The organism is Curtobacterium sp. ME26, assembly GCF_903970945.1.
Classification (GTDB): domain Bacteria; phylum Actinomycetota; class Actinomycetes; order Actinomycetales; family Microbacteriaceae; genus Curtobacterium; species Curtobacterium citri.
Genome location: NZ_CAJCKG010000016.1, coordinates 1 through 57671, shown reverse-complemented (window position 1 = coordinate 57671; position 57671 = coordinate 1). Strand labels below are relative to the sequence as shown.

45 protein-coding genes and 1 pseudogene (1 of these 46 running past the window's edge) are annotated in these 57671 nt (G+C 68.2%); 18 read left to right on the top strand and 28 right to left on the bottom strand.

What is annotated here, in order from left to right; translation table 11 throughout:
* From H7A69_RS08475 to H7A69_RS08465, 3 genes are all read left to right on the top strand, one after another.
* Positions 1–1073: the 3' portion of a purine-cytosine permease family protein gene (locus tag H7A69_RS08475; RefSeq protein ID WP_182046651.1), read on the top strand. 397 nt of this gene lie to the left of the window's left edge; 1073 of the gene's 1470 nt are visible here — the last part of the coding sequence; its start codon lies beyond the left edge, outside the window; it ends in the stop codon at positions 1071–1073.
* The gene (locus H7A69_RS08470; protein WP_182046650.1) at positions 1073–2002 is read left to right on the top strand and encodes a PfkB family carbohydrate kinase; all 930 of its coding nucleotides are present in this window, start codon (positions 1073–1075) and stop codon (positions 2000–2002) included. Before H7A69_RS08475 ends, H7A69_RS08470 begins: the two co-directional genes overlap by 1 nt.
* 87 nt (positions 2003–2089) lie before the next feature.
* On the top strand, positions 2090–2509 hold the full coding sequence (locus H7A69_RS08465; protein ID WP_182046649.1) for a BLUF domain-containing protein: 420 nt from the start codon (positions 2090–2092) through the stop codon (positions 2507–2509).
* 10 nt (positions 2510–2519) lie between these two features.
* Here the strand turns inward: H7A69_RS08465 and H7A69_RS08460 are convergent, their stop codons facing one another.
* A complete protein-coding gene (locus H7A69_RS08460; RefSeq protein WP_182046648.1) occupies positions 2520–3410 on the bottom strand; it encodes an NAD-dependent epimerase/dehydratase family protein in 891 nt (296 codons plus the stop codon).
* Between the two features lie 76 nt (positions 3411–3486).
* On the opposite strand from H7A69_RS08460, the gene H7A69_RS17275 reads away from it, so the two are divergent.
* On the top strand, positions 3487–4071 hold the full coding sequence (locus H7A69_RS17275) for a TetR/AcrR family transcriptional regulator (RefSeq protein ID WP_220456213.1): 585 nt from the start codon (positions 3487–3489) through the stop codon (positions 4069–4071).
* Between the two features lie 3 nt (positions 4072–4074).
* Here the strand turns inward: H7A69_RS17275 and H7A69_RS08450 are convergent, their stop codons facing one another.
* The gene (locus H7A69_RS08450) at positions 4075–5820 is read right to left on the bottom strand and encodes an endo-1,4-beta-xylanase (protein WP_182046647.1); all 1746 of its coding nucleotides are present in this window, start codon (positions 5818–5820) and stop codon (positions 4075–4077) included.
* Positions 5821–5861: 41 nt separating this feature from the next.
* Between H7A69_RS08450 and H7A69_RS08445 the strand changes: the two genes are divergently transcribed.
* Complete coding sequence (locus tag H7A69_RS08445) at positions 5862–6266, top strand: DUF4259 domain-containing protein (RefSeq protein ID WP_182046646.1); 405 nt, start codon at positions 5862–5864, stop codon at positions 6264–6266.
* Positions 6267–6879: 613 nt separating this feature from the next.
* On the opposite strand, the gene H7A69_RS08440 is transcribed toward H7A69_RS08445, so the two are convergent.
* Positions 6880–7503: a hypothetical protein gene (locus H7A69_RS08440; RefSeq protein WP_182046645.1), complete on the bottom strand. Its 624-nt coding sequence runs from the start codon at positions 7501–7503 to the stop codon at positions 6880–6882.
* A complete protein-coding gene (locus H7A69_RS08435) occupies positions 7500–13271 on the bottom strand; it encodes a beta-1,3-glucanase family protein (protein ID WP_259346146.1) in 5772 nt (1923 codons plus the stop codon). The genes H7A69_RS08440 and H7A69_RS08435 overlap by 4 nt, the downstream gene beginning before the upstream one ends.
* A 626-nt stretch (positions 13272–13897) precedes the next feature.
* Between H7A69_RS08435 and H7A69_RS08430 the strand changes: the two are divergent.
* Positions 13898–14345 (top strand): annotated as a pseudogene (locus H7A69_RS08430) (recombinase family protein); the annotation flags it as partial.
* On the opposite strand, the gene H7A69_RS08425 reads toward H7A69_RS08430, so the two are convergent.
* From H7A69_RS08425 to H7A69_RS08365, 13 genes are all read right to left on the bottom strand, one after another.
* The gene (locus H7A69_RS08425; RefSeq protein WP_182046643.1) at positions 14342–14770 is read right to left on the bottom strand and encodes a hypothetical protein; all 429 of its coding nucleotides are present in this window, start codon (positions 14768–14770) and stop codon (positions 14342–14344) included. The pseudogene H7A69_RS08430 and the gene H7A69_RS08425 sit on opposite strands and share 4 nt — an antisense overlap.
* A 151-nt stretch (positions 14771–14921) precedes the next feature.
* Complete coding sequence (locus H7A69_RS08420) at positions 14922–16235, bottom strand: PP2C family protein-serine/threonine phosphatase (RefSeq protein WP_182046642.1); 1314 nt, start codon at positions 16233–16235, stop codon at positions 14922–14924.
* 140 nt (positions 16236–16375) lie between these two features.
* Positions 16376–16912: a sigma-70 family RNA polymerase sigma factor gene (locus H7A69_RS08415; RefSeq protein ID WP_182046641.1), complete on the bottom strand. Its 537-nt coding sequence runs from the start codon at positions 16910–16912 to the stop codon at positions 16376–16378.
* A gap of 796 nt (positions 16913–17708) precedes the next feature.
* The gene (locus tag H7A69_RS08410; RefSeq protein WP_182046640.1) at positions 17709–18749 is read right to left on the bottom strand and encodes a BLUF domain-containing protein; all 1041 of its coding nucleotides are present in this window, start codon (positions 18747–18749) and stop codon (positions 17709–17711) included.
* Between the two features lie 1148 nt (positions 18750–19897).
* Entirely contained in the window at positions 19898–20527 is a 630-nt protein-coding gene (locus H7A69_RS17655) for a helix-turn-helix transcriptional regulator (RefSeq protein WP_411469358.1), read from the bottom strand.
* 496 nt (positions 20528–21023) lie between these two features.
* Entirely contained in the window at positions 21024–21641 is a 618-nt protein-coding gene (locus tag H7A69_RS08400; protein WP_182046638.1) for a TetR family transcriptional regulator C-terminal domain-containing protein, read from the bottom strand.
* Entirely contained in the window at positions 21638–22738 is a 1101-nt protein-coding gene (locus H7A69_RS08395) for a BLUF domain-containing protein (protein ID WP_182046637.1), read from the bottom strand. Before H7A69_RS08395 ends, H7A69_RS08400 begins: the two co-directional genes overlap by 4 nt.
* 169 nt (positions 22739–22907) lie before the next feature.
* Entirely contained in the window at positions 22908–23825 is a 918-nt protein-coding gene (locus H7A69_RS08390; RefSeq protein ID WP_182046636.1) for a phosphogluconate dehydrogenase C-terminal domain-containing protein, read from the bottom strand.
* The gene (locus tag H7A69_RS08385; RefSeq protein WP_182046635.1) at positions 23822–24655 is read right to left on the bottom strand and encodes a sugar phosphate isomerase/epimerase family protein; all 834 of its coding nucleotides are present in this window, start codon (positions 24653–24655) and stop codon (positions 23822–23824) included. Before H7A69_RS08385 ends, H7A69_RS08390 begins: the two co-directional genes overlap by 4 nt.
* Entirely contained in the window at positions 24652–25443 is a 792-nt protein-coding gene (locus tag H7A69_RS08380) for a triose-phosphate isomerase family protein (RefSeq protein ID WP_182046634.1), read from the bottom strand. The genes H7A69_RS08385 and H7A69_RS08380 overlap by 4 nt, the downstream gene beginning before the upstream one ends.
* The gene (locus H7A69_RS08375) at positions 25443–25943 is read right to left on the bottom strand and encodes a ribose-5-phosphate isomerase (RefSeq protein ID WP_182046633.1); all 501 of its coding nucleotides are present in this window, start codon (positions 25941–25943) and stop codon (positions 25443–25445) included. The genes H7A69_RS08380 and H7A69_RS08375 overlap by 1 nt, the downstream gene beginning before the upstream one ends.
* Complete coding sequence (locus H7A69_RS08370) at positions 25936–27672, bottom strand: dihydroxyacetone kinase family protein (RefSeq protein ID WP_182046632.1); 1737 nt, start codon at positions 27670–27672, stop codon at positions 25936–25938. Before H7A69_RS08370 ends, H7A69_RS08375 begins: the two co-directional genes overlap by 8 nt.
* A complete protein-coding gene (locus H7A69_RS08365) occupies positions 27669–29066 on the bottom strand; it encodes an MFS transporter (protein WP_259346145.1) in 1398 nt (465 codons plus the stop codon). The genes H7A69_RS08370 and H7A69_RS08365 overlap by 4 nt, the downstream gene beginning before the upstream one ends.
* A 194-nt stretch (positions 29067–29260) precedes the next feature.
* Between H7A69_RS08365 and H7A69_RS08360 the strand changes: the two genes are divergently transcribed.
* Entirely contained in the window at positions 29261–30034 is a 774-nt protein-coding gene (locus H7A69_RS08360; RefSeq protein WP_182046630.1) for a FadR/GntR family transcriptional regulator, read from the top strand.
* Positions 30035–30515: 481 nt separating this feature from the next.
* Here H7A69_RS08360 and H7A69_RS08355 read toward each other — a convergent pair whose 3' ends face one another.
* A complete protein-coding gene (locus tag H7A69_RS08355) occupies positions 30516–30674 on the bottom strand; it encodes a hypothetical protein (protein ID WP_182046629.1) in 159 nt (52 codons plus the stop codon).
* Between the two features lie 748 nt (positions 30675–31422).
* On the opposite strand from H7A69_RS08355, the gene H7A69_RS08350 reads away from it, so the two are divergent.
* Positions 31423–31587 (top strand): hypothetical protein, encoded by a 165-nt coding sequence (locus H7A69_RS08350; RefSeq protein ID WP_182046628.1) that lies wholly within the window; start codon positions 31423–31425, stop codon positions 31585–31587.
* 165 nt (positions 31588–31752) lie between these two features.
* Here H7A69_RS08350 and H7A69_RS08345 read toward each other — a convergent pair whose 3' ends face one another.
* The 5 genes from H7A69_RS08345 to H7A69_RS08325 all read right to left on the bottom strand — a co-directional run bounded on the left by H7A69_RS08345 (position 31753) and on the right by H7A69_RS08325 (position 37781).
* On the bottom strand, positions 31753–32646 hold the full coding sequence (locus tag H7A69_RS08345) for a MetQ/NlpA family ABC transporter substrate-binding protein (RefSeq protein WP_182046627.1): 894 nt from the start codon (positions 32644–32646) through the stop codon (positions 31753–31755).
* Positions 32647–32712: 66 nt separating this feature from the next.
* Positions 32713–33411, bottom strand: a complete 699-nt coding sequence (locus H7A69_RS08340) for a methionine ABC transporter permease (RefSeq protein ID WP_182046626.1) — start codon at positions 33409–33411, stop codon at positions 32713–32715.
* Positions 33408–34436: a methionine ABC transporter ATP-binding protein gene (locus H7A69_RS08335; protein ID WP_182046625.1), complete on the bottom strand. Its 1029-nt coding sequence runs from the start codon at positions 34434–34436 to the stop codon at positions 33408–33410. The genes H7A69_RS08340 and H7A69_RS08335 overlap by 4 nt, the downstream gene beginning before the upstream one ends.
* A gap of 142 nt (positions 34437–34578) precedes the next feature.
* On the bottom strand, positions 34579–35748 hold the full coding sequence (locus H7A69_RS08330) for an LLM class flavin-dependent oxidoreductase (RefSeq protein WP_182046624.1): 1170 nt from the start codon (positions 35746–35748) through the stop codon (positions 34579–34581).
* Positions 35748–37781, bottom strand: coding sequence for an acyl-CoA dehydrogenase family protein (locus tag H7A69_RS08325; protein ID WP_182046623.1), 2034 nt, complete (start codon positions 37779–37781; stop codon positions 35748–35750). The genes H7A69_RS08330 and H7A69_RS08325 overlap by 1 nt, the downstream gene beginning before the upstream one ends.
* A gap of 151 nt (positions 37782–37932) precedes the next feature.
* On the opposite strand from H7A69_RS08325, the gene H7A69_RS08320 reads away from it, so the two are divergent.
* Positions 37933–38442, top strand: a complete 510-nt coding sequence (locus H7A69_RS08320) for a hypothetical protein (protein WP_182046622.1) — start codon at positions 37933–37935, stop codon at positions 38440–38442.
* A gap of 39 nt (positions 38443–38481) precedes the next feature.
* Here H7A69_RS08320 and H7A69_RS08315 read toward each other — a convergent pair whose 3' ends face one another.
* Entirely contained in the window at positions 38482–39858 is a 1377-nt protein-coding gene (locus H7A69_RS08315; RefSeq protein WP_182046621.1) for an NtaA/DmoA family FMN-dependent monooxygenase, read from the bottom strand.
* A 121-nt stretch (positions 39859–39979) separates the two neighbouring features.
* Here H7A69_RS08315 and H7A69_RS08310 point away from each other — a divergent pair, with 121 nt between their 5' ends.
* Genes H7A69_RS08310 through H7A69_RS08290 form a run of 5 tightly spaced genes read left to right on the top strand, consistent with a single transcriptional unit; the run spans position 39980 to position 46425 of the window.
* Positions 39980–41644 carry an ABC transporter substrate-binding protein gene (locus H7A69_RS08310; protein ID WP_182046620.1) on the top strand — a complete coding sequence of 555 codons (1665 nt, stop codon included), beginning with the start codon at positions 39980–39982 and terminating at the stop codon, positions 41642–41644.
* Positions 41644–42591 (top strand): ABC transporter permease, encoded by a 948-nt coding sequence (locus H7A69_RS08305; protein WP_182046619.1) that lies wholly within the window; start codon positions 41644–41646, stop codon positions 42589–42591. Before H7A69_RS08310 ends, H7A69_RS08305 begins: the two co-directional genes overlap by 1 nt.
* The gene (locus H7A69_RS08300; protein WP_182046618.1) at positions 42588–43511 is read left to right on the top strand and encodes an ABC transporter permease; all 924 of its coding nucleotides are present in this window, start codon (positions 42588–42590) and stop codon (positions 43509–43511) included. Before H7A69_RS08305 ends, H7A69_RS08300 begins: the two co-directional genes overlap by 4 nt.
* A complete protein-coding gene (locus tag H7A69_RS08295) occupies positions 43508–45208 on the top strand; it encodes a dipeptide ABC transporter ATP-binding protein (protein WP_182046617.1) in 1701 nt (566 codons plus the stop codon). Before H7A69_RS08300 ends, H7A69_RS08295 begins: the two co-directional genes overlap by 4 nt.
* The gene (locus H7A69_RS08290) at positions 45205–46425 is read left to right on the top strand and encodes an acyl-CoA dehydrogenase family protein (RefSeq protein ID WP_182046616.1); all 1221 of its coding nucleotides are present in this window, start codon (positions 45205–45207) and stop codon (positions 46423–46425) included. Before H7A69_RS08295 ends, H7A69_RS08290 begins: the two co-directional genes overlap by 4 nt.
* A 172-nt stretch (positions 46426–46597) precedes the next feature.
* On the opposite strand, the gene H7A69_RS08285 is transcribed toward H7A69_RS08290, so the two are convergent.
* Positions 46598–47635 carry a YhcG family protein gene (locus H7A69_RS08285; protein WP_182046615.1) on the bottom strand — a complete coding sequence of 346 codons (1038 nt, stop codon included), beginning with the start codon at positions 47633–47635 and terminating at the stop codon, positions 46598–46600.
* A 109-nt stretch (positions 47636–47744) separates the two neighbouring features.
* On the opposite strand from H7A69_RS08285, the gene H7A69_RS08280 reads away from it, so the two are divergent.
* Positions 47745–48089 (top strand): histone-like nucleoid-structuring protein Lsr2, encoded by a 345-nt coding sequence (locus H7A69_RS08280; protein WP_182046614.1) that lies wholly within the window; start codon positions 47745–47747, stop codon positions 48087–48089.
* Between the two features lie 611 nt (positions 48090–48700).
* On the opposite strand, the gene H7A69_RS08275 is transcribed toward H7A69_RS08280, so the two are convergent.
* Together H7A69_RS08275 and H7A69_RS08270 are read right to left on the bottom strand one after the other, a co-directional pair.
* Complete coding sequence (locus H7A69_RS08275) at positions 48701–48874, bottom strand: hypothetical protein (RefSeq protein WP_182046613.1); 174 nt, start codon at positions 48872–48874, stop codon at positions 48701–48703.
* A gap of 2 nt (positions 48875–48876) precedes the next feature.
* Entirely contained in the window at positions 48877–49380 is a 504-nt protein-coding gene (locus tag H7A69_RS08270) for a hypothetical protein (RefSeq protein WP_182046612.1), read from the bottom strand.
* A gap of 170 nt (positions 49381–49550) precedes the next feature.
* Here H7A69_RS08270 and H7A69_RS08265 point away from each other — a divergent pair, with 170 nt between their 5' ends.
* On the top strand, positions 49551–51233 hold the full coding sequence (locus H7A69_RS08265) for an Eco57I restriction-modification methylase domain-containing protein (RefSeq protein ID WP_182046611.1): 1683 nt from the start codon (positions 49551–49553) through the stop codon (positions 51231–51233).
* Entirely contained in the window at positions 51233–52357 is a 1125-nt protein-coding gene (locus tag H7A69_RS08260; protein WP_182046610.1) for a BsuBI/PstI family type II restriction endonuclease, read from the top strand. Before H7A69_RS08265 ends, H7A69_RS08260 begins: the two co-directional genes overlap by 1 nt.
* A gap of 458 nt (positions 52358–52815) precedes the next feature.
* Here the strand turns inward: H7A69_RS08260 and H7A69_RS08255 are convergent, their stop codons facing one another.
* Positions 52816–57117 (bottom strand): RHS repeat-associated core domain-containing protein, encoded by a 4302-nt coding sequence (locus H7A69_RS08255; protein WP_182046609.1) that lies wholly within the window; start codon positions 57115–57117, stop codon positions 52816–52818.
* Between the two features lie 422 nt (positions 57118–57539).
* On the opposite strand from H7A69_RS08255, the gene H7A69_RS17650 reads away from it, so the two are divergent.
* Positions 57540–57671: helix-turn-helix domain-containing protein (locus H7A69_RS17650; RefSeq protein ID WP_411469357.1), on the top strand; the 132-nt coding region annotated here is incomplete at its 3' end.

Sequence of the window (57671 nt, the reverse complement as noted above, 5' to 3'; positions counted from 1 at the left end):
TCGTGCTGCTCTCGCTCTTCGCGATCCTCTTCGGCACCGACGGTGACGCGAAGGCCCACCCGGTGCTGACGATCGTCGCGATCCTGGTGTTCGTCGTCGCCACGGTGCTCGTCTCGGGCCTCGGCCACGCGTTCATCGTCGCCGTGCAGAAGTGGGCGACGTGGGTGTTCGGCGCCCTCAACGTCTTCGTCGCGGTCTTCCTGGTGCTCCGCGTCGACTGGGACGTCGTCGGGTCGCAGCCCGCCGGTCCGGTCAGCGCGATGGTGATCGGCATCGGCACGATCGCCGCCGGCACCGGCATCGGCTGGGCGACCGCCGGCGCGGACATCGCCCGCTACACCCGGACATCCGTCCGGGCAGGGGCCCTGATCGCGGCGAGCGCCGCGGGCGCCGGGATCCCCCTCGTCGTGCTCGTCGGACTCGGCGCGCTCGTGTCCGCCGGCGACCCGACCCTCGCCCAGGCCGGTGACCCGGTCGCCGCGATCCGCGACCTGCTGCCCGGCTGGATGGCGATCCCGTACCTCGTCGCCGCGTTCGGCGGCCTGCTGCTGTCGAACCACCTGTCCGTGTACTCGGCCAGCCTCACCACGCTCACCCTCGGCATCGCGGTCCCCCGCGTCTGGGCAGTCGCGGTCGACGTCGTCGTGACGACGCTCGGCGCGATGTACTTCATGCTCGTCGCTGACGGCTTCTACGCGCCGTTCATCACCTTCATCTCGGTGCTCGCCGTCCCGATCACCGCCTGGCTCGGCGTCTTCACCGCCGACATGCTCCGGCGCCGCTGGTACGACCCCGTCGCGCTCCTCGACCTCCGTGCCGGTGGCCGCTACTGGTACCGCGGCGGGGTCGCGTGGGGAGCCCTGGCCGCCTGGGTCGTCGCGATCGTCGTCGGGTTCCTGTTCACCGCGGTGCAGGTGGGCGACGCCGAGCCCGTGTTCGTCGGGGCGTTCTCGGCGAGCTGGATCGGCGCGAACGGCCTCGGCTGGATCGTCACCTTCGTCGTCGCCGCAGCCGTGTACCTGCTCACCGGCGGCGCACGCGGCCAGGTGCTCGCCCCCGAGCAGGGCCGCTGATGCCCCGGCTCGTCTCGGTCGGCAACGTGATCGTCGACATCGTCATGCGGGTCGACGCGATCCCGGAGCCCGGCGGGGACGTCATCGCCTCGGCATCGACGATCACCGCGGGCGGCGGCCTGAACACGATGGTCGCCGCCGTCCGGGACGGCATCGACGTGGCCTTCGCCGGCCAGTACGGCACCGGCCCGTTCGGTGACGTCGTCCGCGCAGCACTCGCGTCGTCCGGCGTCGAGGTCCTGCAGCCCGGCCTCGACGACGTCGACAGCGGCTACTGCGTCGCCCTGGTCGACGCCTCGACCGAGCGCACGTTCGTCACGAGCGTCGGCGCCGAGCGTCGCCTCGACCGGTCGGACCTCGACCGCGTGGAGCTCCGCTCCGACGACACCGTGTTCGTCTCCGGCTACGGCCTCGCGCACGCTGTGAACGGCCCGGCGATCGCGGACTGGATCGGCACCGTGCCGCCCTCCGTCCGCGTCGTGCTCGACCCGTCACCACTGGTCGACACACTCGACCCGGCGGTCCTCGGCCCCGTCACCGCGCGTGCGGACGTGGTCAGTGCGAACGGCCGGGAGGCGCGGCTCCTGGCCCCGACGGCCGCAGGACTCCCCGAGGCGGTCACCACGATCGCCGCATCCGCCCGCGGCACCGCCCTGGTCCGCGACGGCGCAGCGGGCTGCTGGGTCGCCGAGCCCGGGGCCGCCCCGGTGCTGGTGCCCGGCTTCGCCGTCGACGCGGTGGACTCGAACGGCGCGGGCGACGCCCACGGCGGCGTGCTCGTCGCGGCCCTGTCCCGCGGTGCCTCGCTGGTCGACGCGGTCCGGCGGGCGAACGCGGCGGCGGCCCTCGCCGTGACGCGGCACGGTCCGGCGACGGCACCGACCGCGGCGGAGACGGACGCGTTCCTGGCGGCGCACCCGTCGGCCTGACACCGCCTGTCCGGTCGTCCCCCGACGGCCAGCGGGACACACGGGGCACACGGAGTTGACTGACCACTCCCCCACCAAGGAGACCCGATGCTGTCCCTCATCTACTCGAGCGTCGCCACCCGATCGCTGGACGACGACGACCTCGCCGGACTGCTCGCGCAGAGCCGGCGCGCCAACGAACGGAACGACATCACCGGTGTCCTGCTCTTCCGCAACGGCTACTTCCTGCAGCTGCTCGAGGGGCCGGACCAGGCCGTCCGCGACAAGATGGCCACGATCAAGCACGACGAGCGCCACACGAAGGTCACCGTGCTGACCGAGGAGCTCATCGAGGAGCGGCAGTTCCCGGAGTGGACGATGGGCTACCCCGCCCAGGACACCGACGTCGAGCAGGCGCCGGGCTACCGGACGACCTTCGAGGACCTCGACGCCGGGGACGGCACGCAGTTCAGCTCCCTGCCGGCCCTCCGCGAACTCATCCGCTGGTTCCGTCCGGCCGGTCGCTGACCGCTCCCGATCAGGCGCGTCCGTCCGTGTAGTACCCCGCCTCGAGGTCCTCGAGCAGGGTCGGCCCCGTCGGACGCCAGTCGACGACCCCCCGCGTCCGCACACTCGACGCCGGCTGGTCCCCGCCGAGCAGCGCGCCGAACACGCCGAGCTCCGTCGGGTCGACGGCTCCCACCGGCAGGCCGGTCCGCCGTCCGATCACCTCGGCGACGTCGCGCATCCGGACGCCCTCCTCGGCGACGGCGTGCAGGACGGCACCGGCGGGGGCGCCCTCGAGGGCCGCGCGGACGAGCCGCGCGGCATCGCCGACGTGCACCGCCGGCCACCGGTTCCGACCGTCACCGACGTACGCCGCCACGCCGAGCTGCCGATCGAGGCCGACGAGCGCCGCGATGAGTCCGTTGCGGTCGCCCTCTCCGTGCACCGTCCGCGGCATCCGCACGAGCCCGGCCCGGATCCCGCGGTCGGCGAGGCCGAGCACCGCCGAGGCGGTCCGCGCCCGGGCTCCCGCCGGTCCGTCCGGGTCGAGCGGGTCGTCCTCGGTGGCCGTCCCCGCGGCGTTCGTGGGCGTCCCGGAAGCGGCGAAGAAGGCCCTGCCGCTGTCCGCGAGGGCGTCACCGACGGCGGCCAGCAGGGCGACCTCGTTGTCGATCGTCTCCTCGAACGCGCCGAAGTCGAGGGTGAAGGCCAGGTGCGCCGTGGCGTCCGCGAGCCGGACCTGCTCGACGATGCGGTCGTGGTCGGTCATGTCCCCGCGGACCGACCGCGCGCCCATGGTGTGGAGCCGTTCCTCCGAGTCGTCCGACCGGGCGAGGCCCACGACGTCGTGTCCGCGAGCGAGCAGGTCGCCGACGAGGGCGCTCCCGATCCATCCGGTGGCGCCGGTGATGAAGATGCGCATGAGTACTCCTTCGTGATGAGACTTGGTCTCGTCACTACACCCGACGAGACCGAGTCGCATCGACTAGGATCGGAGCGTGGCGCGCTGGGAACCGGACCCGCGCGGGCGGCTGCTCGACGCGGCGCTCGCGCTCTTCGGCGAGCAGGGCTACGACCGGACCACCGCCGCACAGATCGCCGAGCGCGCCGGGCTGACGAAGGCGACGCTCTTCCGGCTCTTCGCGGACAAGCGGGAGATCCTGTTCCAGGGGCAGGCGGCCACCGTCGACACGGTCCGACGCGTGGTCGGCGACGCCCCGGACGACCTCGACGGCGCCGCGCTCGTCGAGGCGGTGCTCGATGCACTCGTCGCTGAGCACGTGCCCGAGCAGCAGGCCGTCGGAGCCGCCATCGCCGAGCTGACGGCGTCGAGCGAGGCCCTGCGTGAGCGCGCCGTGCACAAGCGCTTCGTCATCACCGAGGCGCTCGAGCACGCGCTCCGGAACCGACTGCAGGACGACGCCCGGGCCGCGGTCCTCGCCTGGGCCGCCGTCCGCGCCTACTACGACGGCTTCGACCGGTGGACCGTCGCGGCGCCGGGCGCGGACCTCCGACCGCTGGTGGCCGAGGAGCTCGCGCACCTGCGCGCGGCCGCGGCGGACCCGGCGGTGCGGACCGGCTGACGCTCAGCCGGCGAGCGCCTCCCGTAGTGCGTCGTACGCGGGCGTCGGGCTGCCGTCGTCGAAGAGCAGGTCGTGTCCCTGCTGCAGGCGGCCGTCCTCGTCGGTGAACCAGTCGTACCGGTCGTCGACGCCCCACGTCGTGTACGAGACGCAGGCCTCGGAGCGGAGGCACGTCGCCAGGATCGTGGCGTACTGCTCGGCCTGGGCGTCCTGGCCCTCGCTGTCGGTGACGTCGTTCTCGGAGATCCGGACGAGCAGACCGGCGTCGGCGAACCGTTCGAGCGTCGTGGTGAGGTCGTCGGCCGACACGGTGTCGGTGTCGAGGTCGTAGACGTGCGCCTGCAGACCGACACCGGCGATGTGCCCGCCCTGCGCGTTCGTGTCGAGCGCGAGTCGGCGGAGGGCGTCCTGGCGGGGCCCGGGCACGTCGGCCCCGTTCTCGTTGATGAACTGCCGGACGTCCGGGTCCGCGTCGTGCACCGCCTTCGACACGACCACCGGGTAGGAGGCACCGAACACCCGGTACCAGACGTTCTCCTGCAGGTCGGTCCCCTGGTCGACGTCGAACGGCTCGTTCACCACGTCGAGCGAGTCGAGCCGGCCCCGGAAGTGGGTGACCACCGTCCGCACGTAGTCGAGCAGGGCGTCCGCACTGGCACGACGGTCCTCCGCGGAGTCGGTGGGGAGGTCCCGCATCCACCGCGGCATCGCCTCCGTGAAGGCGATGGTGTGGCCGTGCACCGAGATGTCCTCGCTCGCCGCGAGGTCGAGCAGGGCGTCCGCCTCCTCGAACGTGTACACGCCCTGGCGCGGAGCGAGCGCCTGCGGCTTCATCGCGTTCTCCGGGGTCAGGGCCCCGAAGTTCCCCACGAAGTGGCGCGCGTACTGCCGGTCCGCGGCGAGCGGCCCGAGCGCCACCGCCGCACCGATCCGGAAGCCCGGCCGCACCCGTGCCGCGAGCGACTGGAGTCCGTCCGGAGACCGGTCCGCGTCCGCGGCGACGGGCCCCTCGACGGCCAGGGAGTCCCCCGCCGGCGCCGCAGCGGTGAGCGAGGACACCGTGAACGATCCCTCGTCGCTCGACAACCCCAGCCAGAGCTCGCCCGAGTCGAACGCGTCCCCGAGCGGCAGCGAGATCACGGTGTCGCCACCGCTCGTCACCGCGAGGTCGTCGCCGGAACGCTGCACGGTCAGTTCCGCCTCGGGGTCGTCCACCCGCACGTGCTCGTCGTGTGCCGGCCGAGGATGTGCCGCGTCGCGCTGCGGCGAGCCGTCGAAGACCGCGACCTCGAGGTCGTCCCCACGGAGCCTGAGGTGGATGCCGGCCGGTTCGATGCGGAACTCGTCCGCGATGACCGGCGGGCTGTCGAACACGGCCAGGGTCGCGTCGGCGATCACGTCCCGCAGCGTCGTGCTGAGCGAGAAGTCCCCGTCGGCCGACAGGTGTGCGCCGAAGAGGTTCACGGGCGGATCCGGCTGCCCTCCGCCGCCGTCCTGCTCGACGATCCGGCGGGCGGTCTGCGTCACCCGGAGCGCGTCGCCGTCGGGGGCGATGCCGGGCACGTGCTGCCAGTCCTGGTGCAGGAGGTCGACGACCGTGTCCCGCTCGACCGGCTGTGGCGTCGTACTGCAGCCCGTCAGGAGGAGCGCGACGGCGACCAGCCCACCGGCCGACCAGCTCCGGCTCCGCTGTCCCGCGGGGCGTCGTCGGGACCCCGACCGTGGTCGGTCGTCGGGCGCGGTCCGCATGCTCGGAGACTACGGGACGGGGAGCGTCCTACGCTTGCGGCATGGGGACCTGGAGCGCCGAGCCGATCGGCAACGATGCAGCCGCCGACTTCGTCGCAGAACTCGACGGCGAGCGACGGTGGACGGTCGTCAAGGCCGCCTTCTCGACCGCGGCGAAGCTCGGCGACACCCTCGACAGCGACACCGCTGCCACAGCCATCGCAGCGGCGGAGGTCGTCGCCCACGGGCTCGGTCGTCCCACGCAGACCGACGCCTACACCGAGAGCATCAAGCGGATCGTCGGCCGCGCGCGCAGACCGAGTCGCCGTCTTGCGGACCGAGCGATCCAGGCGGTGCACGACGCTGCGCGTCCAGACGGGGAGCTCGCCGAACTGTGGGCCGAGACCGAGTCGAGCGACTGGCAGGATTCGCTGCGTCGCCTGCTCGCAGCGCTCGAGGAGCGGTGAGCGACGGATTCACCGTCGCGCCGTCGGTCCACCGAACCGGAGCGAACCAGCGGCACACGGCCTGGTCCCCGGGTCAGCCGGTCGATCCCGCAACCAGGCGCGTCGCTGAACGACGTTCGCTTCCCCGTTTGGGCTGATCGCCTGTCACCAGAGCCCGGTGCGTCCGGGGAGAGATCCGCACCAAGAACACTCCCGGGAACGAGAAAACCCCCGCTTGCACGGGGGCTTTCTGTGGCGGGTCATTTGCAGGTCTCGTGGGCCAGCACGGTGGTGCGGATCGAGGGACCCTCGGCGACTGCCTCAGCCTGTGTTTCCCCTGGGTTCACCCTCGTTTTCCCCTCACCGCCCGAAGCCCAGGTCAGAAGGCCTCATGCGATATGTACCCGGGAACTCGCGGTGAACATAAGGACCTCAATGCACCCTCCCGGTTTGCGGCCGAGGCCTTCCAAGTCAGCTCCGGCCACTTGTTCTGCGTCGTGCCAGTGCTCAAGCCACGGCTCCAACCCGGCAACCCATCTGCTGCGCACCGTTGTAGGTGAACGTCTGAACGACGTTCGCTACACATCGGCACGACGACCGAAGGACAGCAGCCGCGCGATGAGGGACTTTCGTTCTACGCCCCGGCGATGGCGCGGCTTCGATATCGGGCGATCCGCCCGACCCAAGGCTCTGAGGCCGAGTCGCGCAATGCCGCGGCCGCTGATAAGAAAATCCCGTCATCGTCGCTGCTCCACTCACTAGAGGGCGAAAAAACCGCAGCCAACATCTTCCGCGCATTCGCTGAGGTTGGATGCACGAACGGAATCGAGTCGTTCTCCGGACCGGCTTCGAGGAGCCGTTGCACGTCCGACGGCGATTCGAGTGGATCCAACCGCTTGCATAGGGCTTGAGCGATCGGGAGAAGATCCGGCACCTCGTCCGAGCGGAGAATCTCATCCGTCACCTCCGGCTGCCGCGACGGCCAAAGAGTCGTGTTGATGTCACTCGCTAACAGCCCCCACTCGACGCTATCGTCGTTCCGTTTCGGAGCTTCCCCCCACCACACGTCCGCCGCCGCTGGCGCGGTCAAAGACCACGCAAGATTATAGCGCCCACGAAGAGCCGAAACTTCGATGATCTCCTCGAACCCTTCCTTGCTCCGCTTCCAGCGGTTCGACGCGATCCTGCTGAAGGTATGACTTTCGAATGCCATGCCGACCTCGTCGTACAGGCGACCGAGTTGCTCCCGCCTCGTCATTTCAGAGTCTCCTTGAGGGTGAAGTTGCCGTAGTCGTCGTAGACGTAGAGGTAGCCGACCTCCGAGTCGAAGGCATTCATATACCGACGCAGCTGAGTGCGCCCCTTACTCAGACCGCTTGGCGTGTTCGGCTTCAGCTCCACCGGCACCGATCCATAGAAGCCGTCCGGTCGATTCGGACCGGATCTCAGCCCCGGCCGCCACTTCGGGTCTAGGGCCGCCTGCTCTTCGATCCAGCGGTCGAAACGGCTGTGCATCGCCCGACCGATGCTGGCGGCCGCACTTTCCCCTCCGACAGCAGGCACCTTCGCAATGTTGGATGCGATGGACTCGGCGCTACCGCTGAGACGACCCGCAGCGAGCACCGTCGACGAAGCAGTTCTGATCTCGCTAGCCGCACCGAAGGTAACGGCTCCAAGAGTTGCGTTGGTCCCGAGCTCCTGAAGGCTCGCCTGACGGTTCTCGAGGACTGCTGCTTCGGAGTTAGTGATGGTGGCACTGACGTACGCTCCCGCGATGACTGCACCGCCTGTGCCGCCAGTAGCCACGGAGACGACGACGATGCCCGCGACAGCTCCGGTGACGTTGCCTGCCTTGTACGACCCGGAGGTGTAGTTGACGTTGTCTTCCCAGCCCCAGTACTTCTGTGCTGCCTGGCGCCCGTAGCGGGTGAGACCGAAGGTGACGCCGTCGAAGAAGCCCGCGGCCGCGTTGTTGAATGCGTCGTCGCTTGTCGCTCGGAGGCCGAGCGGGTCGATGAGGTTCAGCGGATCGTTGTTGGCGTACGGGTACGGGGTCGTCGTGGCGGCACTGCCGGCGACTGGTCCGAGCGGGTCGGTGGCCGTGAAGCGTCCGGTGCTCGGGTCGTAGGCGCGGGCGCCGAGCATGAGCAGCCCGTCGACGCTCAGCGCTCCCCGGTAGCCGAAGCCGCCGGTCGGTGCCTTGGTCCCGGTGCCGTATGCGTCGTAGCTGGTGGATGCAGCACCATCGGTGCCGGGGTTGAGCGCCGACCCGAGGTAGTCCCGGGACAGGTCCGTCGCTGCTGCTCCCGCCGCTGACTGCAGGCGGGTGCTCCCACTTCCGTAGTAGAAGTCGGTCGTCGTTCCATCGGACGTGCTGGTGAGGGGCTGCAGCTGCCCTTGGGTCTCGAACCAGTCGAGGCTCGTCGAGGCGCTTCCGTCCGGGCCGGTGGTGTCGATACCGGTCAGGACGCCGTCGCCGTCGCGCGCGAGGTCAGTGTCCGTCCTGCCGCCTGCGGTTCCCCGGCTGACCTTGGTCGGTGCGGCTGCTCCGTCGTAGGTCAGCTTGAGGCTGCTGCCGTCCGCGTCGTCTTGCGACGCGAGTCGACCGGCGCCGTCGTAGGTGAAGGTGCTGCGGGTGCTGCTGCCGCGGTTGATCTTCGTGAGTTCGTTCGCGGCGTCGTAGACGTAACTATCGGTTGTGCCGGCCTGCACTTTCGTCGCGCGGTTGCCGGCGTCGTCGTAGGTGTAGGTCTGGTCGTCGTCGGTGCCGGGGGCGTCGACGGAGGTCAGCTGGCCTCCGTCGTCGTAGCCGTACCGGGTGTTCTGACCGTCGCGGAGGGTTGAGGTGACCTGCCCAGTGGCCCCTCGGCCGATCTCGGTGGTGACGGTCGGTGCGGTGGTGGTGAGCTGCTCGGTGTACTTCGACAGTTCGCCGTCGAGGTAGGTGAACGTGCGGACGGTGCCGGCTGCGGACCCTTCACGGGTGACGCGGCCGTCCGCGTCGACTGTGTAGTAGACGGCGTTGCCGTGGTTGTCGCTGACTGCGGCGAGGTTGCCGTCGGCGTCACGGCCGTAGGAGAGGACGGTGCCGTCGGGGTAGGTGATGGTGGCGGGGCGTCCGTCACCGTCGTAGGTGAAGTTGAACGTGTGGCCGTTGGGGTTGTCGAGCTTGGTGAGTCGGGCGTCGGCGTCGTAGAGGTACTTCGTCGTGCCGGTGGCGTCGGTCATGGACGTCCGCTGCCCGGTGACGTTGTACGCCCAGGTCGTCTTCGCACCCGACGGATCAGTGCGCTCGAGGAGCAGCCCGGTCGCGTCGTAGCCGAAGCTCGTCGCCTTCCCGTCCGGGTCCGTCTCCTTGAGGACGTTGCCGGCAGCGTCGTACGTGTACGTGGTAGCGCGGCCCAGCGGGTCGGTCTTCTTGGTCAGCTGCCCGGCGGCGTCGTACGTGTAGCTGGTGTCGCCACCTCGCGGGTCGGTCTGCTTCGTCAGCTGCCCGGAGGCGTCGTAGGCGTACGTGGTGGTGTCGCCGTTGGCGTCGGTGGCGGTGTGCAGGCGCCCGGCGGTGTCGTAGGTGAAGGAGGACTTCGCTCCGTTCGCGTCGGTGCGGGTGAGCACCTTACCGGCGGGGCTGTAGGTCGTCTTCGTGGTCCCACGGCCGGGCGTGGTGACGCTGGTGGTGTTGCCGTCCGCGTCGTAGCCGTAGGTGGTGACGAGGCCTGTCGGGCTGGTCGCGGTCGAGACCTGCCCGGCTGCGTTGTACGCGTATGCCCAGGTGTGTCCGCCGGCCTTTTCCACCGAGGTGTTCCGGCCAGCGTCGTCGTAGCCGTAGTGGGTGGTGAAGCCCATGGGGTCAGTGGAGGCGGTGAGGAGTCCTGCCGCGGAGTAGGTCGCGGTGGAGGTGAATCCGAGCGGGTCGCGGACGCTGGTCTGGTTGCCGACAGCGTCGTACTGGGAGGCGGTCACGGTGCCGTCAGCTGCGATGGCTCGGGTCTGGTTGCCCAGGCTGTCGTAGCCGTACCGGGTCATTGCGCCGTTGGCGTCGGTGGAGGAGATGACGTTCCCGGCGGCGTCGTACTGCTGGGACGTGCTCTGCGCACCGGTTGCGGTAAGTGTGGCGCGGCCGTTGGCGTCGTAGGTGTAGCTGGTGGACTGCGTCCCGGTCGTGCTCTTGGCAACGCGGCCGAAGTCGTCGTAGCTGTAGTTCGTGGCGGTGCCGGCGGGGTCGGTAACGGTGGTGAGGTCGCCTGCTGTGTCGTACGCGTACTTCGTCTTGCCGCCGTCGGCCGCGGTGGCGATGCTCAGCCGGCCGGCGTTGTCGTAGGTGTAGGCGGTGGTCGCGCCGTCGGGGTCCGTGGTCGAGGCAACGCGGCCTGCGGCGGTGTAGGAGGTGACCGTCACACCGCCGCTGGGCGCGGTCGCCTTGGTCTGGCGGCCGGCGGCGTCGTACTCGTACTTCGTCACCCGATTGCCCGGAGCGGTGACGACAGTGGTGTTCCCGGCTGCGTCGTAGGTGTAGCTGGTGGTGTCGCCCGTGGGCGTGGTGATGGATGCAACCTTCCCGCTGGCGGTGTAGGTGTACCGGCTGGTCTTGCCGTCGGCGTCGGTGCTGCTGGTCAGCTGCGACCCGCTGACCGCGAACGAGGCCTTAGAGCCGTCGGGCATGGTGGCACCGGTCGGGATGGTCGACGTCCCGTAGGTGTACGCGACGGTCTTGCCGTCCTTCGTGACCTTGGTCGTCCGGCCGCGGCTGTCGTGCTCGTAGGTCGTCGTGACGCCGTCGGTCGTCTGCGACTGCAGCTGCCCGTCTGCGGTGTAGGTGGAGTCGGACTCCACGCCGGCGCGGTCGGTCGTCTTCGACGGGTTGCCGTTGGCGTCGTACGCCACCATCGACGTCGTGCCGTCGGCGGAGGTCGTGGAGAGCAGTCGACCGTCGGCGTTGAACGTGTAGTGCATGGAGGCCGATTTGTCGGCAGTTGTGACGTCCGTGGTGCCGTTGGCGGTGTCGTACGCGAACTGCTCGGTGGGGCTGCCTGGTCGGGCCTGTTCGATGACGCGGCCGTTCGCGTCGTAGCGGTTTGTGACGAGGAGGGTGCTGTCCGCGTCGGTGATGGTGGTGAGGCGTCCGTTGGAGTCAGCACCGAAGCGCTTCGTCTTCCCGGCGGGATCCGTGATCGCGGAGAGCGAGGCGCCGTTGTAGGTGAAGGTCGCGGAGCGCTTGTCGGCGGTCGTCGCGCGGGTGATGTGCGAGCCGGCCCACGTCAGTGTGATGGTCTGCGCGTGGTTGTCACCGGTGATGGTGGTCACCTGGTTACTGGAGTTCCGAGCAAGCGTGACGGTGTGAGCATTCTGATCGTGCAACGCGGTGATCCGGCCGGCCGTGTCGAAGGTCTCGCCGCTGCCGTCCTTCCGCGTCGTCGCCCATCCCGTGCTGGAGCGGGTCAGCTGCGCGACTGCTGCGGACGGCGCTGCGAACGTCCCGTCGGAGCGTCGCGTGTACTTCAGCGTCGATCCGTCGGGCCAGCGGACGGTGGCGTCGCCGTTGCTGGCGCTGGTGACCGCTTCTTGCAGCATGGACGACCAGCCGGTGCCGAACGGACCGGCGCGAGTGTCCATCGAGTTGTAGGTCATCGACACGGACGGCGCCCAGACACTCGAGTAGGCGAGCGGTGCTTCGTCGTCGGTGTAGTTGCCGGTCGCGACGTTGACCGGGTCGTCCGAGAAGCCGCTCCAGGTCGGATGACCGAACAGCGAATCCACGGACGCGGTGACCTTCTGGCCGGGGTCCCCGCTGGAGCCGCCCTTGAACGGGGCGACGGTCATGTTCGCCGTGGTCGGGTTGCCGGAGTTGATGCTCGGGCTGAACTCCGCGACGTCGTCGAATGCGAAGCCGTACGCATTGCCGTTCGCTTCGGCGAGGTGCATGGCCTTGGAGTACAGGTTCGAGTCGACGCCGGGGCCGTAGAAGTCCGCCGCGTTGTGGGTGGCCTGGGTGTCGGAGCCCTGGTGGCTGCTCGTGGAGAGGGTGCCGCGGTTCAGCGCGGCGCAGATGCGAGCACCGATCGCGAGCGCTGCGGTCTCGTTGGGCTGACCGGCAGGCTGAACGGACTTCTCGCACGCGAAGATGTCGGTGGTGCTGGGCGGGCTGAAGCGGCCCACGACGGCGCCGGTCTTGTCCTTGAAGGTGAACGTCGAACCGCTGACGCGGCCGGTGAAGTCCCCCAGCGCAGTCGTCACGGTCAGGTCATGGCTGGTGTAGTAGCTCCAGGCCGCGCCCACGTACTTGTCGAAGTACCCGGCGGAGATCGACCCCTGCTCGACTCCGTGGATCGGCGCCATAGCCCGGACGGGGAGCTTGCTGCCGTCGCGGTACTGGATGAGGTCACCCCACCCGTAGCTCTTCAACGCCTGGAAGATCTTGTTGCGACCACCCGCGACGAGGCGGCCCTGCGTCTCGTTCGAGCCGTCGGCGTTGTGCACGCTCACCGAGATCGGCACGCTGAACATGTCGACCATCGTCGTGTTGATGAAGATGTTGCCGCCGTCGCGTGCGAACTCGACCCAGTCGTAGATGGTGCCGTGGTTGGGGTCGCTGGCGACCCAACCGGCGGGCTCGACGAGTCCATCCGGGGTGAGGAAGAAGTTCAGCTTGTCGTGGAACGACATGTAGATCCGACCCGCGACGAGCCCCTGACGGAGCTGGATCGTGCTCGTCCCACCGCTTCGCGGCCCCGGGATCGACGTGTCGGGTGCAGCGGGGGGCGGCGTCCCGTCCGGAACGGAGCTCGGGAGGTCGAACGCATGCCAGGTGCCGGCCTGGTCGACGTAGCCCTGCTTGTTCGATGCCTGATCGCGCGCCATCACGTACACGTACGTGGCGTCGCTCAACCCTGAGTTGTTCGTGACGGTGAACGGTAGGTTCCCGGCCGCGAACGCGGCTTGCGGTGACAGTGAGAGGCTTGTCAGCGCGACGATGAACGCGACGATCAGAGCCAGGACGGTACGCGTGCGCGCGACGGATCGGGACATCGGTTCTCCCCCAGTGGGCGCCGCCTCGGGTAGGAGCGCCGTCAACCGACCGTGCAGCACGATGAGCGAAGTTGCGTGTTACACCAAAGGTCGATCGGGAGAGCTTTGCCAGGTTCTACCCAGGCAGCGCAAGTCGAAATTGGGCAGTGGTCACAGCACTCGACTGGAGGAGCGACGCTACGTCGAACCGTGGCGCTGTTCGCAGGTGAGCCGCCGGCCGAGAGCGGCCCGGTTCATTCGCAAGACATCGTCATGACCCGCTCGCGGTCCTCTTCGATCGCTTTCGCAGCTCAGTCAGCGATCGAGATCGACTCGGGTGACGTCCGCTCGTGGAGCTCAGGAGGAGCGCTCACACGAACTCGTTCCTCGTGGCCTCGGGACGTGCGGCGCTCACCAGTACACAGAAGCCCGGAACACAGAAGAGCCCCCGGCCGAAGCAGGGGGCTCTTCTGTGTTCACGTGGCGGTACCGGTGGGATTTGAACCCATCGCCGCGCCTCCGCACGGACGAGACCGATGGTCGGATCGCTGTGAACACAGGGCTTCCGCCGGCTAATCGAGCCAAGCTGAGCCAGCTTTGGACAGGTCGCGGTGCACCAGATTGCACCACGGGCAAACCTCTACGGCGCTGCCCAGAGGCAAGACACGTTGGTCGTGACGAAGCTCGATCGCCTCGCGCGATCGTTGCGCGACGCGACAGACATTACCGAGGAGCTGACACGCCGGGAGGTCCGGCTGAACATCGGTGGTGCGGTCTACGACCCCACGGACCCGGTGGGCCGGCTGCTGTTCAACGTCCTAGGCATGGTGGCCGAGTTCGAGTCCGACCTGATCCGCGCGCACGCGGGAGGGCATGGCGACGGCGAAGGTCCGCGGCAAAGTGAAGGGCCGGAAGCCCAAGCTCTCCCCCGCTCAGGAGCGGCACCTGGTGGCGCTCCACCGCGCCGGTGACCACTCAATCGCGGAGCTGGTCGAGCTGTTCAAAGTCGGCCGGGCAACGGTGTACCGGGCTCTGGACCGGCACCCCGTGGAGGCGGCCGCCGACCTGACGCTCCCCCGCGTCGACGGCGACTAGTCCTCGGGCGGACACCAGGCGTAGTGCTCGCGCGTGGCGATGAGCCATGCGCGATCGTCGACGAGCTGCGCCGCGATCGTCGAGCGCACGCCGGGCGTGCAGGCGTCGAGCTGACTCGTGATCGAATCGGCTATCTCGCCCCAGTACCGGAGTTCGTTGTAGGTGGTGGTCTGCTCGTCCTGCGGGTACAGCTCGGGAAGGTCGGTCAGGCGTGCCCGGAGCTGCCGCATAGTGGCGGAGAACTGGTCGAAGGTACGCACGACGTCGGCCTCGGTCGAGCGAAGCCCAACCCCGCTCATCAGGTCGAGCATGCCGGCTCCGAAACCTTCGTCGTGGTCCTGCTGGCGCGCGACGTCGACGATGCGCGCCGCGGCCCTCCTCCCCCGCCATGCCTCGTAAACGTCTCGGATGCTGCGTCGAGTCACACGCTCTCCTGCTGATCGGAGTAGTTACGGGAATGCTGGATTAGTAGAGATAGCCGGTGGCCTACCGGTACTCACTGCTCTCGCGGTGAGAACCGGCGGAAACGACACTCAGTGTTTGTTGCGTGAGGGTCCGGGTGGTCGGTGGGCTGGTTCAGCCTCTTGCGTGTGGTGCCCCCCAGGTGGCTGCGACGATGGTGACGTCGTCGAGCCGGTCACCGTCGGTGGCGAGGGCGGCGATGTCCGCGACGATGGTGTTGATGTCGTCCCGGTCGTTGATGAACGCCTGGTACCGGTCAATGGAAGCGGGGTCATCACCGAAGAGGTCGAGTACGCCGTCACTGACACTCACGATACTGTCTCCGGTGAGGAGCTCGGTTTCGGTACTCATCCAGTCGGCGCCAACGCCGAGCGGCAGATGTTTCGAGCGCAGAAACTCGCTGCCGCCCGTGTGCCGACGCAGCAGCGTGAGCCCGTGCCCCGCGTCGACCCAGCGGAGTGTGCCGTTGGCGCTGATACGGGCATGGAAGCAGGTCGTGAACTGTGCGCTCAGCATCGTCATGTTGCCGGTGCTGAGGCCGATGGAGGTTGATTGGAACGCGGCGGCGGGGTCGGGGATGTGGAGATTGCTGCGGATCACGGTTCGGACTGCTGTGGCGATCATGCCGGCGCCGACGCCTTTACCCATCACGTCACCGAGGATGAGCGCGGTGCCGCCGTCCGGGGTTGGATACCAGTCGTAGAAGTCACCACCGACGGTGCGCGCCGGCACGCAGGCTCCCGCGACGTGGACAGCCGGTGGTAGAGCGGACCCGTCAAGGGGCTGCAGTGACTGCTGCACCAACGCTCCTTGCGTAATCTCGTCCTCGGCAAGCTGGTGAGAGCGTTGGGAGGCGGTGAGTTGCAGCAGTGAGCGGCGGGACAGCTCGTTGACGACCGCGGCCGCCGCTCCGAACACTGTGACGGTGACCAGAAGCCGGACAAGCTCACTGACCGGCAGCGGATTCCCCGGGGCCAGCGCGAGCGGCATGAGCAACGTGACGCACGTCGCGATCAGGGGAACCCCGACGCGCCACCGTCCTCGGCCAGCGGCGATCCAGATCAGGGGCAGCACGATGATGCCAAGAAACACCGACCGGCTCTGCCCCGTACCGAACCGCAGCAGCCCGACGGCAACAAAATCCGCCAGCGGCACCACGATCTCGAGCCGCGTCAGCTGGGTCCACCGAGTCATCGTGGCAGTGACCAGCAACAGCAGCACGGCGAGAAGAACGCCAGCCCACATGGACGTCACGTCACTGACCAGCAGCCACGCGGGCAGGGCCGAGCTCGCTGCCGCAGCTGCCGTGATCAGGACGGTAACCAGGGCCTGCTTCGCGAGCGGCTCCCACCCAGCGCGAAGCCTCGGCACCACAATCGAACCGTTGTCGGATACCCGAACACGGTCCCGTGCTGGTGCCTTTGTCATCACTCCATAGTCAACCCAATCCGGCGCGCAGCACCTGACCCACGAAGGGGGGGGTAGCACAGCAGGATGTTGCGACAGGCCCGGCGCGTCTCACACCGGCTGCGAAAAATACCCGACGGGCGTCCCGCACCGCCTTCGCTCTACAAGGCGGCCAATTGCTGAAGATGGGCTCGTAGAGCAGCGAGACCATCACGGACACGCGTTTTCGCAGTCCCCACGGTGGTGCCAAGCTCGAAGGCAACTTCTGGTGTGTTGCGTTCTCCGAGGTAGCGCAGCAGCACCGCGGAACGCTGTTTCTCGGTCAGTGCCGCCAACGCGTCACGGAGCTGAGCTCTCGAGAACAGCACCTCGAGGTGCTCGATACCGTCCTTGAGACTGTGGTACTCACGCAGCCCGGCTCGAAGGTCGCGGCTTCGGGCAGCTTCAAGGCTGCGGATTCGGTCGATAGCTCGTCGATGCGCGATCGTGCGCAGCCACGACTGCACGACGGCCCGGGTGGGATCGAATCGGTCAGGATGACGCCACCACTCCAGGAACGCCTCGTGCACCACATCTTCGGCGAGGTGCCGGTCGATGATGATCGTCGTAATGAACGCGCGCAGCCCTGCCGCGTGCTGCCGATACGCGGCAGTGAAAACCTCCGAGACAGCACGAACGTGCTCATGCGGTTGATGCATGCGGAGCCCCCTGACGGTGCCCTACCACCTTGAGCGAGCCGCATAGACCATGGTTCCCCTAGTCCAGGGTTCGCACGACAACACCTGCAAGATGCCCTGCACAATGTTCGGCGGTGCTGCCGGGTCCTGGTTCCGGCAGCACCGCCGCGGCATCACGCGGCTGGTGACACCTGGCCCAGGAGCTTGCTCAAACCGGGTTGCCCGACACCGTACGCCCGGAGCCGCAGGTGCGGCTAGACCCCGAGACGAACAGTGACGGTCACCGCATCAAGAGGTGAGGAACGCGAAGCGTTCGGGCCACCCCGCGTCCCCCACCCCAGAACGCTCCGCTCCAAGCCTCACTCCGCCTGAGCGGTGATGCCTGCACCAATAGCGGGTCTCGACTAGACGACGCCGCCTCCACCGCGGAGACCGAACGGTACGACCTAAAGGAGAGCGGTACTCACGTCGCTTTGAATCGTCGAGTGCTCGATCTCGACCCGACGGGGAACGCTGCTCGTCGCACGATGCGCCGGAACCTGCGGAACGCCGGCCTCTGCGGGGCCGGCGTTCCCGGGTACTAGAACAGACCCGAACTGCTCCAGCGCTACATACCTTTCCGGATCAGGTTTGTACGCACAAGCCCCCTCAAAGGGAGACACGGCCCATCACACGGTGTGCCCGCATACTGGGTGTGCTTCGGCTGGTTACCGAAGTAGAGCTGCGACGTGTGACCTGATCAGCTCGGAGCGGCTCGGGTGGTGTCCGCGGTCGCCTTCCCGTACCGCGGGCGCCACCCTTCCCGGCCGCAGCTCCCCTACCGGGTGCCTGCGACGGGGATATCCCAGTAACGGGGCTGCTCGTACTGCTCCGACCAGCCACGCCGCATCCGAGTCGCGGCCCGGTCAAACTCGTTCACCACATCCGTGTCAGCCGTCAGCAGCGCCTGCAGGCGAAGGCCGTCGTAGAGGGCCAGAAGCTGCTTCGCACCCCGGACCGGATCCATCGTCGCCGGTTCCCGCCCGTCCCGCACGTCGACCACGAGGCCCTCGTGGATTGCCTCGCGGAACCGTCGGTACGCGGACCGGTAGTAGTCCGCCCCATCCAACGACGGGTCACTGGCCGAGGCGAGGCTGTACGCCAGCAGCTCCATCAGCGCCGGTTCTTCCGCATGCGCTGCCATCAGCGCGTGCAAGTACGCGACCGTGCCCTTCTCCGCGATCAGGGGCACCAGCGGTGCCGAGATCGCCTCCGTCCACCGCTCCACCGTCGCCGCCAGCAACGCACGATCCGACGGGAAGAACTGCCGCACCGCCTCCACCGTCATACCCGCGTGCTCAGCCGCGACGTCGAGGGTGAACCGGGTGACACCGCCATCGTGCAACGCCGTGATCGCACCATTGACCGCACGCGTCCGAGGACCCTCTTCCTCGGCGGCAGTCTGGCTCGTCAACGGCGCCAGGGGATGCTTCCGGAACCACTCCAGCAGCCCCCGGGCGCGGGTGAGCCCTGCAGCTGGGTCGAGCAGCCGCCCGTCCGTGAAAAGGTCACTGAAGCCTGGGACATGCCGCATGAGCGGGTCCAGGGGTTGGAAGGCCATCGACCAGTCCGGGAACGACCGCTGCGCCACGGTCTCGTCCGCCAGGACCCGCACGTTCGTGTGCCGCGGGTCGATGCGGACCTGCTCGAACCGGGCCCCGACAACCTCGTCGTCGCCCTCGAGGATCCCGAGGCAGTTATCGCCCTTGTGCGCCAGGATGCCCGTCACCCGGAGCGCGGTGTTCTTCTCCCGCCCCACCGCGAGGATCTGCGCAAGTTCGGTGTCCGTGATCGGACGGGTCTGGGTGCTGGTGTACACGATCGAACGCATCGGTTCTGGTCTCCCTGTTGTTGCCGGAACACTGCACGTTCGAGTGAAGACTCCGTCAGCATCTGACGCAACCCCACATTCGGGCAGACGACGGCGATCGCTACGCGAGCCTGACGGGAGCCAAGCAGGCACGAGGGTTGAGTGAGATGCGTAGGCGATGGTCATTGGTTCGGGTCCAGGACCACCGCCCACGCGCTACGACGCCGTCGGGGGTCGACGCTCAAGGTCATGACGAGGCCAGCCCGGGAACAGGGAGCCGGGCACCCGCAGCTAGGGACCACGGGGGAAGCGAAGAAACGCTACGCTGCCGTCCCTTCGGATATACAGCACTCCTCCGACTACGACGTCGACTCAGTGAATGGAGTGCGTGCCGCCGCTCCAACTCATACTTGCGAGAAGCTGGCGAGCCCAGCGGCAGGTGCCTACATCGTCGACGCTGAGACTCGTGCTGTCCTACGCGACGGCGGTGCCCGCGCTCCATTGTGTGCTGACACCGCTGCCGACTCCACCGCTGCGGACAATGCCACCGGAAACCCAAAATGCTCTCGTACCGAATTCGGCAGCATCGAATGTCCTTTTAGCCTGAAGCGGAATCCCAACTATTCAGATTGTTGATAGCGGGTCGCTTGAGGTACACCTCCGTGCGCCGCATCCGCGAGTGTTGCTGAATAAGGCACTGATGGTGGGTTGGCCACGGCCATGGCGGCTAGTACTTCACCTGAATCTTACAGCGTGGCCGGCTGCTACGCCCGGTCGTTTGACAAATCCGCCCGAAGCGCCGGAGCGTGCCATTACGAATCTTACTTCCATGCGTCTCATGAATCTCGGATAGATGTAGAATGGAACGTCTTTATGTTCGCACCCTCCGAGGGGCGGGGGTGGGGCCGGTCCTGAACCTGATCCAATCGGGACCGACCCCATTTGTCGGAAGGCACCGACCCGATCGGTGCGTCAAGTACCTGAACGACAGCCAAGACGGGGACGACCCTGTCGTGGGAACCTGTTCCGACATATCCGCCGGGGAGGGTTACTTCGGCGATACACCTACGCTGCCGTACGTCTATTCGTCGCGGCAAGAGACATCTTGCGACGCAGCGACACTATGCGGCACTGGCCGTCGTGGGACAACCGGGAAATCATCCGCGGCGTAGATCCTCTGCCGGAGGATGTCCGTGTTGTGCTGCGTACGCTGCTGCGAACCGGCCTGCATTGGTGAAACCCCATCGAGCGGCGACAACGCGGACGGTTGTCGGCGCTCCTGAGTGTGAATGCCGGAGATCCTCCCGTGCGCGACGTAATCGTTCGGTACGGATCACGTCTAACGGACGTTGCCCGAGCTTGGCCGCGAACGCTCGCTGCAGCGCACGAACAGACACCCCGGCAGCAGCGGCCACCGTCGGAATTGGTAGGTCCTCGGCGGCATGCTCGCGGGTGTACTCGACGGCGACCTTGACCGCTCGGCGCCCCCCGGCAGGATGCACAGGCGCATCAACCGGCGACTGAGATCGATCAGCGAACGCCTCAACGAACGCCGCCGTGAGGAGGCCGAACACAGCATTCCGCGAAAGTGGAGCGTCGATGAATGTTGCCGAACCGGCATATGCCTGTGCGTGCCGGGAAACGGCCTTCCAGCGCTGGAGCGCTGCTTGGCGTGGCGCTGATCGCAGCCGCAGCAGTCGTACCGGTAGCAACCCCCATCCCGCGAGGACGTCGTCGACTGCTGCGATATCCAGGATCGTGTGCCGCAGCCGCACATCGCGCCACATCAGACGTTTCCGTCGGAGCGGAAAAAGGAATGGTGTCGCGTCGCTTCGTTCCCATCGCGACGAGCCCGCCTGGACCATTTGCGAGCCACCCGAATCGAGACTTACGACAACAAGGAATGGCAGCACATCCGACTCGCATACCAGGCGCCCATTCAACATTGTCTCCGCGACCGCGAACCGTGTGTCCCGGACGATACGCTGGCGGTACGACACACTCCCGTCCACATGCAACAGCTTTGATCCGTATGCAGCATGCATCGCCGCAGCGACGCCCTCCCCGTGGTTTTCTGATACCGCAGCACAAGTACCTTCCCCGAAGAACAACAACACTCCCTCAACTCACTGGTGGCGTCGAACACGGTAATACATCTGCCGGGCCACGGTTCGCGCCTAAGTTGCGAATGTCCGTACGGCGCGGTTCGTTGGAAAACAATGACGTACTGCATCTGTCCCTGAGCAAGAACAGGGCCTAACAATTGGGATGCACGTCAATCGCTCAGCTCGTTGGCTCGGTGTACTCGCTGCTCCAGCCACTACGCATGCGCGCGACGGCGCGGTCCCACGTGCCGAGGAGGTCCGGTTCGTCCGTCAGCAGGTACTGCAGCTGCAGACCGTCGTACAGCGCGGTGAGCTGTTTCGCCGCGTGCCGGGGGGCCATCGACCTCGGCTCCCGCCCGGCGATCATGTCGCGGCCCAGGAACTGCGCGACGTCCTGCATTAGGTGCGCGTACTGCTCCCGGTACCAGTCGTCCTCCGTGCCGCGGGCGTTGCATGCCACGCTCATCAGGTGCACACGCGCTCGCATCATCGCCGGGTCGAGCTGACTGAGGCGCAGCAGGTGCCGCAGGTACGCCACGGCGCCCCGCGTCTCAGCGATCACGCGTGACTGACGGCGAGCAGCCCCGATCCAGTGCGAGGCGGCTGCGACGACGAGCGACTCCCAGGTGGGGAAGAGCTGCTTCACCCTCCACACCTCCACGTTCGCAGCGCGTGCAACGGAGAAGTAGTCGAGGTTGACGAAGCCGTCTCGTCGGGCTGCCTGGACGGCGCCGACGACGACGCGGCTCCGTTCCGCCTGGTCCCCCGCCTCCGCGGCTGATCTGACGTCGGTCACGGACGTCGCCCGGTGGTGGGCAGCCTCAAACGTGGCCTGGCCTGAACCGTCGCGTGCCAGTCGAACGGGTCCTCGCATGCGGCGGACCCGCGGCGCTCGGACCAGCCTGCGCGGACACCGGTCACTGCACGATCGAACGCATCGGCAATGTCCAGTCCTGGTTCGAGGAGCGCCTGAAGACGCAGCCCGTCGTACAACGCAAGGAGTTGCCGGGCACCCTCGTCAGGATCCAGCGCCGCGGGCTCGCGCCCGCGACGAATGTCGTCCTCGAGAGCCGTGCGCACCGTCCCCTTGAAGCTTGAGTACATCGTCCTGAAGAGCTCTCCGCCAGGCTGCGTCAGGCTGGTGCTTGCGCTGAGGGTACTCGCCACGAGCCGCATCAGGGCTGGGTGCTCCGCATGGGCGCGGACGAGGGCGCGGAGGTAGGCGACCACACCGAGTTCCGCGGCGATCGGCCACAACGGCGCGGACAACGCTCCCGCCCACCGCTGGATCGTCGCACCCGTCAGGTCCGCCCTGGTCGGGAACAGTGCAAGGAGGTCGTCCACACTGATGCTGGCGACATCGGCGACGAGTTCGACCGAGCAGTCCTCGACGCCAGTCTCGTGCAGCGCCTCGATCGTGGCGTTCAAAATGCGGACCCGCGGCGTCGTGCCGTCGGTGTGGTGCTGAGCGGACAACGGCGCTCGTGGGTGGGCACGGAACCATGCCAGCAGTGCACGCCCGTGGCGGGCGGAAAGCTCCGGGTCGGTGTCGTGCGGTGTGGTGACCGCGGCGGCGACGTCCCCCGCGCTGTGCAGCAGCGGGTCTTCCTGCTGGTGTGCCGCAGCCCAGCCGGGAAACAGCCGGTGCTGGACGGTCTCCCTGCACAGTTCCCGGACGACGCCGTACCGAGGCTCCGCACCGATCTGCCGAAACCTGTCCGCGACGGCGCCCTCATCGCCCTCGATGAGGCCGACATAATGACCGTCGTGGCGTGCCAGGACTCCCGTGATGCCAGCCGAAGCGTTCCCGCGTCCCAGAGCAGCCAGGAGGACCGCGAACCGCCCGTCCGTCAACGGTGGGGGCGATTCCATCACGAACGCAAGTACCTGCATGGCGGCTCCCCTGATCGCACGTTGAACGAGATGCCCACACGGTGACACTTCCCGCCCCTCAACGCCAATCGCGAACGGGGGGGTGACGCCCTCCGACGCACACGTCCTCGGCACACGCAGATGCCCCGCCGACAAGTAGTCGGCGGGGCATCTTGGTTGAGCCGTTTGGTCAGCGCTTGATGGCGTCGATCTTGAGCATCTTGGCGATGACCGAGTCGAGTTCGCTGTCGTCGAAGACCTGCTTCCAGTCCTCCTTGATGAGCTTCTCGCGTCCGTAACCCATCGCGATGTGGCAGGCGTCCGAGAAGGGGTTCGAACCGCGCAGGCCGTTCGTCAGGGCGATCCAGGTGTGGCCGTACAGCATCGCGCGGGCGGCCTCGCGGGGCACGCCGACGCCGGTGACGGTCTCCTCGAGGGCGTCGTTGAGGAAGTCGCCGATCATGCAGGCGATAGTCTCGACGAGGGTGGGCTCGAGGACGGCGAGCTGCTTGACGGTGACCCAGTGCACCTGGATGACCGGCGCGTACATCGTCGTGATCACGGCCTCAGCGATCGCCTTCGCGGCGTCACCCTCGTCGCCGAGCGACTCAGCGGCGTCGAACGCGGCGATGACCTCCTGCGGCGCGGCGATGCCGCCGAAGGTGTCGTCCCACTCCTCCTTAGTGGTGCGCTCGAGGAACACTGACGGGTGGCACGGGTGTGCGACGGCGTAGTGGATGTTCTCGCGCTGCGCGAGCAGGCCGGCGTACGCGGCGGCCGGGTCGAGCGTCAGGATCGTCGCGCCCGGCTTCATGACGGGGACGAGCTGCTCGGAGATGCTGCCGAGCAGGACGTCGGGGACGGCGAGGACGACCACGTCGGCGGCCGCGGCGGCGTCGATGCTGTCGGTGATGGTGCGTCCGAGGTCGCGGATGCGCTCCTGGCCGGCGGGCGATGCCTCGCTGTAGAGCGTCGTGTACTCGCTCTTGGCGAAGTTGTTCGAGACGCGGGTGCCCATCTTGCCGCCCGCCCCGATCACGGCGACGGTGACGTCGGCGGTGCCGGAGCCGGCAGCGACGGTGTGGCTGGTGGTGGCGGTGTCGGTCATGATTCCTTGCTCCTGAGGTACTCGATGGTCTGTTCGGTCCACGCCGCCTCGGTGCGGGTGGTGGTCTGTGCGGGGTCGCCGTCGAACCCGAGGGAAGCGTCCTGCCAGGGCAGCCAGAACTCGATCACGCGGTTGATCCCGCGCCGGTCGGGGTCGATCGCGGTGCGGACGGCGTCGTGGTCGAGGACGCCGGTGCCGATCGGCACGCCCGTGTACTGGAACCCGACCCAGCCCGGCGACCGGGTAAATCCGGAGTCCTTAACGTGCCAGTTCCGGACCCACGGAGCGGTCAGGGCGACGACGTCGGCGGGGTGCTCGAGCCGGGCGACGGTGTTCGCGGGATCGAGGCAGATGCCGAGGGCCGGAGACCCGATCCGTGCGACGACGTCGACGAGGTCCGTGGTGGCGACGACCTCGTACGTCTCGAGCGCGAGCGTCACGCCGGCGGCCTCGTAGGCAGGCAGGACGGCACGGAGTCGGCGCTCGGTCTCGGCCGGGTCCGGCAGGTCGTCCCCCGCGCTCCACATCGACCGCACGAGCGTGGCGCCGAGCCGCTCGGCGACGTGTAGGTACCGGGCGAGGTGGTCGGGGTGCGTGCCGCGGGTCCCGACCTCGAGGGTCAGCCCGAGCTTGTCGGCGAGAGCGCGGACCGCCGCGAGGCGCTCGTCCGAGGCGGTGTCGAGCGGCGCGTGGTCGCAGATCTGGAACAGGTCCACGCCGTCGTGGGCGGCGGCGTTGTGGAGGACGTCGTCGAGCGTCATGGGTGCGGGCACCCGGTCGGACATCCGCCAGGTGTACGCGTAGGTCGAGAGGCCGAGCAGGGACGTCATGCGTGCACCGCCAGGGCCTGTACCTCGTCGAGGATCGTCGCGATCGCGAACGGGTCGTGGGCGAAGCGGCCGAGGAAGAGGCCGCCGATCTGTCCCTGGCCGCGTGTGAGGAGCCCGGGTCCGGCGCTGCCGCCGTAGATCGCGACGCTGCCGGCGAGCTCGGGCCGCGTTGCCAGGTACGCCTCGATCCCGGCGAGCACCGCGACGATGTGCTCGTCCGGCGCGGGCTCGGCCGCTCCGATTGCCCAGACTGGCTCGTACGCCGCGATCACCGGACCGGCGAGTCCGTCCGCCGTCGCGGTCCGGAGGAAACGGTCCAGCTGTGCGGTCACGTCGCGGACCGCGTCCGCACTGGAGGCACGGGTCGCCTCACCGACGCAGATCAGTGGACGCAGGTGGTTTCGGAGAGCGGCGTGCACCTTCCCCGCGACGTCGTCGTCCGACTCGTGGAAGAGGGAGCGCCGCTCGGCGTGCGCGATCTCGACGAGGTCGACGCCGATCTCCGCCAGTTCGCGGCCGGACACCTCGCCGGTGAGGGCCCCCTCGTCCGCCCACGCCAGGTCCTGTGCACCGAGCAGCACGGGGCTGCCGTCGAGCAGCTCCCGCACCGGCACGAGCGCGGGGAACGTCGGGACGACGAAGAGCTCGACCGCGCCGGACCGCACGGCCGGGTGGGAGCGGGCGACGTCGACCACGGCGGCCGTCCACGCGAGCGTCCGGGCGTGCCCGAAGTACATTTTCAGCGACACCCCGATCGTGAGCGGGGCGGCTGCCGTGGACGCGGGCATCAGGCGTCGGTCCCAACCGGGGCGGAGCCGTCGTACGAGCAGATCGCGGCGACCTTCTCAGCGCTCGCGGACGACGGGTCGAACGTGTAGCTGAGCCACTCCTTGGCCATCCGCCGCGCGACCTCGACCCCGACAACCCGCTGCCCCATGCAGAGCACCTGCGCGTCGTTCGACAGGACCGAGCGCTCGACGCTGAACGAGTCGTGCGCCGTGACGGCCCGGATGCCGGGGACCTTGTTGGCCGCGATCGCGACGCCGAGTCCGGTGCCGCAGATCAGGATCGCCCGGTCGGCCTCGCCGTCGGCGACGAGCTTCGCGGCGTCGACGGCGACGTGCGGGTAGGCGGTGTGCCCGTCGGCGTCGACGCCGACGTCCACCACGCTCACCACCCGCGGGTCGGCCTCGAGATCGCGCTTGATCGTTTCCTTGTACGCGAACCCGGCGTCGTCGGAGCCGACGACGAGGCGGAACTGCTGCTCGGGGGTCGCGGTTTCAGACATGCTGCTCTTCCTTCTGCGTGATGAGGGTCGCGAGGACCGCGGCCGTGATGAGTGCGAACGACACGGCGCCCGCGTCCGGCGTGCCGACCGCGTCCTCGCCGTGGGTGCGGGCGCGGCCCTTCCGCGGCAGCAGGGCCGCGGTCGCGTCGGCGGCCTCGCGTGCGGCGGCGGATGCGGCGCCCCATGCGGTCGGCAGGTCGTCGCCCGCGTTGACACGGGCGGTCAGGACGTCGTTGAAGGGGACGAGGGCGTCCACCATCGTCTTGTCGCCGGGCACGGCACCGAAGGCCAGCACCGCCTCGGTGGCGGCGTGCACCGCGCTTGCGACGGTCACCGACGACGGACGTGACTCGTCCCCGACGACGCGCCCCAGCGCCTCCAGGCCGGCGCCCCAGATCGCACCGGACGTCCCACCGGCCTTATCCGACCACGCGTCCCCTGCGATCACGAGGACGGACCCTGCACCGGCGCCTCGGCCCGCAGCGTCCTGCGCGGCGGTGTCCGCGGCGGTCGACCCGCGCTGCATACCGATACCGTGGTCGCCGTCCCCGGCGACCGCGTCGATGCGGCCGAGCTCGTCGACGTGCTCGTCGACGATCTGGCGGATCGCGGAAATCGCAGCAGCGACGTGGACAGCGCTGTCGCGGGACTCCTCGGTGCCCGGCGTGACCGGTACGACGGTGCCCTGCTCGAGGACGTCGGTGGGCACGGGCTCCTGCGCGACGGCGCCGCCCTTCCGGTACGCGGGGCTGTCGGCCGGTGCGGCCCAGAGGGCCTCGAGTTCCTCGTCGAGCCAGAACAGGGTCAGCGAGACCCCTGCCATGTCGAACGATGTGACGAGCTCTCCGACCTCGGGCTCGACGACGACCGCGCCCGCGTTGGTCAGCAGGCGCTGTACAGCACCGAAGACGACGAAGAGCTCCTCGTACTTGACGCTGCCGAGTCCGTTGAGGACCGGCACGACCCGGGCGCCCGCGGCGGTGACGCCCTCCGGTAGCTCGTCGAGCAGCCGTGTCACGAGCAGGTCGGCGAGTCCGGCCGCGGTGGGGACTGCGGCCTCGGCGATGCCGCGCTCACCGTGGATACCCATGCCGATCGCCATGCGTCCCTCGGGGACGGTGAACAGCGGTTCGTCGGCGCCCGGCAGCGAGCAGCCCGAGAACGCGACGCCGAAGGAGCGGGTGCGGTCGTTGGCGCGGGAGGCGATCGCCGTGACGGTGTCGAGGTCGTCACCGCGCTCGGCCGCTGCACCGGCGACCTTGAAGACGCAGAGGTCCCCGGCGATACCGCGTCGTTCGTGCGCATGCTCGGCCGAGGCGGACGCGACGTCGTCGGTCACGCGGACGGTCCGGACGGCGATGCCGGCGTCGGCGAGTGCCCGTGCCGCGGCGTCGAAGTTCAGGACGTCGCCGGCGTAGTTGCCGTAGGACAGCAGGACGCCGCCGCCGTGCTCGGACGCCTTCGCAACCGCGGTCACCTGCTGGGCGGACGGGCTGGCGAACAGGTTACCCATGGCAGCACCGGCGGCGAGACCGTGCCCGACGAGGCCGCCGAACGCCGGGTAGTGGCCGGAGCCGCCACCGACGACGAGCGCGACGGTCCCGGCCGGGCTGGTGGTCGAGCGGGCGACACCGCCGTGCACCCGGCGCACCCACCGGTGGTTCGCGGCGACGAAGCCGTCCACCATCTCGTCGGCGAAGTCCGCGGGGTCGTTGTACAGGCGGGTCATCGCTGCGCCTCCGCAACAGGCGCGTCCGTCGCCGTCGTGGGCACGCCGCCGAAGCCTGTGCCACCGTTTCGTCGGCTGTTGCGGGCGACGATCACCATGAGCAGCGAGGACAGGAGCATGAAGAAGCCGACGAGGAACATCGGGACCTGGAAGCCGCCGGTCGCGTCGGACACCGCGCCGGTGATGTACGGGGCGGCGAAGCCGCCGAGGTTGCCGACCGTGTTGATGAGTGCGACTCCGGCGGCCGCTGCGGCTCCGGAGAGGAACTGCGTCGGCACCGTCCAGAAGTTCGGCAGAGCGGCGAAGATTGCGCAGGCGGTGACCGCGATGACCGCGATCGTGGCAGCCGGGGAGTTCATGTAGAGCGCGACGGGAATCGACAGCCCGCCGACGAGCGCCGGCACGGCGATGTGCCAGACCTTCACGCCGCGGCGGAAGGCGTCTCGCGACCAGAAGTACAGGACGAACGCGGCCGGTACGTACGGGATTGCGGTGATGAGGCCCTTCTGGAACAGGTCGAACTCGGTGCCGAACTGCTCCTGGAAGCCGGCGATGATTGTCGGCAGGAAGAAGCTCAGCGCGTAGAGGCCGTAAATGAAGCCGAAGTACACGCCGGCGAGCATCCACACCCGGCCGGAACCGAACGCGGCCTTGAAGCCGCCCTTCGCGCCGTGCCCGTCGGTCTTGCCCTTGCGGTCGGCGGCGAGTGCACCCTCAAGCCAGTTCCGCTCGTCCGCGTCGAGCCACTTCGCCTGTGACGGCTTGTCCTTGAGCACGAAGAGGCAGAGGACGCCGACGATGATCGCGGGGATCGAGACGCAGAGGAACATGAAGCGCCAGCCCTCGAGCCCGCCGAGCAGCCCCTCGTGCGTCATCAGCCAGCCGGCGAGCGGGGAGCCGATGACGCTCGTCAGCGGCTGGGCCAGGTAGAACAGGGCGAGCATCTTGCCGCGGTGTCGAGCCGGGACCCACGTCGACAGGAACAGGATCGCGCCCGGGAAGAAACCGGCCTCGGCGATGCCGAGCAGGAACCGTAGGCCGACGAGCTGCGGGTAGTTCTGCACCCACGTGAACAGCAGCGAGACGATGCCCCACGTGATCATGATCCGGGCAAGCCAAATGCGGGCACCGAACCGGTGCAGCGCAAGGTTCGACGGCACCTCGAGGAGGATGTACCCGACGAAGAACACCCCCGAGGCGAAGCCGTACTGCGCCGCGGTGAGCGCAAGGTCAGCCTCGAGGCCGTTCGGCGCGGCGAACGAGATCGCGGTTCGGTCGAGGAAGTTGATGAAGAACATCAGCGCCACGAACGGCACGATGCGGATCGAGATCTTGCGGATCGTCGACTTCTCGACGAGCGAGGTCGGAATGCCTCGGGTTGCGGGGATGTCCACGGTGACTCCTGCTCGGGGTGGATGCGCGGCAGCGGTGCCGGATCGCCGGGTCGGGGTGGTCCGCTGGCACCGGGCCGGTCGGACATGCGCATCGGTGCGCGGATCCAGTGTCGACCCCGCCATGTCACTTGTCAACCGGTTGACCAACTTGTGTTGTCATCGGTTCGTCCGCCGACCGCCGGTACGCTCACTGCATGCCCGCGTTCAGCGAGAACGACCCGCTCAACATCCGACTCGAACTCGAGTCGGTGCCCGCCGGGTCCCCCGCCTCCGCGGTCGCGCGGCAGCTCGTGACCCTGCTCACCACCGGCGAGCTTGCGCCCGGGTCCCGCCTCCCCTCGGAGCGCGTGATCGCCGAGCAGCTCGGAGTCGGACGGTCCGCGGTCCGTGAGGCGTTAGCAGCGCTCGAGATCCTCGGCATCGTGCAGATCCGGCCCGGTTCCGGCACCTACCTGCAGGGCGGCACGTCCGACCTACTCCCGACGACCCTGTCCTGGGGTCTGATGCTCGCGTCGAACCGGACGCGCGAGCTGCTCGAGGTCCGCTCCTCGCTCGAACGCACCGCGGCGATCCTCGCGGCCCAGCGCGCCGACGCCGCACAGCTCGACGAGCTACAGGAGTACCTCGAGCGGCAGCGCATCACCCTCGACGACCCACAGGCGTTCATCGAGGCGGACGTCCGGTTCCACGTGCTGCTCGCGCGAGCCGCCGGCAACGAGGTCCTCGCCGACCTCCTGCAGAGCCTCCGCTCGATGCTTAGCGTCTGGGTCGGCCGTCGCGTTCGCACCCGGCAGGCGACCGAGGCGGCGTACGAGGAGCACCGAGCAATCCTCGATGCCGTCCGCTTGGGCGACGTCGCCGCCACCCAGCGTGCAATGGACGACCACATGGCGACCGCGAGTGCCCGTATCGAGAACGCTGATCCGATCGTCAGCGCCGAGGACAGCGCGACAACCGGCCCGGCTTGACCATCTTGGCCTCGTGAGGCAGCACTAGGAGCGGCAGCCACATCAAGGATTCAACGAGGGCGATCGCATTTGCGAGCTGGCAAGCGCCGCCGGCGTCTAACGCACCGCCACGCAAGGGATACGTCTGCGCGTTGCAGCGGGATTCCCTCGGAAGCAGTGGGGGGCGGAAGACGCGGGTCTGAACTGGTTCCGATCACGGCACTGCAACTGTCGTGCCGATGAGCAATCAACAGCGGCCAGCCTCCGCCGAGGTCGACTGGGCATGCGAGGGACTTGCCGAGTCTCTTTGCTGTGAGGGGCTTCCCCCGGACAGCGAGCAGGATTAGCCTGCCCTGGACTCGGTTTGAGCGAGCTCCTGGGTCACAGTCCACCAGCACGGTGGGGACATGGTGGCGGTGCCGAGCTGAGGATGTCTGGGGACCGCCACCACAGCCCTCTGCGCGCTATGCCAACACCAGGGGCGGCGAGGTGGGTCGCGGCGTCACCCGTAAAGGTCGTCCCACACCGAGTGCAGGTCGATCAGGGATGATTCCTGCGGCGTCGACTGATCCCCACGCCGGAAGCGACGCTGCATGTTCTTGAACGTGTCGATGCGCACCGGAGGAACGTCACGATCCCGCTCGTACGAGGTTTCAGCCATGGTGTGTGTTCCTCCGTCACCACTCTGACAGACCGGGCTCCCCTGCTGCCGCCGTACCTACCAAGAGTGCGTGAACCGCACTGCTCTCAGCGGGCACCGGGAGGATGGAACCCTGGACGTTGGCACTCGACGCGCGCACACTGTTGGCAGCGCGGTCTGGAGACGTGGCCGCGCGGAGCGGCGTTGCCCGACAATCCGCTCTGAGCGTGGGCCGGCTGCTCGCACAACGGCCCACGCTCGTCCCCATCCGGACCACAGCGTCCCCAGTCACGCCGGCTATTGACCCGCTGACGCTTCAGTTCGAGAGGGAAGCGTGTTGGCGGCAGGATGCCGCTGCTCGGGCTGTCGGTTCAGATCGGGGAAACAATCGTGCAGAACCGACGGCCCTCGGTCGAAATGCGTTCCCATCCGCACACGGCGACGTATCCCGCGATACGTCTCAATCCGCACCGCAGGCACCGTGAGCTCACGAAGGTACAAGGAATGGTACATCGGCGGCTCCTCCCGCTTTCGGCTCAGTGTCGCGCTGTGACCTTTCCGGCACAAGCCTCGAAATCACCGCACCCGCGCCTGGGTGATTGCAGCGGGACCGGCCCTGCCGCTGTCGCAATGTGAGAGGGGGCTACGGCGCGCGCTCCAGCTGCGGCGCCCGCAGTTGGGTCCGCGTCTTCGATCGAGCGCTCCTGCGGCGCGGCGCTCAGGCGCGGAACAGCGAGCGCGCAGAGACGCAGGCGCGCAGAGTGAGGACATGCGCGTATTTCTGCTTGCCAACGTCAGCACGCAGGGCACGATCGTGGGCGCGTTCGTGTCCGAGGACGCCGCGAAGAACTACATCGCTGACGTCGACCCCGGGCGGGTGTTCACCTGGCGAATCCGCGAGGTTGCCTGGTACGACAACTACGGCGAACGCTGACCGCCGACCCAGATCACAGCAGTGGACGGCACGCAACCCGAATGCGCACCGGCCACCACCAGCAGCAGCAGCAGCAGCAGCAGCAGCACTGTCCTACGCCCTACCGCCATCGACGGCGTCTGCTGGATCCACGTCTCCCGTCCCTTCACCGCCCAGCGGCTGCGGTCACTCCACGTGATTGACCGGGATCACGCTGCCCTTGTAGGTCTTCGTGATCCAGTCGGCGATCTCCTTGCTCGTGAGCGCCTTGTCGAGGGCTTCGATGCGGGGGTCGTCGTGTAGCGCCTTCGGGGCGATGAGCACGTTGACGTAGGGGTTGCCGTTCTTGGAGTCCTCGAGCTGGAGGGCGTCCTGTGACGGTGTGAGGTCGACGCCGAGTGCTGCGTTGCCCTGCAGGATCGCTGCGTCGACGTCCTGCAGCTGCCGTGCGAGCTGCGTGTTGTCCGCGGTCTTGAGGAACTTCAGGTGCTTCGGGTTTGACGTAATGTTCGCCTCGGTGATGAGGAGGTCGTCACCGCTGAGGTCGCCGCCGTCGAATGACCGGTCAAGCTTCAGTAGCCCCGCGCTCTGCAGCAGGAAGAGCCCGCGGGCGAAGTTCGTCACGTTGTCCGGGATGCCGATGGTCGCGCCGTCCGGGATGTCGTCGACGGACGTCACCTTCTTCGAGTAGATGCCGAGCGGCTCGATGTGGACCTTCGCGTCGACCTCGAGGTCGGTGATCCCGCGCTGCTTCGTGTCCTGCTCGAAGAACGGCACGTGGTCGATGTAGGTCGCGTCGACGTCGCCGTTCTCGACGGTCTCGTTCTCGTTGACGCCTTCCTGCGCGACGGTGACGTCGAGCGTGACACCGTCGGGCAGGAGTCCGGCGTCCTGGATGTGTTCGAGGATCTCAGAGTGGGGGCGGTTCTCGGCCCACACGCGCAGCGGCTCGCTGCTCGCGGTCCACTTGCCGTCGACCTTCTCGGAGCTACCGGTGGAGCCGGATGCGCAGGCGCTGAGGGTGAGTGCGGCGATGACGACGGTTGCGCTCACGATGAGGGCGCGCTTCGGGTGGTCCATGGGGTTCCTCTCGGATCGGGTGGGGGGCCTCGGGTCAGCGGGTCGGCGCTTTGGCTCGTCGGCGCGTCAGCGCTTGTGCAGGCGCCGTCGGAGCCAGACGTCGCCGACCACCTGGATGGCCTGCACGATGACGACGAGGACGAGGACGGTGGTCCACATGAGTTGGTCGTCGTAGCGCTGGTACCCGTAGGTGATCGCGTAGGCGCCGAGTCCGCCGGCGCCGACCGTGCCGGCGACGGCGGTGTTGCCGACGATCGCCACGAGGGTGAGGGTTGAGCCGGCGATCAGGCCGGACCGCGACTCGGGTAGGAGCACCCGCCAGATGAGCTGCCAGGTGCTGGCGCCCATCGCCTCGGCGGCGTCGAGGCGTCCGGTGTCGACCTCGGCGAGGGCGTTGTCGACGATCCGGGCGAAGAACGGGAACATGCTCACGGTGAGCGGCACGAGCGCCGCGGTCGTGCCGAGCGTGGTGCCGACGATGCTGCGGGTGAGGGGCAGGATCGCGAGCAGCAGGATGACGAAGGGCAGCGACCGCACGATGTTCACGAGCACGCTGGCGACGTGGTGGCCGACGACCACCGCGCGCTGCGCACCGGCGCCGCGGATCCGTTCGACGACGACGGAGCCGGGGGTGGTCAGGAAGAGCAGCACGCCGAGGGCGGTGCCGAGGACGAAGGTCAGGAGGAAGGTCCAGAAGACCATGTAGAGCGTCTCGCCGGCGGCCTGTGCCAGGAGCCCGTAGGGGCCGAGCCCGTTCGAGATCATGCCGACTCCACCGCCGTCCGGTCGTCGGCCGTCCGCCGGACGGCATCGAGCCCGGCCCGATCCGGCAGCTCGAGCTCGTACCGGGCGACCCGCTCCCCGCCGACGGTGTGCACGCCGCCGGACAGCACGTCGTACGCGGTGTCCCCGGCGAGCCGCGACAGGTACCCGCGCGCGGTCCCCTCACCGCGGACGGTTACCAGCACACGCGGCCGGTCCGCAGCCGGCCGGGAGGTGCGTGGTGCGTCCAATGCAGCGGGCGCGCTGGTCGCGTCGGTCGCCGGTACCGCCGTGGTGGTGCGGGGGAGCATCGCGCGACCGATGCGGGACGAAGGGTCTGACACCAAGTCGATCGTCCGCCCCTGTTCGACGACGCGGCCAGCCTCGAACGAGACGACCTCGTGGGCGTGCTTCCGCAGGATCTCGAGCTCGTGGGTGATGAGGACGACGGAGACACTGAGCTCCCGGTTCACCCGCTCGAGGAGCGCGAGCACCTGCTCGGTCGTCTCGGTGTCGAGCGCACTCGTCGCCTCGTCCGACAGCAGGACGGACGGGTTGGTGGCGAGTGCCCGCGCGATGCCGACGCGCTGCTTCTGTCCGCCGGACAGCTGCGACGGGTGGTTGTCCGCGCGGTCAGCGAGCCCCACGAGGTCGAGCAGCTCGCCGACACGACGCCGCCGTTCCGTCCGGTCGACGCCGGCGAGCAGCAGAGGGAGCTCGACGTTCTCGGCGGCGGTCCGTCCGTGCAGCAGGTTGAACTGCTGGAACACGATCCCGATCCGGCGACGACGGGCCCGCAGGTCGCGGCGACGGAGGCGGAAGAGGTCCTCACCGTCGATATGAACGCTGCCGGAGTCCGGGCGGAGGAGCGCGGTGACGACCCGGAACAGCGTCGACTTCCCGGCACCGCTCCGCCCGGCGATCCCGGTGATACTGCCGTCGGGAACGGTCAGCGACACGTGGTCGAGGGCGATCACCTCCCTGCCGTGTCGTCGGTACGTCTTGGAGACGTCTCGGACCTCGAGCACGTGGTTCCTCTCGTTGTGGCGTCCGCGGCGGGTGCCCGAGCGGAATTTGTCTGCCCCGAGCGTAAGAGGACGAGCAGGACCACTGCGGTCCGTCGGTCACAGTCCGACGCGGGACGTCACCCGACGTCACGAACGTGCGACGTCACGGACGTGCGAGTCGTTCCCGGAGGGTCTCCTCGGCGTACTCGGTGCGGTACAGGCCGCGCCGCTGTAGTTCCGGGACCACGTGGTCGACGAAGTCGGTCAGGCCGGACGGGAACAGGTCGAGCATCACGTTGAAGCCGTCCGCCGCACCCGCGCGGAACCAGACCTCCATCGAGTCGACGATCTGCTCGGGCGTGCCCGCGATGAACCGTTGGCCGTAGCCGCCGAAGTCGCGTAGGAGCTCGCGGACCGCCGGGTTGCCGCGCTCGATGCGGTCGAGGAGCGTGCGCCGGTAGGCATCGGACCACCCCGCGCCGCCCTGACGTGCCGTGTCGACGACGTGCGGCGGGACCGAGGCGTCGACGTCGACGTCGAGCAGGTCCGCGCCGAGGGCCTTGCCGAGCTCAGCGAGGCTGTAGGTCGCCGGGGCGAGGTGCTCCCAGTGGTCGAAGCGGTCGCGGGCCTCCTGCTCCGTGCTCCCGATCACGATCGCGAGCCCCGGCAGGACACGGACCGCGTCCGCTGGGCGGCCGGACGCGGCGGCGACGTCGCGGACGGCCTGCCGGTGCTTCGCCGATGCGTCCGGTTCCTGGGCGACGGAGTAGACGGCGTCGGCGAACTGGCCGGCCAGCTGCACGCCAGGGCCGGAGCCGCCGGCCTGCACAACGGCCGGACGGTCGTCGCCCCAGTGCGCGAGGACCTCCGCGACGAACGACTCGGCTCGGGCGTAGCGCTGCTCCCGAGGCGGCAGTTCGTCGATGCCGTGGTTCCGGACCGCCTCGACGTCCCAGGTCGTCACGGCGTTCCAGCCGAACCGTCGGCCGGAGGCGTGGTGGATGCTGCCGAGTCGTCGGGCGAGCTCGGCGGGCTCGTTGAGCGTGGTCGAGGCGGTGGCGATGAACCCGAGGTGGTCGGTGACGGCGGCCATCGCGGGGACCAGGATGCTCGGGTCGAGGTACTGGACCGGGCGGCTGCGCGGGTCGGTGATCGCGGGGCGGTCGGCGAGGAAGACGGCGTCGACCAGGCCCCGCTCGGCCTCGCGTGCGACGGCCTGCCAGTGCCCGAAGTCGACAACGGCGTCGGGGCTGATGTCGTCGGAGCGCCACGCAGCGGGACGCTGGCCGACCCCGAGCACGTTGATGTTGACGGTCAGGTGGTCGGCGGACATCAGGAAGCCTCCGGAGCGTCGTCGAAGCGCGGTGCGGCGCCGTCAAGCGGGTCGAGGACCGGCGCTGGCAGTCCGAGTCGTCGGCGGAGCGTCCCCGGTTGTTCACCGGGCGCCGACCCGAGGGGCCGCAGGGCGGCGGCGGCCGGACCCTGCAGGGCGGCGGCGAGGGAGTCCAGGTCGTGGTGGACGAGGGCGTCGACGCGCACGGCGGCCGGTGCGTCGAGGGTGCTGTCGGTGAGGGCCAGGCCGCCGGGCCGTTCGACCAGGTCGATCCGGCAGGTGCCGGTCGCCTTGACCGTCACGCCGCCGGACGTCACGGTCACCGGCAGCCCCTGCGGACTGCTCGGCACGTTGAGCGGCCCGGCGATCCGGTACGCGCCGGTGCTGTTGATCCGGGTGATCGCCGCGGTCTCGGCGAACGCCGGTGCGCTGCCGTCGAGGGCGATCGTCTCCCTGGGCCAGCTCCGCCAGAGCTGCTGCACGACCGTGACCAGCTCGGTGGCGTCGTGACCCTCGTCGCCGCGGACGATCCACGCGATCCGGCCGCCGGATAGCTGGTCCAGCGTCGCGATGCGTCGAGCCAGGTCGTAGGGGTGTCCGATGGCGTCGGTCCGGGTCGTCACGGCGAACCACGCCCGCGGGAGGTCGCCGAGCAGCGATGCCGCGGCGACGCCGGGGTCGCCGTGCTGGGGTTCGTCCTCGAGGACGAGCAGCACAGGCGGGTGCTCGGCGAGGAGCCCCGCGAGCCGTGTACGGAGGGACCGGTCGGCCGCGAGAGCGTCGGCGAGGTCACCGCGGACCCGGAGGGCCGGGAGGGCCCTGGCCTCGGCGTCGCGCCGGACGGCCTCCGCACGGACGGTGTCCCGGTGGCGCACGTCGACGTCGGTGCCGATGTCGTACAGCAGCCGGTCCGCGATCATGCGGGAGCGGTGCAACACGGGGTTGTGCTGCGCGATTGTCCGGGCATTGCGCCAGTGCCGGTCGAGGGCCCACCGCTGCTGCAGGTCCTCGAGCGGTTCGGGAAGCAGCGCCCCGATCTGCGTCAGCAGTTCGCCGGCCTCGACGGCCGCCGGGACGACGAGCAGTTGCGCGCGGAAGGTCTGTACCTCCGCGGCGTCGGTGGTACGGTCGGCCGCGGCACCCGGGGTGGAGACGAGCGCACGGTGGGCACCGTCCGTGTCCGCTGCTGCGCGGAGGAGCGCAGCATCGTTCCCGAGGACGAGAGCCTCGAGCCGTCCGAAGCGCTCGAGGACCCGGACGTCGGGCGGTCCGTGCCGGCGTCCGCTCTCGTCGACGAGCTCCCGGGCGGTGCGTGCGACGTCCTGCGTGATGCCGGTGAGGACGGCGAGGAGCACCAGCTGCTGCCAACCGGCCGTGCCCCGGTGCTGCGTCGTGAACGGCGCGACGTCCGCCGGATCGACGGGGACGTCGTGCAGCTCGGTGGTGCCGCTACCCGTTGCCCGCTGCCCGAACCCGGTCCAGTCGTCCCGCACCACGACACCCTCGGCGCGCGCGTCTACGCCCACGATCACCAAGGCGTCGTCCGCGTCGACGGCGCTGTACTCGAGCCAGTCTGCATGGGCGCTGCCCGTCGAGTAGTACTTCGTCCCGGTCAGGGTCAACGCGTCGTCACGACCCTGCAACCGCGTGGTGAACTTCGCGCCGGTGCTGCCGTCCGACTCGGTCCACCCGCCGCCGATCATCGCTCCCGACGCGATCCGTCCGAGCCACTGACGCCGGGTCGGACCGTCCGGCTCCTTGAGGTGCCGTTCGGTCGCGAGGACGTGGGTGCGCCAGCTCTGCGCGAGGCTCGGGTCGGCCGCGGCGATGTCCCTGATGGTCTCGACGAGCTCGACGACGCTCGCGTCGAGCCCACCGTCGGCGCCGCTAAGCCGCATCCGGCCGAAGCCGAGGCGACGGAGCTGGTCGTGGAAGCGGCGCGGGATCCGTCCGGAACGGTCGGTGTGCACCGCGGCCGCCCGGACCTCCTCGAGGAACGCTGCGAACGTCGGACCGAGGAGCTGATGACCCATGTACCGACCGTATCCAGGCGCGCTGGTGCGTCCGACTCGCGTTGCGGACTGTTGCGTGAAGGATCGAGCGCGATTACCGGCCGCCCTACGCTCGGGTGGTCGGCATCGTGTGCGTCTTCACGTGGTGTCGCGGAGGAGAACAGGAGCACGCGTGCCCGACTGGCTCGTCGACCACTCGACGCCGAATGCCGATCCCTGGCCCCCTTCTGTGCGTGCTCGCGCGCAGGACGCTGTCGAGCGTGCTGACCTCGGAGTGGAGGCGGTGCGGGTGCTGCTCATGGCCGCGCTGGTCGACTCCGTCGTCCGGACGGCGACGCGGCTAACGGTCGGCCGTACCCGGGTGCAGCACGACGGCAACACGCTGCTCGCCGCCGATGATCCGCAGTTCGTCGAGGTCCTGCGTGAAACCTCTGGTCTCGCAGTGGCCGCCGTCGCGTCGGCGGAGTATCTGCTGTCCGGTGGACTCGGCCGTGCCGAGGCGAGGGACCTGCAGTTCGGGCTCCGCGCGGTCACGGTGACGGTGCTCGACCGGGTGTTCGAGACGCTCGGGGCTTCAGCCACGTTCGAGCACCACGGCCTCCACCGTCTGCGAAGCGCTGCGGTGGTGCTGTGGGCGGAGGTCGAGTCGGCCGAACCCGTCGGCGAACCGTCGACGCCGTAGCACGACCGGTCCGGTCGAGACCGGACCGGTCGTGCGGGGTCACCGCGGGAGCGAGCCTGCCCGCGCCGCTCGGTGTCGTGCTGCCGGGTGGCTTGCCGGCAACCGGGACGACCCGCCGCCGCTGACCCGCTGCCGGAGGGTCTCACCATCGGTGTACCGCTCCGGCAGGCGTCCCCGTTCGCGCAGCAGCGGTGTCACGAGGGTGCCGAAGTCGTGGACGGTGTCGAACGAGTGGTACTGGCGAAGGTTGATGCCGTCGAGCCCGTCGTCATCGAGCCATCCCTCGATCTGCTCGGTGACAGCCTCCGGGACCCCGGCGGCCCAGAACGCGCCGTACCAGGCCTCGTTGACCCGGTCGAGGAGTTCGCCGACGGTGGCATCGAGCGCGACCCGGCCGACCAAGCGCTCCCCACCGTCGAGCCCCTCGGCGTCGAGTGCGTCGCGGACGGTGCGGTTTTTCGGGTGGCGAAGCGCATCGAAGGGAACGCTGCCGTGGATGAGCGGACCTTCCTCGCTCTGGAACGCTCGGTACTGAGCGACCTTATCGTCGACCTCCCGCTGGGTCGGCGCCGTGATGACGGCCGCTTGGGTGACGAACTTGACGTCGCCGCGGTCCCGGCCCGCGGCTTCGGCGGCGTCGCGGACGGCCTCCGCTGTGCGCTGCACTCCGTGGCCGCCGGTGAACACGACCTCGGCGTGGGTCCCGGCCCGTTGGATGCCGGCGGGTGATCCGGTCGCGAGGAACAGGGTCGGTGTGCGCTGCGGCGACGGCTCCGACAGGTGGGGTCCGGCGACGCGGAAGTGGTCGCCGACGTGGTCGATGGGATGCACCTTCTCCGGATCCGTGTACACGCCGCGCTCGGTGTCGCGGACGACCGCGTCGTCCTCCCAGGAGCCCTCCCACAGCTGGTAGAGCACGTCGAGGTACTCGTCGGCGATCTCGTAGCGGGTGTCGTGCGGGATCTCGTCGGCCAGTCCGAAGTTGCGTGCGGCGTTCGGGAGGTAACTGGTGACGACGTTCCACCCGACGCGCCCGTTCGTCAGGTGGTCCAGGGTCGACATCCGCCGGGCGAAGGCGAACGGTGGTTCGTAGCTGGTGGAGAACGTGATCCCGAAGCCGAGGTGCTCGGTCACCGCTGCCATCGCCGGGACGACGAGCATCGGGTCGTTGTTCGGGATCTGCAGCCCTTCACGCAGCGCCGGGGCGGCGGAGCCCTGGTACACGTCGTAGGCGCCGAGGACGTCGGCGATGAACACGGCGTCGAACTGGCCGGCCTCGGCAGTGCGGGCGAGCTCGGTCCAGTACCGGATGTCCGTGTACCGGTGACGCTGGTTGCCGGGGAGCCGCCACAGGCCGTGGGTGATGTGTCCGACGCAGTTCATCTCGAACACGTTCAGCAGGAGTCGCTTCGGCATGGTCCGACCGTACGGACGAGCGATCAGCTGCCACGTGTTCGTGACGTCGCAAGACGCTGCGTTGCAGCACGTTGCGCGGCCCCTGGTGTGGGGTGGTCCACCCGTTCTAGCGTCGCTGCCCATGACCCGCCCTCACGCTCTGCGCACCGCCGTGACGGTCCTCGCAACCGCCACCGCCGTCGCGCTGCTCGCCGGCTGCAGCGGTGGCTCCGCCGCCTCGACGCAGGACTCCGGACCGGTCCGCGGCGGCACCCTGGTCTACGCGACAGACCGTGAGCCGACGTGCCTCGACCCGCACAACTCCGGTGACATGCCGCAGACCTACATCGCCCGGCAGTACCTGGACTCGCTGGTGTCACTGCAGAAGGACGGCAGCGTCAAGCCGTGGCTGGCGACGTCGTGGACGATCTCGAACGACGGCACGCAGTACGACTTCACGCTGAAGCAGGGCGTGGAGTTCACCGACGGCACTCCCTTCGACGCGCAGGCGGTGGTGGACAACTTCACGCAGATCCTCGACCCGGCGACGCAGTCGTCGACGGACCTGCTCTACCTGACCGGGTACTTCGATAAGGCCACCGCGATCAGCGACCACGTCGTCCGTGTCTCCCTGAAGCGGCCGTACTCGCCGCTGCTCGCTGCGCTCTCGCAGGCGTTCTTCGGCATGGAGTCCCCGAAGGCAATGGCGCGTGGGCTCGCCGCGAACTGCGAGTCCCCGGTGGGGACCGGGCCGTTCAAGGTCGTGCGGTGGAACCACGAGCGCGACGTCGAGCTCGTCCGGAACGAGGACCACAACAGTGCTCCAGCGGACGCGGAGCACCAGGGGCCGGCGTACCTGGACGGCATCACGTGGAAGTTCCTCAAGGACAACACGACCCGGTACGGCGCACTCAGCTCGGGCGAAGCGGATGTCATCTTCAACGTCCCGCCCGAGAGCGAGGGCCTGGCGAAGGCCGACCCGTCAATCTCCCTGCAGTCGTTCGTGCACTCGGGCGCACCCTTCAGCCTCGACCTCAACACGAAAAGCACGGTGTTCAGCGACATCCGCGTCCGGCAGGCCTTCGTACACGCATCGGACGCGAAGGAAGCCGTAGAGAGCGCCTACAACGGCGTGTTCCCGTACGAGGGCAACAACGTCAGTTCCGGCACACCGCACTACGACGAGGCGTACCACGAGCCGTTCCCGTACGACCCGTCGACGGCCCGACGCCTGCTCGACGAGGCCGGCTGGACCGGCCGTGACGAGGACGGCTACCGGACGAAGGACGGCAAGACGCTCACGGTGAAGCTGCCGTACAACGCCGACTCCGCCGAGACACCACCGGCGGACCTGACGATCCTGCAGGACATCCAGGCCATGGAGAAGCGGATCGGCATCAAGGTCGTGCTGCAGGCCCTCGACTCGTCGAGCATGAACGCGGTCTGGGGGAACCCGAAGGCGTACGACCTGCTCGGGAACTACTGGAACAGCCCCACCCCGCACGTGATGTACATCAAGTACTCGAAGGCGACCTACGACGTCGACAACGGGCAGAACTCCGCGTTCGCCTACGACGACGAGCTCGACCGGCTGCTGATCGCCGCGACCGCCACCACCGACCCGGCGGCGCAGCAGCAGGCCTACTCCAAGGCGCAGGCCCTGCTCTCGTCGAAGGCGTGGACGCTGCCGCTCTACCCGATCCAGACCCGGCTCGGGATCTCCGACCGCGTCCGCGGCGTGTGGATCGAGCCCAGCGAGGGCGAACCCGTCCTCGCCGACGCGTACCTGATCGACGGAGGCAAGTGATGACCGGCTGGACCGTCCGCATCGCCACGCGCATCGCCGAGGCCGTGCTGCACCTGCTCGCTGTGGGGACGATCGTGTTCTTCCTCGAGCACGCCGTTCCCGGCGACCCGGCGGTCGCCATCCTCGGCGGCGCGGCCGCACACCCGACGAAGGAGGCCGTCGCAGCCGTCACGGCCCAGTACGGGTTCGACCGGCCGCTGCTCGTGCAGTACGGGGACTTCCTGGCGGGACTGTTCCGGCTCGACTTCGGCGAGTCCTACACGCTGAAGCAGTCGGTCACGAGCGTCATCGCCGGACAGATCGGCCCGACGCTCGCCCTGACCGTCGCGGCGCTCGGTCTGGCCTGGGTGCTGTCGATCGCCTCGACCCTGCTCACCGCCGGGCGCCCGGGGGTGTGGGGACGGATCGGCTCGGTCGTCGAGACCGTCGCCGCCGGGCTGCCGCAGTTCTGGCTCGGGCTCGTGCTGCTCCTGGTGTTCGCGGTGCAGTTGCACTGGTTCCCGGTGATCGGGTCCGGCCCGCTCGGGATCGTGCTGCCCGCCCTCACCCTCGCGATCCCGCTCGCCGGGTTCCTCGGACAGGTGACCCGGGACGAGTTCGAGGAGAAGCAGCAGGAGCCCTTCGTGCTGTCCGCCCGGTCCCGCGGGCTGTCCGAACGGGCCGTCCGCTCCCGCTTCGTCCTTCGGCACGCGGCGCTGCCCGGCATCACCCTCTCCGGCTGGGGTCTCGGCTCGCTGGTGTCCGGAGCCGTCATCGCCGAGGTCGTCTTCGCCCGGCAGGGCATCGGGCAGGTCCTCGTCGCCGCCGTGAGCGCGCAGGACCTGCCACTCGTGATCGGCATCACGTTCGTCGTCGCGCTCGTCTACGTGGTCGCGAACGTCCTGACCGACATCGCGTACGTCGCGGTGGACCCCCGCCTTCGTCGCACGATCGGAGCCGCAGCATGAGCACCACATCGACCGTCACCGCACCACCCGCGCCCGCAGCACCCGTCGGCCTGGATCCCGCCGCCGGGCCGACGGGGGCCGGCGTCCGCGAGGCGCGCCGTGCCTCCAGTCCGATCCGGAGGGTCTCCTTCTGGCTCGCCGCCGCGTTCATCGCGCTCGTCGCGCTGGCGGCCGTCTGGCCGACGCTGCTGGCGCCGCAGGACCCGCTCGCCATCGACCTGGGCGCGAGCTTTGACGCTCCGAGCGCGGCGCACGTGTTCGGTACCGACCAGTCCGGCCGTGACGTGTACTCGCGCGTCGTGCACGGCGCCGGGCAGTCGGTCGCGATCGGCGTCGGCGCGACGGCACTCGGCCTCGCCGGTGCGCTCGTGCTGGGGCTCCTCGGAGCGTTGGGTGGCCGAGCCGTCGACGCCGTCGTGACCCGCGTGATCGAGGTGCTCTACGCGTTCCCGGGTATCCTGCTGGCGCTCATCCTCGTCGCGGTGTTCGGGTCGAGCGCCGGGACCCAGATCCTGGCGGTCGGCATCGCGACGATCCCGGGCTACGCGCGGATGGTGCGCGGTCAGGTCCTCGCCGTCCGTGGTGCCCCGTACGTGCAGGCGGAACGGGCGCTCGGGCACTCCGGCGCGCACGTGCTGTTCCGCACGCTGCTGCCGAACGCGTTCCGGCCGTTGACCGTCCTCGTCACGCTCGGTATCGGCCAGGCGATTGTCTGGGCCTCAGCGCTCGGCTTCCTCGGCATGGGTGTGCAGCCGCCCGCACCGGAGTGGGGCGCCATGCTCAACGCCGGCCGCAACTACCTACAGCAGGCCTGGTGGCTCGACTTCTTCCCGGGCGTGGTGATCGTGCTCCTCGCCCTCTCGCTCACCGCCGTCGGCCGTGCGGTGCAGACCCTGACCCAGCCGGGAGGCGCGCGATGACGACATTCACCAGCCTCACCTCCGGTGGTGCTCCGGTCGCGGATCGACCGGTCACCTCCGATCCGCTCGTCGCGGTGTCCGGACTGTCGGTCGCGTTCGGCGAGCGGACGGTCGTCCGTGACGTCTCGTTCGCACTCGACCGTGGCCGGAGCCTCGCCCTGGTGGGCGAGTCCGGTTCCGGCAAGAGCGTCACCGCCCGCAGCCTGCTCGGCCTCAACGGCACCGGTGCCCGGGTCCGAGCCACCACCCTCGAGCTCGCTGGCCGGGACCTCACGACGCTCGACGACCGGTCCTGGCGGCGCGTCCGAGGCGGGGAGGTCGGGTACGTGCTCCAGGACGCCCTCGTGTCCCTCGACCCGCTCCGCCGCGTCGGCGCCTCGGTCGCGGACGCACTGCGTGAGCACGGCGTCGGGCCCCGGGCAGCACGTGAGCAGCGGGTGCTCGACCTGCTCCGCCGCGTCGGGGTACCGGAACCAGCGCTCCGGGCCCGGCAGCTGCCGTCCGAGCTCTCCGGCGGTCTCCGGCAGCGTGCCCTCATCGCCGCCGCGATCGCCCTCGAACCGGCGCTGCTCATCGCCGACGAGCCCACGACGGCGCTCGACACCACGGTGCAGGCGCAGATCCTCCACCTGCTCGACGAACTCCGGTCCGGGGGCACCGGGCTGCTCGTCATCAGCCACGACCTCGGCATCGTCGAGCAGCTCGCCGACGACGTGCTCGTCATGCAGCACGGGGTCGTCGTCGAGCAGGGGCCGACCGAGCAGGTGCTCGGTGACCCGCAGCATCCGTACACGAAGCGCCTGCTCGCCGCGATCCCGTCGCTGCACGCCCCCGGAGCCCGCCTCTCCGACGCACCGCCGGCCGTGCTCGCACCCCGCGCTGACCGAACGATGGTCCCGGCAGGCACGCCCGTGCTCGCGGTCGAGCAGGTCACGAAGACCTACCGCGGACCCGACCAAGTGACCCGTACCGTGGTCGACGACGTCTCCTTCGAGCTGCACGCCGGTGAAACCCTCGGCATCGTCGGGGAGTCCGGCTCGGGCAAGTCGACCACGGCCGCGATCGCCCTGGCGCTCACGGAGCCGACCAGCGGCCGGGTGCTGTTCGAAGGGCGGCCGTGGTCGGGCCTGTCCGAACGGGAGCGGCGACCGCATCGTCCGAAAATCGCGACCGTGTCGCAGGACCCGCTCGGCTCGTTCGACCCGCGCAAGTCCGTTCGGCAGCTCGTCGAGTCGGCGCTCCGCGCGAGCACGGGAACCGTCGCACCGGGACGTGTGGATGCGCTGCTGACCGGTGTCGGGCTCGAAGCGTCGCACGCGGTCCGGCATCCTCGGACGCTCTCGGGCGGGCAGCGACAGCGTGTCTCCATCGCTCGGGCACTCGCGAGCGAGCCCGACGTCCTCGTCCTCGACGAGGCCGTCAGCGCGCTCGACGTCTCCGTCCAGGCGCAGGTGCTCGACCTGCTCGCCGACATCCAGGAGGCGTACGGGGTCGCGATCCTCTTCATCTCGCACGACCTCGGCGTGATCCATCACGTCAGTGACCGTGTCCTCGTGCTCCGGCACGGACGGGTCGTCGAGACCGGGACGGCCGAGCAGGTGTTCCGCGCACCGCAGGACGCCTACACGCAGGGACTGCTCGACGCGGTGCCGGGCGCCCGTGTCCACCGCGCCGCAGCAACCACGGAGGAACGATGACCACCACCACAGCCGCCACTGCCGACCGCGCGGCGCTGCTCGCCCAGTTCGCTCCGCTCTTCGACCGGATCGCGGACGGCGCCGTCGAGCGCGAACGCACGAGGACGCTGCCGCACGAGCAGGTCCGATGGCTTGCCGAGGCTGGATTCACCGCCGTCACGGTCCCGGTCGATGCCGGCGGGTCCGGCGCGTCCGCCAGCGACCTGTTCGCCCTGCTCATCCGTCTCGCCGAAGCGGACTCGAACCTGCCCCAACTCCTCCGAGCGCACTTCTCGTTCGTCGAGGAACTCCTCCTCGACGACGAGGTCGTGCGTCGCGATCAATGGCTCGAGCGCATCGCGTTGGGTGACGTGTTCGGTAACGCCAGCCATGAACGCAGTACAGCCACCGTCGGGCGCCTGTCCACCCATCTCGTTCCGGATGGCGACGGCTGGCGACTACACGGCGAGAAGCACTACTCGACCGGGACCATCTTCGCCGACTGGACCACCGTGACGGCCGAGACGCCCGACGGTCACGTCGTCGGGGTGACGGTACCGGTGCACGAGGAGGGGGTCGACGTCCGCGATAACTGGAACGGCTTCGGTCAACGCTTGACCGGCAGCGGCACGACCCGTTTCGACGGGGTGCCGGTCGAACTGTGGCAGCTCCGCGCGGAACGCGGGGACCGGAGAACCCCCTTGCCCGCGTTTCTGCAGACCGTCCTGCTCGCCTCCCTCGCTGGAGTCGCTCGAGCTGCCGCGCGCGATGCGGTGGCGTTCGTTCGGAGCCGCACCCGGCACTACCAGCACGGCGCCGGGGAGACCGCCACTCGCGATCCGCTCGTGCAAAGCGTCGTCGGCCGCATCGCAGCCGACGCGGTCGCCGCCGAGGCGCTCGTCCTGCACGCCGCCCAGGCACTGGACATCGCCCGCGACGCGATCACGAGCGACGTATCCGATGCAGGGCTACTCGTGGAAGCGGCAGAGCTCCGCACAATCGAGGTCCAACAGAACGTCGTCGAACTGGTGCTCCGCGCAACAACGACACTCTTTGAGGTCGGCGGTGCCAGCGCGACCGACCGGGACCGAGCACTCGACCGCCACTGGCGGAACGCCCGGACACTGTCCTCCCACAATCCGCTGGTGTTCCAACAACGGATCATCGGCGATCACCTGATCAACGGCGCCGACCTGCAGTACTTCTGGGCCACCGGAGAGGCACGACTGGAGAAGTAGTGTGTCAGCAGTTAGGGGTCGCAACCTGCCGGGCCGTCGGACGAACGAAGCCCACAACCGGCTCCCCCCAAAACTCGGATCACCTCGCCCGAAGGGCACGTGCAACTACTCCTTCAACAGTCACTCAGGCGAACTCAGGACGCGTTCGTCGCCGAGCGCAGACGCTGATCAGCTAGTCGCCGTCGAGGTTGTCCCGTTGCGCGTCGTGGAGGGCGTTGACGAGGTCGGATTCGGACGGTAGTGCCGCCCGCGCGGCTGGTGGCAGCAGGTCGTAGCTGGCCACCCCGACGGGACTCTGCTGGCCGGCAAGCGAGTACCGCACCACCGCATCGTTCTTGTCCGCGACAAGGAGCAGGCCGACGGTATCAGCGTGCTGAGTGCGTCTGAGGCGGTCGTCGACGAGGGCGACGTAGAAGCCCAGTTGTCCGAGGTACTCGGGCTTGAACTTCCCGGTCTTCAGCTCAATAACGACGTAGCGGAGCTGCTCGACGTGGAAGAACAGCAGGTCAACGTAGAAGTCGTCCCCGTCGACCTCGAAGTGCACCTGGCGGCCGACGAACGCGAACCCCTCGCCGAGCTCGCGGAGGGTGTCGATGATCCGGTCGACGAGTGCCTGCTCGAGGTGGCGTTCCTTCGCGTCCCCGTCGAGGGCGAGGAAATCCAGCACGTACGGGTCCTTCGTCAGCTGCTGCGCCAGGTCCGAGTCCCCCGCTGGCAGCGTTGCGGGGAAGTTCGATGGGGCGGCCTGTAGTCGGGTGTGAGCGCTGGTCTTGATCTGGTGCTCGAGAACGTTCCGGGACCAACCGTGCGAAGCCGCCTCGTGCGCGTACCAGTCGCGGAGGTAGTGATCGTCGAGGCGGTCCAGGAGCACGGTGATGTGGCCCCAGGGGAGTTGTCCAACAGCTTGTTGGACAATCGCATCCGCGGGCCACTCCCCCGCAAGCCGGCGCATGTAGAACAGGTTCGCCCGGGAGAAACCCTTCATGTCTGGGAACTCAACTCGCAAATCGGTCGCGAGCCGACCGATGACGTTGCTGCCCCACCGTTCCGTCTCCTGCCGTTCCAGGATCGTGGCGCCGATCCCCCAGTACAAGCGCACGAGTTCTGTGTTCACCCGTCGCTGCGCACTGAATCGCGCATTCCTCACCTGCTGCTTCAGCTCGGCGAGGGCTGCGGCATAGCCGGACGGGGTCGGGGTGGTGTCGGTCATCGCATCCATTCTGCCCCGCAAGACCATCTTCGACTGTTGCCGTCATGGTGCGGGCCCATTTGTATGCCACAGTAGGACAGCAAACCCTCGAATGAAAGGCGGCGTTCCTATGGCGCAGAAAGTCACCACGCACCTGGTCGATGACCTGACCGGCGACACGATCGACGAGGGCAAGGGCCGCACCGTGTCCTTCTCGTTTGATGGCAACCACTACGAGATGGACCTCTCGGACGACAACGCTGACGCGCTGCGCGAAGCGTTCTCCGACTACGTCGCCGCCGCCCGCAAGGTCAGCGGCCGCCAGAACCGCACCAACGGTGGCACCACCGCGAAGCGCGGCAACTCGGACGAGCTCGCGAAGATCCGCGAGTGGGCGAACGCGAACGGCCACGAAGTCTCGAGCCGTGGCCGGATCAGCCAGGCAGTGCGCGACGCGTACGACGCCGCACACTGACGCTCCCCCACCACGGCGACGGCCGGCACCCCGAGCGGGGTGCCGGCCGTTCTCGTTCGCGCCGATAGTTCGCTCTTATGTCAGGTCTACGTCCCGATAGTCAGTCAGCGCCTCGTACTCGCTGCGCTTGAACCTCATCGGGCAGGGCTCGCCATCCGCGTTCTTGATCCATCCAAGCTTTTCGCTTACCCGTCCGCACCGCCGCCAAGGCCCGTGAAGCGAACATCAGCAGGAGTCCGAACCCGTATGAAGTCCATGCCCAGGACGCCCATCGATCGATGAATGCACCGACGATCCAAATGAGCAGACACAGTGATCCAGCGCAGAAGAGGGCGGCGGCAGTGGCGCGTAAGCCCGGCTCCTTGGGCGCTCGGCGCTCAAGCACCCACTGTGTCGCTCTCTGGTCTCGCTCGTCCTCTATGAGTTCACGAACAACGTCAGATTCGACCCTCGCGGCAATGACCGTCAACCGCTCCACCAGAGCTAACGGATGTCGATCACGGGCTACTGTCCACATGACTGTAGCTATCGCTGCGGCTCCGGCGAGAGCTGTTGCGAACGGCTGAGCCCAGTCCGTCACGACGTTCTAGAAGGCCGCTTGGAGCGGATCGTCAACGCTCGTGATCCTCGCGTCCGCCGTCAGCGGTGTAGGTGTCGTCCTCGTTCGCGCTTGCCATGAGGAATCCTGTGCCGTCGTCGCTTTCCTGCACGTAGCCGATGAGGCCGGCGTCGGTGTTTGCGTCGCCCCCACCGTCCGCGGATTCATCAAATCCTGGTCGTCCCATGGTCACCCTCCCAATATCTGAGTTGCGAACACGATGGTAAGCGCAGCGACCGACACCAGTAGCGCGATCGATCCGGCCGCCACCCACTGGGCTCGAGCAATCAGATCTGACTCGCGCGCGCTGATCACGTCGGCCTTGCGCCGAACCAACTGGACCTCAACACCGGCCGCTGAAAGCTCCGAGTCCAGGTAGGCGTCTGCGAGCCGCTGCGCAACAAGTCCGATTCGACGCCCCGGTCGAAGGGCCACGGTCGCACACAGGAGGCCGACGCAGGCGAAGCCGAGCGCGAGAACACCAATCCAGGGAAGAACGGTCCACAGTTGAGCTACCGATGCTGCAATGATCACGCCTGCAGCGACCGCTAGAAACGACGCCTTGTTCGCAACGCTGGCGGCTCGCTGGTCGACGTCGACGGTCAGACGGTCCATTTCCTCGTTCAGCAGGCGGACTCGGTCGAACTTCAGACGACGAGCAGCCTTCGCCTCCTGTTCAGGTTCGGCATCCACGCGAGATCTCCCTTTCCGGTCCTCATCATGGCAGTCAACGTGCTGTTCGTTCGAGGCGGCAACGCGCTGCACTCAACCAAGGTCGGGGACGTCGCGGCCTCGTCGACGAACTGTCCAGGGAGCACGGGTCGGTCGCGGCAAGAGCCGGCCATCGCCCATATCGTTGTCCCATGGCACGTACGGGAACCAAGGCAGCGGCAGCATCGACCGCTGCCTACCGACCGGATGCCACTACAGAGATGCTCACCTCGCTACGGTCGTGGTGGGCCCGACGAGCGGCACAGGCTGGGCTGTCTGATCGATGGCTTGACCCGGAATACGCCGTCACCGGATTCAAGCCGTCGTTCCACGAAGCGCCGAGTGCACCAGATCTCCACGACCGGTCCGGGCATGAGCTCGGGCAGGCGTACGTGCAGACCCTCTCCCCATCAAGCCGCGCACAACATGGCCAGCACTACACCCCTGCTGACCTGGCGGATCATTTGTGGGCTCAAACCAGGACAGCGCTGGGCTGGAGCAACGCGAACCACCGGCTGCCCGGACTACTTCGGGACCCCGCGGCCGGTTCCGGGGCGCTGCTCCTGCCACCGCTCCGTGAGCATCTACGCGCCGCCGCCGCTGATGACGCGGCACTCACGCTCGCCGCACTGCCGCAGCTGATCGAAGGTGTCGACCAGGACGGCACCGCCGCATGGGTGGGGAGCGTGATTCTTGCAGCGGAGATGCTTCCGACGCTCACGCGAGTGCCAGAGAAGAACCGACGGAGCCTGCCCGCTCTCATCCGACAAGGCGACGGTTTAAGTCACGAGCTCGCACCGGCTGCGATCGCGATCATGAACCCGCCCTACGGCCGAGTGTCACTGGACGCTGCGACCCGTGAGCAGTACTCGCACGTGCTCTACGGACATGCCAATATCTACGGACTCTTCATGGCAGAAGGAGCCCGCAATCTCACCATCGACGGTGTCCTCAGCGCCCTCGTCCCGACAAGCTTCGCCGCAGGGCTTTACCAGCACAGGCTCCGGGGCTACCTCTCGGAACAGGCACCGCTACGAAGCGTGGCGTTCGTCCTCGACCGCAGCGGATCCTTCACTGGCGTACTTCAGGAGACTTGCCTGGCGGTCTTCCAACGCCGACGGCACCGTAAGACCGCCGTGTCACGGGTCAATGGGCACATCGAGCCAGTCGCATCCATCGCCCCCCCGAAGGGCGAAGGCCCGTGGCTCATACCTCGAGATCCAGCCGACGCGGCTACCGCGGCAGCCGCCGCACAGCTGCCGCTCACACTGAGCTCCGCCGGCTATCGTGCCGCGACGGGGCCGCTGGTGTGGAACCGGCGACGCGAACACATCCACGCGCGCCCAGGCAAAGCACGACGGGTGATTTTGTGGGGCGCCGACATCGACGGGGGCGAACTGCGCTGCGCTCCCGCACGAAACTCACAACGTTACCTCGCTCTCCAAAACGACCGGGACGTTGAGGTGATGACGCTGAACGAGCCTGCCGTGCTGGTGCAGCGCACCACAGCACCGGAGCAGTCGCGGCGCCTCGTCCCGGCGGAGCTCACGTTGGAGAAATTGCTGGAGCTGGGCGGGAGCGTCGTTGTCGAGAACCACGTCAACGTCTTGCTGCCCACGATGCCGCTACCGCTGCTCTCGCGAGGCACCGTCGCGCGTGTCCTCGCCACGCAGACCCTAGACCGCGTGATGCGATGCCTCAGCGGCACGGTCGCCGTGTCAAGCTATGAACTCGCTGCGCTGCCCCTTCCTGACGCTGAGGTACTTACCTCCTGGGAAGACCTCAGTGGTGACGAGCTTGAGTCCGCTGTCGCGAAGGCCTACAGGCTCGGCTGATGACGTCGCTCCGCCCCATCATTAGCCGAGAGCTAGCCGCCGACCGGCTTCTGAAGGTCTTCCCTCGGGAAGCGTTCGATACCAACCTGTCCAGCCCGATCTCTGCCGCGGGCGTCGCCGCACTCATATACGTCGGAGCCGTCGGCCCGGGAACAGACACCGTATGGGCACGACCCTCCACTGCACTGTGGATGCAAGAAGATGTTCTCCTCCACGCTGCCACGGAAAAGCACCGAGTTGCGTGGGGTAAGGCCGCAATGCGCGGACGAGAGAAGGTCGCTGCGCTACTCGACTCATGGGGCATCACGTTCGAGCAGTGGTATGCGCAAGACTCACGCGAGTCGCTCCGCGACGACTCGTGGAATCTCCTTCGCGCCAACAACGCCATGGTGACGCGGCCAGGCGTGAAAACCACCTCATCAGCAGCCCGATGGGCTCTCGCTGACCACTTCGCGGACCTCTTCGACCCCATGCTCGAAGATGACGACCTCGACGCTGCAATCGCGACCTGGGTCGAAAATCACATGACCACCAGCGCCCGCGCTAAGGCCATGGCAGTCCGCGACCACGCCCGCGCAACCGATGCCGTCCGAGTCACGTTCCCTGACGGCTCTGTCCGACTCCTCGAACCGGGACACGCCTCGCTGATCCTCAAGGGCGTGGTCGAGGAATGGGCGCCTCGCAAATTACACACGCCTCTGGTCCTTGCAATCTCAGAACCTGGAGACAAGCAGGCTTACGTTGACGAGCAGCGCCTCCAAGCGCTTGGAGTTTCCATCTCAGTCAGCCAACTACTTCCCGATGCACTACTTTTCGATGCCGGGGCGAACGGCACGTTCTGGGTCATCGAGGCCGTCTATACAGACGGCCCCATTGACGTCGAGCGGAAAGCTCAACTCCTCGACTGGGCCGCTGCGCAAAGCATCCCAGCTCATCAGGTGGCGTTCCTCACGGCGTTCGAGAGCAGAAACGCCAGTCCGGCCAAACGTCGATTGAAGGACCTTGCCCCGGGCACATTCGCCTGGTTCCGTGATGAACCAGCGTTTGAGCTCCGGTGGGATGAGATCCAGGATGACGGGAGCAAGCTCGCCCCCGTCACTTCCCTGAAGCCAAAGACTCCCTGACTCCCTCAGTCGGAAAGCGACAGTTTTTAATACTCTCCGGCGACTGTCCAGCAGTGCAGACTGCAGCAGTCCCAAGCGAGCGCACTGGTTCCGAGATTTGGTGCTACTCGAGAGCTCTAACGGCAGACTCCTGGAGGCGGGCAATTTGTTTCGAGAAGAGACTGTCGGCCCACGGAGTATAGAACAGATATCGACCCGCGTCACTGTCGATTTTCAGCTCTACCTTTGTGGCAATTGCACTCTGTTTTACAGTCCATTCCACCATCACTGGCAGCTGCATTCCCAAACGCTCGCTCAGCACACCAAAGACTCTAAATTGCAACCTCGAACCAAAACGTCCCAGTCCAGATGTTTCAGTGATCGAGTCCGCTCGCCCACCCCGCTCCCGGACCCACTCGACCAGCCTAAACTGCACTTGCTTGACGGAATCCGAAGCGGTGATCTCGACTATCGAAGGACTAATCATTGTATTTCCCCAAAATAGCATTACCGGTGGCAAAGCCAATTCCGAATGCTCCGCCAGCAATACCTCCAGCAGCCAGGCCGATACCGCCCCCCACGAGACAACCCACTCCGAAGCCGATTGCTCCTACCAAGCATCCACCCACCGCACCGAACCCACCAGCGCCAGCGCCAGCGGCAAAGTTTCCTACCGTCGCGAAGTAACCCTCGAGATCAAACTGGCCTGTAGGATCAGACCCATTCATAGGATCGTTCGCGGCATAGGCATAGCGATTTGCGTTGCTGGGATCGAGCGGGACATCGATGGTGTCTCGTTCGATCCAGCCACCGGTGATGCTGGTCTGCCACCGGTACCCGAACTTGGTGAGGCCGTTGTCTGTGCTGCTCGAGCGGAGGCCGCTCTTGAACCCGTACGGGTTCTGCTGCCACTCCGCACTGTCACTTCCGACGCCGACGGTCTCCGTGCCGTAGGGGTCGTAGGAGACGGTGTACGCGGTCTTGCCGGTGTCCGCGATCGCGGCCGCCGGGCTCCCGGTGCCGTCGATACTCCACATACTGGTGGTGCCCTCGGCGGTCTGGAGATCCAGCGGCTGCCCGGTGGTCGGGTCGCTGATCACCGAAGCGGTTCCGGAGCCGATGAGCTCGCGTGCGGCGATCACGGGGACGCCGTTCTGGTCAGTGGTGCCATACGTGTATCCGTACTCCGCTCCCCCGTCCGTGGACTGCCAGAGCAGCCTGTTCATGTCGGCACCGGCGTACTCGTAGGTGGTCGTCTCCCCGTCCTTCACCGAGGACGTCAGCTGCTGCGCGCCGTTGTAGGTGAACGTCTGCCCGGGCGCGGAGGTGAGGTTACCGACCTTGTCGTACCCGTACCCGGTGGTGGTGATCTGCCCGACCGCGTTGTACGTCAGCGTCTGCGAACTCGTCGTGTCTCCGGATGCCTTCGCGGTGAGCCGATTCCCGGCGACGTCGTACGTGTACGCCCAGGTGGTGTTCTTCGCGCCGCTGGCCTGTGCAGCCCTGGTCAGTCTGCTGTTGGAGTCGTAGGTGTACGTCGTGGTCTGACCGGTGACGTTGTTCTTGACCCACTGGATCTTGTCGGTGTCGTTGGTGCTCGTCGTCGCGCTGCAGTCACCGCCAGCGGAGATCCCGGTGATGTAGCAGTACGAGAGGTCGACCACCGGCTTGCTGGTGTCGCTTGCCTGCCAGGCCTGCACGCGGGTGACCTTGTTCGACGCGCCGTACGTGATCGTCTGGTGCGCCTGCCAGGACGTCGGGTCCGAGTCACTGTTCGCGCCAAGCCAGGCGTCGGTGCGGCGGCCGTGGTCGTCGGTCTTGTAGACCTGCTTCGCCGTGCCACCGTCAGCGGCAGGGTAAGTGGTCTTCACGAGCACGTTCGCCGGGTCGTAGTCGTGGCTGACGGTGCCGTGCTGGTCGGTGACCTGGCTGGTGTTGCCGGCGAGGTCGTACCCGTAGGACACCTGTCCACCGCCGGCGGTGTTCACCGTCGAGGTGAGCCGGTTGCGCTGGTCGTAGCTGTTGGTGATGGTGCCTGTCGCGGACTGCTGGGTGAGCTGGTTGCCGTTGCCGTCGTAGGTGTTGGTCACCGTCGGGGTGCCGTCATCGAACGCGGTGGTCAGCATCCGGTCGTCGTTGTCGTACGTATACGTCGTGACACCGCCGTTGCCGTCGGTGTGGGTCTTCACCCGGCCGAAGTCGTCGTACGCGTACTGCTGCTCACCGACCGTGTTCGCCGGCGCCGTGATAGCTCCGAGCTGGTTGTTCGCGTTGTACGTGTACGTAGTCTTCCGATCGCCGTCGCCCGGCGCGGTCGCGCTCTTCACCGCACCCCACGCATACGGGTCAGTGCCCTTCTTGTTGTACTCGAGGGTCGCCGTCGCAGCCTCCGGCCCCGTCCCGGTTCCGGTCGAGGACTGGTTGCCGGGTCCGTCGTAGCCGTAGCTGGTCTTGTTGCCGGAGCTGTCCGTCGTCGACGAGGGCAGGTACGCCGTCGGAGCTGCGGAACCGTACGTCGCGGAGCTCGTGCTGCCGGAGGCAGACTGCGACTGCGTCAGCGACTGACCGTTGTTGCCGTCGTAAGCGTTCGTCGTGGTCGACCCGCTCGCTCCGGAGCCGACGGTCGAGCTGAGCACGCCGTTGTTGGTCGACTTGTACGACCGGGACTGCTCACGATTCGCAGCGTCGACAGCCTTCGTCACGAGGTCGTTGCCATCGAGGGTGTACGTCGTGTGCGCCGCATCCGCGACCGCCTTCGACTGGTCCGACCGCGGGTCAGCAACCTGCGTCGACGTGTCCGAGACGTACGAGAACCGAGTGACCGCGGTACCGGCCGACCCCGCCGTGGCATTCCGCTGCTCGACCTTCGTGACACGGTCCGAGGAGTCGTACGTGAACGCGGTCACGCCACCGGTGGGAGCTGTGACCGTGGTGAGGTCACCGTTCGTGTAGCCGAAGGTGGTCTTCGCACCGGTCGCGTCCGTGTACGTGGTGATGTCACCCGCGGCACTCTTCGCCCACGAGACAGAACGGCTGCTCGAGCCGCTGGTCTGCGAGAACGTCTGCGTGCTGTTCGCGTACGACGATTTCGCCGTCTTCGCGCCCGGCGTGCCGGCGGTGGACACGATCTCGGACAGTGCGTACCCGTCCGAGGTGTTGAAGCTGACCTGGTTGCCGTTGCGGTCTACAACCGAGGTCGGCTGACCGGCGAGGTTGAAGTGCGTGACCGAGTTCGTCGTCCAGCCCTTTAGCTGGTACTCCGCACCCGTCGCTGACGTGCTCACACGCTCTAGGGTCTGCTGCAGTCCGGCGGGCGTGGTGAACTTGCCCTGCCCGAGCGCCAGCGACGGCGTGAACTGCCATGCCGTGCCCGCAGCGTCCGTGTAGACCACACCGGCCGCGTTCGCTGTGAGATCGCCTGCACCGGCGAGGGCGTACTGCCACCGGTTCGCGGCCATCGTGTTCGCGTCCGCGGCACGGGTGCTGCGGGAGTTGTACGCGGCGCCGATCGTCGCGTTCTGCGTCACACCCGGCAGCGACAGCGCGCTCGTGGTGACCAGCAGGTTCCCGGTGCCGACGTCGACCGAGGCGTTGGTCTGGTCCGTGATCGGGAACGGCAGCGTGGTGGCGGACTTCCGCTGACCGGTCTGGTTCGTGTCCGACGGACCGCCGGGCAGCGAGTTGTACGCACCCTGCAGGTCGACGACGAAGTCCGTCGCCGTGGTCGATGCGTTCTTGATCCGGATCTTCCCGTTCGCCCCGACCGGCACGATCGCGGTCGTGGTGCGGATCGACCCGGTGGGTGCGTAGTTGATGGCGCTGGCGCCGGGCTCGGGCATGCCGTCACCCCACACCTTCGCGTACCCACTGTTCGTACCGGAGTGGATGGCCGTGAGGGTGATCGCCACCGCCGCGAGGCCACCTTCGACACTCGAAAGCCCGCCGCGTGCGCCGGCGATCTGCACCGCGAGTGAGCTGTTCGACGCGACCGACGAGCTCTGCCGAGTGTCGATGATGCGCCCCGTCAGCGGGGTGAACCCACCACCCGGGTTGCTCGCCATGTAGTAGCCCTGCACGTCGGCGATGACGTCGATCGTGCCGCCGCCTGCAGCAGTGTCGATCGTGACCTTGCCGTCCGAGCCGATCGGCACCTGCGCCGTCATCGTCGTGGAGATGCCCTTGGTCGACACGTAGTTGAGCACACCGGTGCTCTTCGTCCCACCCGTGGGGTACGGACGCACCCAGCCAGCACCGCCACCGGTGTTCTGCACGATGACCCCGAGCGCGACCGCAGCCGCGTTCGCCGGGATCCCGTTGGCGCCGCCGACCTGGAAGGTGATGCTGTCCCCACCGGAGAGCGTGCCCTTACGGACGCCGGTCCCGTTGACGGTGTTCGCGATACGGGTGCCCGACATCGGAACAAAGCCACCCGCGCCGACACCGTTCTGCGTGCTCGTGTAGTACCCGGTGACATTGACCGACACGTTCGACTGGTCGGTGCCGGTGCGGATGCGGATCGACCCGTCATCACCCACCGCCAGCAGTGCCGTGTTCGAGGTGTTCCCACCGACACCGGCACCGTAGATCATCAGCAGCGTGTCGGGGTCGGACGCGTTCGGACGACCGACGAGCTGCCCCTGAGCACTCGCGCTCGCGACCGTGACCAGCACGCTCACCGCGCCGATGCCCGACGTCGGGAGACCGTCAACACCGTTGACCTTGACGGTCTTGAACACCCCGGCCGTCGTCCCACCCTTGAAGACCTCGGCATTGTCCGCCATCGGCACATACTGACCGCCGGTTCCCGTCACCTCCGCCCGGGCAGGAGCAGGAGCGCTGACGACCGCGAGCAGCGACCCCAACAGAGCCACGACGGCGACGAGCGCGAGGAGCACCCATCGAGAACGAGCAGCAGACAACGACGACGTCGCGAACACGCGGAAGAACCCCTCGGACGGCTGCTACGAGTGCAGCAGTCCCCATGACCGCGCTGTGTATCCACCCAGGACGCTACGGAGTAGTACTCACCAACGCACCCCCACATGTGGGGGTCGAAGCCAGCCCAGCGCACCCACTAGAAGCGCGCGTTGTCAGCTCGTGCGCCTAAACAGATAGCCGCGGTTCCGCTCTCGCAACTCGTCCGGAAGCCGATCCTTGGGTTCAGCTGGTCGTTGCAACACCACCGTGAATCGGAGTGTTGCAGATGGGACCGAGGCTGGAGCACCGTGCCCGGGAGGCGCGGTTCTGGGAGCTACTCGGACGGGGCATGAGCAGGCCTGCTGCTTGCGATGCTGTCGGCGTGCATCCGCGTCAGGGCTACCGATGGTTCAAGGCC

Excerpts from the sequence above, each read along its gene's own strand:
- H7A69_RS08470 (WP_182046650.1), top strand. The coding sequence starts at position 1,073 with ATGCCCCGGCTCGTCTCGGTCGGCAACGTGATCGTCGACATCGTCATG.
- H7A69_RS08465 (WP_182046649.1), top strand. The coding sequence starts at position 2,090 with ATGCTGTCCCTCATCTACTCGAGCGTCGCCACCCGATCGCTGGACGAC.
- H7A69_RS08460 (WP_182046648.1), bottom strand. The coding sequence starts at position 3,410 with ATGCGCATCTTCATCACCGGCGCCACCGGATGGATCGGGAGCGCCCTC.
- H7A69_RS08450 (WP_182046647.1), bottom strand. The coding sequence starts at position 5,820 with ATGCGGACCGCGCCCGACGACCGACCACGGTCGGGGTCCCGACGACGC.
- H7A69_RS08445 (WP_182046646.1), top strand. The coding sequence starts at position 5,862 with ATGGGGACCTGGAGCGCCGAGCCGATCGGCAACGATGCAGCCGCCGAC.
- H7A69_RS08440 (WP_182046645.1), bottom strand. The coding sequence starts at position 7,503 with ATGACGAGGCGGGAGCAACTCGGTCGCCTGTACGACGAGGTCGGCATG.
- H7A69_RS08435 (WP_259346146.1), bottom strand. The coding sequence starts at position 13,271 with ATGTCCCGATCCGTCGCGCGCACGCGTACCGTCCTGGCTCTGATCGTC.
- H7A69_RS08420 (WP_182046642.1), bottom strand. The coding sequence starts at position 16,235 with ATGACAAAGGCACCAGCACGGGACCGTGTTCGGGTATCCGACAACGGT.
- H7A69_RS08415 (WP_182046641.1), bottom strand. The coding sequence starts at position 16,912 with ATGCATCAACCGCATGAGCACGTTCGTGCTGTCTCGGAGGTTTTCACT.
- H7A69_RS17655 (WP_411469358.1), bottom strand. The coding sequence starts at position 20,527 with ATGTGGCGCGATGTGCGGCTGCGGCACACGATCCTGGATATCGCAGCA.
- H7A69_RS08395 (WP_182046637.1), bottom strand. The coding sequence starts at position 22,738 with ATGCAGGTACTTGCGTTCGTGATGGAATCGCCCCCACCGTTGACGGAC.
- H7A69_RS08390 (WP_182046636.1), bottom strand. The coding sequence starts at position 23,825 with ATGACCGACACCGCCACCACCAGCCACACCGTCGCTGCCGGCTCCGGC.
- H7A69_RS08385 (WP_182046635.1), bottom strand. The coding sequence starts at position 24,655 with ATGACGTCCCTGCTCGGCCTCTCGACCTACGCGTACACCTGGCGGATG.
- H7A69_RS08380 (WP_182046634.1), bottom strand. The coding sequence starts at position 25,443 with ATGCCCGCGTCCACGGCAGCCGCCCCGCTCACGATCGGGGTGTCGCTG.
- H7A69_RS08375 (WP_182046633.1), bottom strand. The coding sequence starts at position 25,943 with ATGTCTGAAACCGCGACCCCCGAGCAGCAGTTCCGCCTCGTCGTCGGC.
- H7A69_RS08370 (WP_182046632.1), bottom strand. The coding sequence starts at position 27,672 with ATGACCCGCCTGTACAACGACCCCGCGGACTTCGCCGACGAGATGGTG.
- H7A69_RS08360 (WP_182046630.1), top strand. The coding sequence starts at position 29,261 with ATGCCCGCGTTCAGCGAGAACGACCCGCTCAACATCCGACTCGAACTC.
- H7A69_RS08355 (WP_182046629.1), bottom strand. The coding sequence starts at position 30,674 with ATGGCTGAAACCTCGTACGAGCGGGATCGTGACGTTCCTCCGGTGCGC.
- H7A69_RS08350 (WP_182046628.1), top strand. The coding sequence starts at position 31,423 with ATGCGCGTATTTCTGCTTGCCAACGTCAGCACGCAGGGCACGATCGTG.
- H7A69_RS08345 (WP_182046627.1), bottom strand. The coding sequence starts at position 32,646 with ATGGACCACCCGAAGCGCGCCCTCATCGTGAGCGCAACCGTCGTCATC.
- H7A69_RS08340 (WP_182046626.1), bottom strand. The coding sequence starts at position 33,411 with ATGATCTCGAACGGGCTCGGCCCCTACGGGCTCCTGGCACAGGCCGCC.
- H7A69_RS08330 (WP_182046624.1), bottom strand. The coding sequence starts at position 35,748 with ATGTCCGCCGACCACCTGACCGTCAACATCAACGTGCTCGGGGTCGGC.
- H7A69_RS08325 (WP_182046623.1), bottom strand. The coding sequence starts at position 37,781 with ATGGGTCATCAGCTCCTCGGTCCGACGTTCGCAGCGTTCCTCGAGGAG.
- H7A69_RS08315 (WP_182046621.1), bottom strand. The coding sequence starts at position 39,858 with ATGCCGAAGCGACTCCTGCTGAACGTGTTCGAGATGAACTGCGTCGGA.
- H7A69_RS08310 (WP_182046620.1), top strand. The coding sequence starts at position 39,980 with ATGACCCGCCCTCACGCTCTGCGCACCGCCGTGACGGTCCTCGCAACC.
- H7A69_RS08305 (WP_182046619.1), top strand. The coding sequence starts at position 41,644 with ATGACCGGCTGGACCGTCCGCATCGCCACGCGCATCGCCGAGGCCGTG.
- H7A69_RS08300 (WP_182046618.1), top strand. The coding sequence starts at position 42,588 with ATGAGCACCACATCGACCGTCACCGCACCACCCGCGCCCGCAGCACCC.
- H7A69_RS08295 (WP_182046617.1), top strand. The coding sequence starts at position 43,508 with ATGACGACATTCACCAGCCTCACCTCCGGTGGTGCTCCGGTCGCGGAT.
- H7A69_RS08290 (WP_182046616.1), top strand. The coding sequence starts at position 45,205 with ATGACCACCACCACAGCCGCCACTGCCGACCGCGCGGCGCTGCTCGCC.
- H7A69_RS08285 (WP_182046615.1), bottom strand. The coding sequence starts at position 47,635 with ATGACCGACACCACCCCGACCCCGTCCGGCTATGCCGCAGCCCTCGCC.
- H7A69_RS08280 (WP_182046614.1), top strand. The coding sequence starts at position 47,745 with ATGGCGCAGAAAGTCACCACGCACCTGGTCGATGACCTGACCGGCGAC.
- H7A69_RS08275 (WP_182046613.1), bottom strand. The coding sequence starts at position 48,874 with ATGGGACGACCAGGATTTGATGAATCCGCGGACGGTGGGGGCGACGCA.
- H7A69_RS08265 (WP_182046611.1), top strand. The coding sequence starts at position 49,551 with ATGGCACGTACGGGAACCAAGGCAGCGGCAGCATCGACCGCTGCCTAC.
- H7A69_RS08260 (WP_182046610.1), top strand. The coding sequence starts at position 51,233 with ATGACGTCGCTCCGCCCCATCATTAGCCGAGAGCTAGCCGCCGACCGG.
- H7A69_RS08255 (WP_182046609.1), bottom strand. The coding sequence starts at position 57,117 with ATGGCGGACAATGCCGAGGTCTTCAAGGGTGGGACGACGGCCGGGGTG.